This is a genomic window from Oerskovia sp. USHLN155 (assembly GCF_037145535.1).
Lineage (GTDB): Bacteria > Actinomycetota > Actinomycetes > Actinomycetales > Cellulomonadaceae > Oerskovia > Oerskovia rustica.
Genome location: NZ_JBBCXG010000004.1, coordinates 113,738 through 170,259, shown reverse-complemented (window position 1 = coordinate 170,259; position 56,522 = coordinate 113,738). Strand labels below are relative to the sequence as shown.

Genomic DNA, 56,522 nt, shown 5'->3' with positions numbered 1-56,522 from the left:
CGTGCGCGACGAACGCCGACGCCGAGCCCGGCACGGCGGACAACGAGAAGGCCGCGGAGGCCGCCGGTCTCGTGATCGACACCTCCCCCGACCAGGAGTTCATCCACACGACCGAGTCGCCCGAGGCGATCGCGCTCCTGCCCGAGGACGTCAAGGCCGCAGGGGTCCTCAAGGTCTCCACGACCGCGGGCGGGCTGCCGCCCCTGGGGTTCCTCGCGGACGACGACAAGACGCCCATCGGCAACGAGCCCAACATCGCGGTCCTCGTCGCGGACGCCCTGGGTCTCGACCTCGAGCTCGAGGTCAAGGCGTGGGCCGACTGGCCGCTCGCGCTGCAGTCCGGGGACGTCGACGCCGTGATCTCGAACGTCACCGTGACGGAGGAGCGCAAGGAGCTGTACGACTTCTCGTCCTACCGCAACGACCAGCTCGGCTGGCTCTCGGGCGCGTCGAACGACAAGGTGCCCGCGATCAAGGAGGCCAAGGACATCGCGGGCCTCACGGTGGGCGTCGGGTCGGGCACCAACCAGGAGAAGATCCTGCTCGCCTGGAACGAGGAGAACGTCGCCGCAGGCCTCGACCCCGTCGAGGGCGGGGAGCCCGAGTACTACGAGGACTACAAGGACGCGCTGCTCGCGGTCGCCTCGGGTCGCCTCGACGTGTACGTCGGGCCCAACGCGAGCCTCGCGTACAGCGCCGCGACCGCGCCCGACCAGTACAAGGTCGTGGGAACGCTCAACGGCGGCTGGCCCGCGACGGCGCAGATCGCGGTCGCGACCCTCAAGGGCAGCGAGCTCGCCCCGGCCGTCACGGCGGCGATCAACCACGCGATCGAGGACGGCAGCTACGCCAAGCTCCTCGAGCACTGGGGCCTGGAGGACGAGGCGATCGCCGCCTCGGAGACCAACCCGCCCGGGCTGCCCAAGCCCTGACCGGACGGCCGCCCGGCCTGCGGGGCTCCTCCTGGGACCCGCGGGCCGGCGGCACCGGCCACCTTCTGTGAGCACCGGCCCACCGTCCGTGGGTGCCGGACCACCCCGAGAGAGGCAGCCAGCATGACCGAGCACGTGTCGCACGTCGTCGTCGGCGGCGGCGTCATGGGGTCTGCCGCGGCGTGGCAGCTCGCGCGCGCAGGGCACGACGTCGTCCTGCTCGAACGTTTCGAGCCCGGCCACGCGAACGGCGCCTCGCACGGCGCGTCGCGCATCTACCGCACGACGTACTCCCAGCCCGCGTACCTCGACCTCGCGCAGGAGGCGTTCGGCCTGTGGCGCGAGCTCGAGCGTGACGCCGGCCTGCGCGCGGACGCGGTCCTCACGCTGACGGGAGGTGTGAGCCACGGTGTCCCGCGGCGCACCGAGATCGGGGACGCCTTCGCCGCGCGGGGCATCCCGCACGAGTGGCTGCGCCCCGAGGAGGCCGCCGACCGCTGGCCGGGCCTGCGTTTCGAGGGCGACGTCCTGCACGAGACCGCGACGGCCGGGCGCGTCCACGCCGACCGCGCGGTCGCAGCCTTCCAGTCCGCGGCCCGCGCGCACGGTGCCGACGTCCGCCACGGCGTGCACGTCCGCCACGTCCACCCGGGTCCGGGCTCGGTGCGTGTCGTCACGGACCGGGGGGACCTGGTCGCAGGCACGGTCGTGGTCGCCGTGGGTGCGTGGAGCGCGGGCCTGCTGGGGGAGGCGTTCCCCGAGCCCGACGGCGCCGCGCCCCTCCCGTCCCTCGTCGTCACCCAGGAGCAGCCCGCCCACTTCGCGCTCGCCCCGGGTGCGCCGGCGGAGGGCACCTGGCCGGCGTTCACGCACGCCCCCGCCGAGCCGCACGCGTGGCCCAGCGGCGTCTACGGGCTCGCGACCCCGGGGGAGGGGATCAAGGTCGGGTTCCACGGCGTCGGCCCCCGCACGGACCCCGACCGGCGGACCTTCCGTCCCGAGCCGGGGCAGCTCGCCCAGCTCCAGGACTACGTCCGGACGTGGGTGCCGGGCGCCGACGCCGACCGGTTCGTGCCCGTCTCGTGCACGTACACCACGACCCCGGACCACGACTTCGTGCTCGACCGCGTGGGCCGCGTCGTGATCGCCGCGGGGTTCTCGGGGCACGGGTTCAAGTTCGCGCCGTCGATCGGGCGCGTCCTGGCCGAGCTGGCGCGCGAGGACCCGGACGCGTCGCCCGAGGCCGCAGACCGCCTGTTCTCCCTGGCCCGTTTCGCGCGAGGACCCGTGGCGCAGGTCCCCGGCCGGGCGGGCTGACCGGCAGACCGCCTGCGACACCCACCACCTCGATCCGCTCCGACCCATCGAAAGGCCACCATGTCGACCACGACCGACCTTGCCGCCCTCGCCGAGACCACGCCCGCCGACCCCGCTCCCTCCGAGGCCGCACCCGCGGAGGCCTCGCCCCTGACCGAGCGCTACGGCCCCGACCAGTCCGTCCCCCTCGCTCCGCCCACCGCGGCGATCGACGGGATCCTGCGGCACCGCACGGTACGCGCCTACCTGCCCGACCCGCTCGACGAGACGGTCCTGCCGACGCTCGTCGCGGCCGCGCAGTCCGCCCCGACGTCGTCCAACATGCAGTTCTGGAGCGTCGTCGCGGTCACCGACCTGGAGCGCAAGGACCGGCTCGCGGCGCTCGCGGGCGGTCAGGAGCACATCCGGCAGGCACCGCTCCTGCTCGTGTGGGTCGCGGACCTGGCGCGTGCCCGCGCGATCGGCGCGGCGCACGGCACCTCGCTCGAGGGGACCGACTACCTGGACTCGACGGTCGTGGCGTTCGTCGACGCGGCGCTCGCCGCGCAGAACGCCGTCGTCGCCGCGGAGTCGCTGGGGCTCGGGACCGTGTACATCGGCGCGCTGCGCCACCACCCCGAGCAGGTCGCGGGCGAGCTCGGCCTGCCCGAGGGCACCGTCGCGGTGGTGGGCCTCGTCGTCGGGCACCCGGACCCCGCGGGAGGCGAGCGGGTCAAGCCGCGCCTGCCGCAGGCCGCCGTGCTGCACCAGGAGACCTACGACCTCGACGCCCAGGCCGAGCACGTCGACGCCTACGAGGACGTCATCGCGCCGTTCTACCGCGACGAGGGCCTCACGGAGAGCTGGCGGCGCCGCGTGGTCGACCGGCTCGCGATCCCCGGCCCCCAGCGCGGGCACGCGCACCTGCACTCGGCGCTCGCGGCCCGCGGCCTGCCGTCCCGCTGACCCGTCTCTCGTCCCGCACCCAGCGCCCCCACCGACTCGCAGAGGACCTTCCGATGACCACCTCCGACCAGCCGACCGTCCCTCAGTCCTCGCCCCCGACCCGGGTCCCGCTGTCGATCCTCGACCTCGCCGTCGTGAGCGAGGGGTCGACGGGGGCGCAGGCACTGCGCGACACCCTCGACACCGCGGTCCGGGCGGACGCCCTCGGCTACCGCCGCATCTGGTTCGCCGAGCACCACCTGTCGCCCGGCGTCGCGTCGGCGTCCCCCGCGGTCCTCGCGGCCCTCGTCGCGGAGCGCACGTCGCGCATCCGCGTCGGGTCGGGGGCCGTGCTGCTGAGCACGACGAGCCCGCTGATCGCGGCCGAGCAGTTCGGGACCGTCGCGGCCCTGCACCCGGGGCGTGTGGACCTGGGCCTGGGCCGGGCCTTCACCCCGCCCCCCGCGAAGGGCGGGAAGAGCGCGAGTGGCGAGGCTCCGCCGTCGGGCACGGGAGAGGCACCGGCCGCACCGCCGGTCCCGCCCGCCCCCGCCCGGCCGGCCGGGACGCGCGTGGTCGACGGGCTCCTGGTCCCCGCCGCGCCGGGCGTCGACTTCTCCGACTCGGCGCTGCGTGAGCGGCTGCTCGCACAGAAGGAGGTCGTGGGCGCGAGCCGGACCCCGGGGGAGTTCCGTGCTGAGCTCGAGCTGGTCCTCGGGCTGCGCGCCGGGACGTTCACCGACGGCGCGGGCACCGGGTGGACGAGCCCTCCCGTCGAGGGTGCGGCGTTCGACCTGTTCGTCCTCGCGTCGAGCGGTGGGGTCAGCGCACGTGTCGCGGGCGAGCTCGGCCTGCCGCTCGCCGCGAACTACCACGTGGGCCCGTCCGCGACGCTCGACACGATCGCGGCGTACCGGGCGGCGTTCCGCCCGGGCGTGCTCGACCGCCCGTACGTCGTGGTCTCGGCCGACGTCCTCGTCGCGGACACCGACGACGAGGCCCGCCGGATCGGCGAGCCGTTCACGGCCTGGGTCCTGTCGATCCGTCGCGGGGCCGGCGGCGCGATCGCCTACCCGGCGCCCGGCACGTCGCCGGCGTGGGAGGACCTGTCGGACGCCGACCGGGCCGCGGTCCAGGACCGGGTCGACACGCGGTTCGTCGGGTCGCCCGAGACCGTCGTCGAACGCCTCGAGACCCTGGCGCGCGTGACCGCGGCCGACGAGATCGTCGTCACGACCGCCGCCCACGACCCCGCCGACCGGGCCCGCTCGTTCGACCTGCTTGCCCGGCACTGGGGCCTGCTGCCGACCGACGCGGCCCGGCCGGGCGTCGCGGCCGCCCGCGAACCCGCCCTCGCGAGGTAGAGGACGCCACCCCTCTGCCTCGGCACCCGCCACCCACCACACCCAGGAGACGACATGACCCAGCCCCAGCCCCTCCTCACCCCGGCCAGCGACGCGGGAGCCCGCGTCGCCGACGGGGCCTTCCTGATCGACGTCCGCAGCGAGGGCGGCCGCGCGACCGCCGGCACGATCCCCGGCGCCACGGTCACCGACCGCGACGACCTCGACGCGATCTTCGGCTCCGCCTCCGCCCCTGCGGTGTCGCTCGACACCCCGGTCGTCGTGGTCTGCGGCTCCGAGCGGGGCTCGGGCCCCGTCGCCGAGGCCCTCGCGGCACGCGGCTACACGAACGTCACGCACGTCGAGGGCGGCTTCCCCGCCTGGCGCGACGCGGGACTCCCGGCCGAGCCGGGGACGGGAGCGGCGCCGTCGGGCCCGCACGAGCCCGTCCGGCAGCGCGCATGAGCGCCCCCACCACGTCGCGCCCGCGCGCGGACAGCCCGCCCGACGGCGCCGCTCGCCCGGGCGAGCACACCCACCGGGGAGCGGGGTCGCCCCGGGAGGGGGCCGGGGTGACCGTGCGGCTCGTGACCCCCGCCGAGCACGAGGCCGTCGCCGACCTGCTCGACGCGGCGTACGGGCACGAGTACTCGATCTCGGACTCGTACCGGGCCGTGCTGCGCGACGTCGCGAGCCGCGCGGCCGAGCACGACGTGTGGGTCGCGGTCGACGACGAGACCGGCGCGCTGCTCGGGACGGTCGCGACGCCGCTGCCCGGCCGACACATCTCGCCCCTGGCCCTCGACGGCGAGCTCGACTTCCGGCTGCTCGGCGTCGCGCCCGCTGCCCGGGGGCGGGGGATCGGGGCCGCGCTCACGCGGCACGTCCTCGACGTGGCCCGCGCCCAGGGGGTGCAGCGGGTCGTCATGAACTCCGGCCCGCAGATGACCCGCGCGCACCGGCTCTACGAGGCGCTCGGGTTCCGGCGCCTGCCCGAGCGCGAGACCCGCGTGATCGAGGGGGAGGGCGGCGGCCGGCTGCACGCGTACGGCCTCGACCTCACCCCGGCGCCGGCCCCGCCACCCCCGCCACCCCTGCTGCCGAGGTAGACCCCCCGGCGCGAGGTAGACCCCTGGGCGCACACACGCGGGTCTACCTCGCGCGGACGGGTCTACCTCGGCATCAGGCCACCCATCGAACGACCCCACCACCCCACCACGGAGAACACCATGCCCGTCGAGTTCCTCGGCATCGCCACCACGAGCGACGCCTCCGAGACCACCGCCCGCACGACCGCCCCCTTCGACAAGCAGTACCTCGAGCGCCTCGTGCGCGCCCACGAGGACAACGGCTGGACCCGCGTCCTGTTCGCCTACGGGTCGAGCGGCCCCGAGCCGTCGGCGCTCGCGGCCTGGACCGCGGCCCGCCTCGACACGGTCGAGCTGCTGCTGGCGCACCGCCCCAACGTCTCCTACCCGACGTTCGCAGCCAAGTCCTTCGCGACGCTCGACCAGCTCTCCGAAGGGCGGCTGTCGGTCCACTTCATCACGGGCGGCAACGACCACGAGCAGGGGCGAGAGGGAGACACCCTGACCAAGGACGAGCGCTACGCCCGCACCCACGAGTACATCCAGATCGTCAAGAGGGCGTGGTCGAGCGCCGATCCGTTCGACCACCACGGGACGTTCTACGACCTCGACGACTTCGTGCTGGACGCCAAGCCCTTCGAGGGGCGCACGCCGACCATCTCGTTCGGCGGCTCCTCCGACGCGGCGTTCCGGGTCGGTGCGGCCGAGGCCGACATCTACGCGGTGTGGGGCGAGCCGCTGGACCGCACGGCCGAGCAGATCCAGCGCGTACATGCCGAGGCCGCTGCCGCCGGTCGGCAGACGCCGCCGCGCATCCACGCCGCGTTCCGCCCGATCATCGGAGCCACCGAGGAGCTCGCCTGGGAGAAGGCCCACCGCGTGCTCGACCGGATCGAGGAGCGCAAGGCCGCGGCCGGGGGCGTGCTGAGCCGTCGCCACCCGATCGACAAGCCCGAGAACGCGGGCTCGCAGCGCCTCCTGGAGATCGCGGCGCAGGGCGACCGGTACGACACGGCCCTGTGGACCGCGACGGCGAGGGCCACCGGGGGAGCGGGCAACTCGAACGCGCTCGTCGGGACGCCCGAGACCGTCGCGCAGGCCCTGCTCGCGTACTACGACCTGGGCGTCCGCATCATCTCGGCTCGTGGCTACGACCTGCTCGACGACGCGACCGACTTCGGCCGCTACGTCATCCCGATCGTGCGCGAGGAGGTCGCCAAGCGCGACGCCGAGGCCGCGCAGACCCAGGCGGCCTGAACCCCGCTCCCCACTCTCCACCCCCTCCGCGAGGTAGAGGGCTCTGGTCGAGGTAGAGGTCCGGAGCCCTCTACCTCGACGCCAACCCTCTACCTCGGCACCGTCCCCCACCCCAGAAGGAGCCCCCACCGTGCGTTTTCAGGTCCTCGACATCGTCTTCAACCCGCCGCATCCCGTCACGGGCGAGGCGGTCCCCGCGGCCGACCGGCTCGAGCGGGTCGTCGAGACAGCGGTCCTGGCGGAGGAGCTCGGCCTCGACGCGTTCGCGGTCGGGGAGCGGCACGCGGGGGACGTGCTGTCCTCGGCGCCGACGGTGATCCTCGGGGCGATCGCCGCCCGGACGTCGCGCATCCTGCTGAGCACGGGCGTGACGGTGCTGTCCCTGCTCGACCCGATCCGCGTCGCCGAGGACTACGCGACGATCGACCAGCTCAGCCGGGGTCGGTTCGAGATGGTCATCGGCAAGGGCAACGAGGCCCTCCAGTACCCGCTGCTGGGCCTCGACCTCGCGAAGCAGTACGAGTACCTCGAGGAGAACTACGAGCTGCTCCGTCTGCTCCTGAGCGGCGAGGAGGTCGACTGGGAGGGCCGCCACCGCCCGGACCTGCGAGGCGCCACGACCCTGCCCCGCCCGTACGACGGCGCGTTCCGGATCTGGCACGGGTCCGCGACCTCGCGGTTCGCGGTCGAGCTCGCCGCGAGGTGGGGCGACCCGATCGTGAGCGCCAACGCGCTCCAGCCCCGCGAGAGCTACCAGGTGCTGATCGACCACTACCGCGAGCAGTACGCGGCCGCAGGGCACGACCCGGCGTACGGTTTCGTCGGGTCGGGGTCCGGCGGGCTGTTCCTCGCCGACACCACCGAGCAGGCGATCGAGGAGTTCCGGCCCATCTACGAGGGCGCGGTCGCGCGCGCGGACCTGCGCAAGCACGACCCGTCCGCGGTCGGCAAGGTCACGAGCTTCCGGACCATCGAGGAGGCCGTCGAGCGCGGCCCCGCCCTCGTGGGTTCTCCCGAGCGCGTGGCCGAGAAGATCCTCGACTACCACCAGAGCTACGGGCACGACCTCCAGTCGGTCTCGATCAACCACCTCCTGGAGCCCGCCCGGCAGGACGACGTGCTGCGCCGGTTCGCGGAGGAGGTCGTGCCGCTGGTCAGGGCCGAGGTCAAGACCGACCTCTGGGGGCCCGCCGACGCCCGCCGGGCCAAGGGGTTCACGGCGCGGTAGGCCCGACGGGCGAGCCTGCGAGGGGCCGGCCGGGCAGGGCCGCCACCCTGGCGGAGCGTTCCCGCTCGGCCTAGGCTGGAAGTGTCCGGCAGGCCCTCGCGTGCGCCGGGCACGGGCACGGAAGAAGGCTCCGACGATGTGGCTCCTCGTGATCTCCGGCGCGGTGGGCGCGGCCCTGGTCGCCGCCATCGCCTGGTTCATGGTGCGCGTCGACCGGCCCTCCGCGGATGCCCTGCCACCGCTCGGACCGCACCGGACCACCCTGCGGGAGCGGCGCCGTCGGGCACCCGATCCTCTCGTGGCGCTCGCGCTCCAGATCCGCCTCGGGCGGCTCGCCGACGAGCTGCGCGCGGTCGAGGCCGACCCGGACGTCTACGCCCGCGCCCACCACTACCTCGCGGCGCAGGGTGCGTACGACGCGCTGCTGCGCGAGGCGTGCCGGCTCAGCGGGCTCGACGTCGAGGCCGCCCCGCTGCGTGCGGGCCTGCGCAGCGACGAGGACGAGCGGCTGCGCGAGGAGCTCGAGCTCAGCGCGCGCGGGTGGAGCTGGTGACCCGGCAGCACGGGTGAGGGGCCCGACGGCGGCGCGCTCCGCCGTCGGGCCCCGGTCCGTGCGGCTCAGAGAGCCGAGTGGTCCCCGATCCGGTGGTACGACCGGTCGTGGTAGACCAGCGGTGTCGCGTCCGCCCGGGTCCCCGACGCGAGCGCGCGCAGCGAGACCAGGTAGCTGTCGCCCACCGGCGTGCGCTGGATGATGCGGCCGCGCACCCACGACAGCGCGCCGTCGATCACGGGTTCCCCGGACTCGAGGGGAGACCAGCCGCCAGCCGCGAAGCGGTCGATCCCGCTCGTCGCGAAGCGCGCCGACACGTCGTCCTGGTCGGCGCTGAGGAAGTTGACCGTGACCGTGCGGGCCGCCGAGATCGCGGGCCACGACGACGACGTCGACGCGAGCGAGAACGCGAGCAGTGGCGGCGCGGCCGAGACCGAGATGACCGACGTCGCCGTGAAGCCCACGGGGCGGCCCTCGTGCTCGAGCGCGACGACCGCGACACCCGCGGGGTGCTGCCGGAACACGGCCTTGTAGGCGTCGGCGCTGAGCTGCGGCTCGTCCTGCTCGTGGAGCAGGGCCTCGAGCCCGGCGAGTCCGGCGACGTCGGAGCGGGTCGTGGGTTCGGCGGTCATCGGGTCACCTCGGCGAGCTCGGGGGCGGTCCGGTGGGTGGTCTCCTGCCCGACGGCGGCGCTCGCCGCCCGCAGCAAGGGCCCTCCCGCGTGGTCGAGCCAGGCGTCGACGGTGCTCGTGAGATCGGCCTCGCCCAGCCGGGAGTCCAGGAGGGTGAGCGTGCGCGCGGGGACCGTCGCGCCGAGCTCGACGAGGAGCGGGCGCAGGTGCACCTCGCCCGCGAGAGCGTGCGCGGGGTTGCCCGACACCACGACCGGGACGGCCACGACCCCGGCCAGGCCGTCGGGGCCGTAGAGGTCGAGGAACGCCTTGAGCAGCCCGGTGTACGAGCCCTTGTAGACGGGCGTCGCGACGACCAGGACCGCGGCGCTCGCGGCGATGTCCCGCGCGGTGTCGGCGCGCGGGTGCTCGGGGGCGAGGATCTCGGTGGCGATCTCGGCGAGGTCGATCGTGGCCGGGGTCGGGTCGGCCGGGGCGAGGCCCAGGTGGTCGGCGACGCGGGCCGCGACCGTCCGGGCGGCGGTCAAGGTCCGTGAACCGGGCCGCGGGTTGCCGACCAGGGTTACCACGGCCGGTCGTGGGTCGTCGGTCTGCGTCGGGCGGGGTGCTGCGGGGTGCTGGGTCATCGCTTCCTCACTGTCGTCGTGCTGCACGCTTGCCGCGTCGTGCCGGCGCGGCCAGGTCATCTCCCGGAGCACCCCGTCGTGAAGGGGTTGCTGACCAGCGAGCCGGGGCTTCGCGCTGGTGCTCGTGACCTCTGGGTAGGGGTATAGACCTGGAGGGGCGAATCTGCACCGATCAGGTCGAGAATTCTCAGAGGGTGGACGGAGGTTTCCGGAGGTGGGACCTCGAACTGTTGCCCCGAGCAAGGGCGGCGTCCCAGGTCATGAGCCTGGCGTCTCCCAGAGTGGGACGGGAGTACGGCGATGTTTACGAGTACGTAACCTGGTGCGGTTCAAAGCCCGCCCTGCCGAGGAGCACTCCATGGATAGTCGTCTGCAGTCCGTCTTCGACGAGGTCCTCGCCCGCAACCCTGGTGAGGTCGAGTTCCACCAGGCGGTTCGCGAGGTCTTCGACTCGCTCGGGCCGGTGCTCCAGAAGAACCCCCAGTACGTCGACGCCGCCGTGCTCGAGCGCATCTGCGAGCCCGAGCGCCAGATCATCTTCCGCGTGCCGTGGGTCGACGACCAGAACCACGTCCAGATCAACCGCGGCTTCCGCGTCGAGTTCAACTCGGCCCTCGGCCCGTTCAAGGGCGGCCTCCGCTTCCACCCCTCGGTGTACCTCGGGATCGTCAAGTTCCTCGGGTTCGAGCAGATCTTCAAGAACTCGCTCACCGGCATGCCCATCGGCGGCGGCAAGGGCGGCTCGGACTTCGACCCGCGCGGCAAGTCCGACGGCGAGGTCATGCGCTTCTGCCAGTCGTTCATGACCGAGCTCTACCGCCACATCGGCGAGTACACGGACGTCCCCGCGGGCGACATCGGCGTGGGCGGCCGCGAGATCGGCTACCTGTTCGGTCAGTACAAGCGCATCACGAACCGCTACGAGTCCGGCGTCCTCACGGGCAAGGGCATCAGCTGGGGCGGATCCCTCGTGCGTACCGAGGCCACGGGCTTCGGCACGGTGTTCTTCGCCGACCACATGCTGCGCACCAAGGGCCAGACCTTCGACGGCCAGCGCGTCGTCGTCTCCGGCTCGGGGAACGTCGCGACCTACGCGATCCAGAAGGCTCAGCAGCTCGGCGCGAACGTCGTGTCCTTCTCCGACTCGTCGGGCTACGTGGTCGACGAGGCCGGCGTGGACGTCGACCTGCTCCGCCAGATCAAGGAGGTCGAGCGCGGGCGCGTGGCCGACTACGTCGAGCGTCGCCCCGGGGCACGCCTCGTGACGGGCGGCAGCATCTGGGACGTCCCCGCGACGGTCGCGCTGCCGTGCGCCACCCAGAACGAGCTGAGCGAGCAGGACGCGAAGCAGCTCGTCGCGAACGGCGTCGTCGCGGTCGCGGAGGGCGCCAACATGCCCACGACCCCGGGCGCGGTCTCGCTCCTGCAGGACGCCGGCGTGCTCTTCGCCCCCGGCAAGGCGGCGAACGCGGGCGGCGTCGCGACCTCGGCCCTCGAGATGCAGCAGAACGCCTCACGGGACGCATGGACGTTCGAGTACACCGAGGAGCGCCTCGCGCACATCATGGAGGGCATCCACTCGCGCTGCGAGGAGACCGCCGACGAGTACGGCGCACCGGGCAACTACGTCCTGGGCGCGAACATCGCGGGCTTCACCAAGGTCGCCGACGCGATGATCTCGCTGGGCGTCATCTGACGGACCATGGGTCCCTGGGTCCCTGGGTCCCTGGGTCCCTGGGTCCCTGGGTCCCTGGGTCCCTGGGCGGCCCGGCCGACCGACGGGAGCGGTGCGCCCCGTGCGCCTCGCGGTGCGCGGAGGGCGCCGCTCCCGTCGTCGTTCCGGGAGGTCGGGGCTTCTCGGCGCTTCTCGGGCGCACGGGGCACGGGCGCACGGGGCGCGCGTGACGGCGTCGGGTCTACGCTGACCGCTGACACGGGTGCGCTGCGGCGTGCCGACCCCGACCCAAGGAGCATCCCCACATGGCACGCGAGGTCGCCCTCGAGATCGCAGTCCAGGACACCGACGGCGTGCGGATCGCCGCACAGGTCGGGGCGCGCCGCGTCGAGCTGTGCGCGGCGCTCGGGGCGACGGGTGGGCTGACGCCGAGCGTCGGGCTCGTCGAGGCCGCGGTCGCCGCTGCGGCCGAGGTGGCGGGGGACGGGGTGCCCGTCGAGGTGCACCCTCTGGTCCGGCCGCGCCCGGGCGGGTTCGTGTTCAGCGCGGCAGAGCTCGACGTGCAGGTGCGCGACGTCCGCGCGGCGGTGGCGGCAGGGGCTTCCGGGGTCGTGATCGGTGCCCTCACGGCCGACGGGCTGGTCGACGCGGACGCGGTGCGTGCTCTCGTCGCGGCCGCGAGCGGGCGCGACGTGACGTTCCACCGGGCGATCGACGTGGTCGAGGACGTCACGTCGGCGCTCGACCTCCTCGCGGACCTGGGTGTCACGCGTGTCCTCACCTCGGGCGGCGCCCCGAGCAGCATCGACGGGGTCGACCGGCTGCGGGAGATGGCGCGTCACTCCGCGGGGCGCGTCCAGCTCCAGGCGGGCGGGGGAGTGCGCCCGCAGGACGTGGGGGCGCTCGTGGCGGCCGGGGTGGACGCGGTCCACCTCTCGGCCAAGCGCACGCTGTCCGACGACGGCGGCCCCGGTGGCGGGGGCGGGTCCGGCTACGACGTCACGGACCTGGACGTCGCGCGCGCGGCGCGGGACGCGGTCGACGAGGCTCTCGCGAGCCTCTAGGAGGCACGTGTCGGAGCGTTCCCACGGAGGCCGCGCGCTCAGGAGCGCGCCCTCCGTGGGGCGTTCGTTGTGCACTGCGCATCGATTGCTGCTCGTGGATGCCGGCCCGAACCCGCAGGATCTAGCGGTTTCTGGGCTCTCGGGAGTCGGCGAGATTTCATTTAGGTAACTTTCCTGTTGTATTGGTCGGAAGCCCGTCCGGGATTCGTTAGTGTTCCTGCCACGAGCTCGCACGGTGGCGAGCGGCCGATCAGCGTGACGACGCGTTGACGACTCGAGAGGACCAATGATGATTCGAAGCGTGGCGCGCAAGCGCCTGCTCACGACGGTTGCCCTGGTGACCGGTGTGACGATGTTCGCGGCCGGCTGCTCCAGCTCCGGTGGCGAGAAGTCCGAGGGGGGCGGCGGCGACGCGGGTCGTGTCCTGAACGTGTGGGCCGGCACGCAGACCCCCGTGGTCGCGAACTTCAACCCCTACTCCCCGAACCCGCTGCACGCGGCGAACGGCGCGATCTACGAGCCGCTCTTCTACTACAACAAGGCGCAGGCTGGCGCCCCGGAGCCTCGCCTCGGCGAGTCCTTCGAGTGGTCCGAGGACGGTCTCTCCCTCACGGTGAAGATCCGCGAGGGCGTCAAGTGGACGGACGGCGAGGACTTCACGGTCGACGACGTCGTCTACTCGCAGACGAACGAGGCGACCAAGCGCGACTTCATCACCTCGGTCGAGGCCGTCGACGCCACGACCGTGAAGTGGACGTTCAACTCGCCCCAGTTCACGTCCGAGGTCCAGCTCCTCGGCACCGCCCTGGTCGTCCCCGAGCACATCTTCTCCAAGATGGGCGACATCGTCTCCGACCTCAACACCGAAGCGGTCGGTACCGGCCCCTACAAGGTCGACGCCGTGACCGACGCGGCCTACACGGTCGTCGCGAACGAGGACTACTGGGCAGGCGCGCCCAAGGTCAAGAAGGTCCGCTACCTCGGGATCGACGCCAACCAGAGCGCCGAGGACCTGCTCACCACGGGCAAGGTCGACTGGGCCGGCATGTTCGTCCCTGACCCCGAGCGCATCACCGGTGACGGCCGCCTGACGATGCTCAACACCCCGCAGGACCCGACCACGCTCTACACCTGCTCGACCGTCTCGCTCGGTTGCACGGGCGCCCAGACGGACGCCGCGGTGCGCCAGGCGCTCAACCTCGCGATCGACCGTGGCGAGATCAACGAGAAGGCCTTCGCGGGCCAGGCCGCTGTGGTCTCCCCGACCTTCGCGCTGCTCGGCCGCGACGACCGCTGGATCTCCCCTGACGTCGAGAAGGAGAGCCCGCAGAGCGCCGACCCGGCCGCTGCCGCCGCGATCCTCGAGGGTGCCGGCTACACCAAGGGCGCCGACGGCATCTATGAGAAGGCCGGCAAGAAGGTCGAGATGACCCTCGTCACGGTCGACGGCTGGACCGACTACAACTCCGTCGGCGACCTCGTCGCTGAGCAGGCCGCGAAGGCCGGCATCAAGGTCACGCACAACAAGGTCACGCAGCAGGAGATGTCGGACGCGCGCGTCGCCGGCACCTACGAGCTCATGGTCGGTGGCATCACCGGTCCGTCTCTCGACGACCCGTTCTCGATCTACCGTCAGTGGATGTCGACCGAGTACACGGGCCCCGTGGGTGAGGTGCTCGAGTCGGGTCGCTTCAACTACGTCCGCTACTCGAACCCGGTCGTCGACGCGGCCGTCTCGGCGGCAGCCGCGACGAACGACGAGGACCTCAAGAAGGAGCAGTACGCGGTCATCCAGAAGGAGATCACGCGTGACCTCCCGTACATCCCGGTCGTCGTGAACGCCACCCAGACCTTCGTCGACACGAAGGACTTCACGGGCTGGCCGACGGACGAGGACCTGTACGCGTTCCCGCCGTCGTGGAGCACGGTCTCGCTCGGCGTCGTGCTCTCGAAGCTCGAGCCGAAGAACTGATGTCGTACCGCCGAAGAGGAGTGTCGAGCAGCAAGGGATATGCATCATGAGGTTCTACGTCCGCCGAATCACGTTCTACGTGATCACTCTCTGGGCGGCAGTCTCCCTGAACTTCCTGCTCCCCAAGCTCATGCCTGGGGATCCCAAGCAGATCTTCATCGACAAGTTCGTCCGCAAGGGCGGCGAGCTGACTCCAGCGATGCAGAACAGCATCGACCTCCTCTTCGGCGGTGACGACGACGCCACCCTGTGGGACCAGTACCTCTCCTACTGGGGCAAGATCCTCCAGGGCGACCTGGGCATCTCGATCACGTACTACCCCAAGCCGGTCGTCGAGCTGATCGGCGCGGCCCTCCCGTGGACCCTGGGTCTCGTGGGACTCGCGACGATCATCTCGTTCATCCTCGGCATCGTCGGCGGCGCCTGGGTCGGCTGGAAGCGCGGCACGTGGGTCGACCACGTCATCCCGGCGTCGACCCTCCTGCAGGCCCTGCCGTACTTCTGGCTCGCGCTCATCCTGGTCTCGGTCTTCTCGGTGTCGCTCGGGTGGTTCCCGATCATCGGCGCCTACGACATCTTCAGCTTCGACAACGGTCCCGAGTGGTCCTGGGAGTTCGTCGGCAGCGTCGTCTATCACGGCACGCTGCCCGCGCTCACGATCATCATCTCGGCGGTGGGAGGCTGGCTGCTCGGGATGCGCAACATGATGGTCTCGACCCTCTCCGAGGACTACGTGACCACGGCGGAAGCCAAGGGGCTGCGCCCCATGCGGGTCGCGACGACCTACGCCACGCGCAACGCGGTGCTTCCGTCCATCGCCGGATTCGGTGTCACCCTCGGCTTCGTGGTCGCGGGGTCGGTGGTCATGGAGCAGGTCTTCTCCTACCCGGGCCTCGGCAAGCTCCTCTTGACGTCGGTGCAGTCCAACGACTTCGCGCTGATGCAGGGGACGTTCCTCGTGATCACCGTCTCGGTGCTCGCGGCGAACTTCCTCATGGAACTGATCTACGGCTTCATCGACCCGAGGACGCGGAACAATGGCTGACGACATCCGAGAGGCACAGGCCGTGACCCCGGCGGCGGACGCCGCGCCCGCGGCGTCCGTGGTGGTCGACGGCCTCCCGCCCGAGAACCACACGCCAGGCATCGAGCCCGACGTCCCGATCACCTCGCCCGACGCGTTCGCCGTCGCTTCCACGGACGGACCAGCCCCGAAGCGCGGACTACGGGCCATGCTGCCCCGCCGGTCCGGGAAGCTCATCGTCGGGCTCGCGCTGGTGATCGCGATCATCGTCTTCTCGATCATCGGGCCGTTCTTCACGCAGAGCCCGACGTCGACCGAGAACCAGCAGTACCTGCCGCCGAGCTCCGAGCACTGGCTCGGGACCAACCACCTTGGCGTCGACATCTTCGCGCAGCTCGCGAACGGTGGCGCCGGCTCGCTCATGGTCGGCCTCGTGGCCGGCACTCTCGCCCTCGTGCTCTCGCTGTGCTTCGGCATCATCGCGGGCTACGTCGGCGGCTGGACCGACGAGATCCTCAAGTTCATCACCAACGTCATGCTCGTCATCCCCGGGCTGCCGCTCGTCATCGTCATCTCGGCCTATCTCTCGACCAGGTCGCTGTGGATCGTCGCGCTCATCCTCGGCTTCACGGCCTGGGCCGGGGCCGCGATCGTTCTCCGGCTGCAAGCCAAGTCGCTCCGCAGCCGCGACTACGTCTACGCCGCGAAGGTGGCAGGCGAGAAGACCCACCGGATCATCCTCGTGGAGATCCTGCCGAACCTGCTCCCGTTGCTGGCCGCCAACTTCCTCGGCGCAGTGCTCCTCGCGATTCTCGGCGAGGCGGGCCTGTCCTACCTGGGCCTCGGGCCCTCCGGCTCCATCACGTGGGGCACGATCCTCAACCAGGCGAGCGCGAACGGCGCCCTGGCCCAGCAGATGTGGTGGTGGTTCGTTCCTCCGGGCCTCATGATCGCTCTGTTCGGCTGTGGGCTCGCGCTCATCAACTTCAGTATCGACGAGATCATCAACCCCAAGCTGCGCCAGGCCCCGGCCGCGGTCAAGAGTGTGCGCAAGGCCCGCAAGAGCCGCGCCACGCAGCGCCCCTCCGGCCCGTCGGCTGTCGCCTCGGCGCCGGTGGCGCCCCGAGACGACGAGAAGGTCAAGGCATGAGCACGTCGACCGTTTCCGCCAGGCCAGCCGGTGACGCTGGAGCGGGGCCCGGGGCGATCCCGGTGCTCACCGCGAGCAACATCTCGATCGAGTACCAGGTCACCCCCGTGGTCCAGGCGGTGAAGGACGTGTCCCTCACCCTCCATCGCGGAGAGATCCTCGGTCTGGCCGGTGAGTCGGGCTGCGGCAAGACGACCCTTGCGTACGGGCTCAACCAGCTCCTCAAGCCGCCGGCGCTCCGCACCAGCGGGGAGATCGTCCTGCACGACAAGGACGGCCACGACATCGACGTGGCGGCACTGTCCGGGAACGCGCTCAGGGCCTTCCGCTGGGACAAGGTGTCGATGGTCTTCCAGGGGGCCATGAACGCCCTCAACCCGGTCATCAGCATCAAGGCGCAGCTCTTCGACGTCTTCGACACGCACCGTCCAGGGATGTCGCGCAAGGAGAAGACCCAGCGCAGTCGTGAGCTCCTCGAGCTCGTCGGGGTGGATCCCAAGCGCCTCGACAGCTACGCGCACGAGCTCTCGGGCGGTATGCGCCAGCGCGTCATGATCGCGATGGCCCTGGCGCTCAACCCTCAGGTCATGATCATGGACGAGCCCACCACGGCTCTCGACGTGGTTGTGCAGCGGGGCATCTTGCGGGAGATCATGCGGCTGCGTGAGCAGCTCGGGTTCGCCGTCATCTTCATCACGCACGACCTGCCGATGCTGTTGGAGATCAGCGACCGGATCGCGGTCATGCTCCAGGGCGAGATCGTCGAGCTCAACTCGGCGGAGGCGATCTACGCCGCCCCTGCCCACGAGTACACGCGCAAGCTGCTCGCCTCGTTCCCCAGCCTCACAGGCGAACGAGGCGCCTTCGTCCGCGCCGGTGGGGACACCGAGGACAACACGGGAGAGGTGGCCTGATGGGCGCCCTGGAGGTACGCAACCTCACCAAGGACTTCGTGATCCGCAACGGCTTCAAGAAGACGAGCCTGCGCGCGGTCAACGACGTCTCGTTCACGCTCGAGCCGGGCAAGACGATCGCGATCGTCGGGGAGTCGGGCTCGGGCAAGTCGACCGTCGCGCGCATGATCGCCAAGCTCGAGACGCCGTCCTCCGGTGAGATCCTGCTCGACGGGACGCCGAGCGCGCAGCGGTGGGCGTCGCTCGCGAAGTACCGTCACGACGTCCAGATGGTCTTCCAGGACCCGTTCGCGTCGCTCAACCCGTTCCACTCGATCCGGCACCACCTCGAGCGGCCCCTGCGCATCCACAAGGTCGCCCGGACCCAGAAGGACGTCGACGCGGCGGTCGAGGAGCTGCTGACTCGCGTCAACCTGACCCCGGCCAAGGTCTTCGCGGAGAAGCGCCCGCACGAGATGTCGGGCGGTCAGCGGCAGCGCGTCGCGATCGCCCGTGCGCTCGCTCCGGGAGCCCGGTTCCTCATCGCGGACGAGCCGGTCTCGATGCTCGACGTCTCGATCCGCCTCGGTGTCCTCAACCTGCTCGCGCGTCTCCAGCGTGAGGAGAACCTCGGGGTCCTGTACATCACGCACGACCTCGCGACGGCACGTCACTTCTCCGACGAGATCATCGTGATGTTCCGTGGCAACATCGTGGAGCGGGGTCCGTCCGACGACGTGATCCTCAACCCGCAGCACGAGTACACCAAGCTCCTTCTGTCCGCGGCGCCCGACCCGAAGAACCAGGGCAAGCTGCGAGACGAGGTGCGCAACGAGCTCGCATCCACGGCGACCGCCTCGGGGGAGGCCACCGCGGTGCGTGACCGCTTCGGTACGGCCGGCCTCTAGGACGGCCCCGCCGGGCGGTGTCGGCGCGAGCAGGCGACCGACGCACGAGTGACGGCTCCGGGCCACGGCCTGGGGCCGTCAGTCGTGTGCCGAGGGCGGGAGCCGGCGGCGAGGAGCCGCCGCGCCGCCCGACGGCGCCAGACACCCCCTAGAGTCGGGACGTGCCCTCCCGGAACCTGCGCGTCGCGCCCGTCGCCCCCATCCTGCCGACGGTCGATCCCGTCCTGACCGCGCTCGCCGCCCTGCGCGCGGAGATGGAGATCCCCGCCGAGTTCCCGTCGGACGTCGTCGAGGAGGCCTCGGCGGCAGCGCAGCTCGATGTCTCGACCGGGCGCGAGGACCTGCGCGACGTCCCGTTCGTGACGATCGACCCGCCAGGCTCCATGGACCTCGACCAGGCGGTCCACCTCGAGCGCCTCCCCGGCGGCTACCTCGTCCGGTACGCGATCGCCGATCTCGCGGCCTTCGTGACCCCGGGCGGAGCGCTCGACGCGGAGGTGAACGAACGGGGGATGACGCTCTACGGCCCCGACGAGCGCACGCCGCTGCACCCTGCGGTGCTGTCCGAGGCCGCTGCGAGCCTCCTGCCGGACGCGGACCGGGCCGCCGCCGTCTGGCACGTGACGCTCGACGAGCGTGGCGAGATCACCGACGCCCGGGTCGAGCGGGCGCTCGTGCGCAGCACGGCGCGACTGAGCTACGAGGAGGTCCAGACGCGGCTCGACGCCGGGGACGCGGGGCAGATGCTCGACCTGCTGCGCGAGATCGGCCTGCTGCGCGAGGCACGCGAGCGTGAGCGCGGCGGGGTGTCCCTCAACGTGCCCGAGCAGGACGTGGTGGCGCACGAGGACGGGTCGTTCGGGCTCGAGTTCCGCTCGACCCTCCCGGTCGAGGGCTGGAACGCGCAGGTGTCCCTGCTGACGGGCATCGCGGCAGCCCGGATCATGCGGTCGGGCGGGGTGGGGATCTTCCGGACGCTCCCTGCCGCAGACCCGCGGGACCTGGAGCGCCTGCGCCGTACGGCCGGGGCGCTCGGCATCGACTGGCCCCGCGACCTGACCTATGGCGAGCTGCTCGCGACCCTCGACTCGGCGAGCTCGCGGCACGCGGCCTTCCTCAACGAGGCGACGTCGCTGTTCCGTGGGGCGTCGTACGCGCCGTTCGGCGGCACGGGACAGCCTGCCGAGGTGCCCGACGACGTCGCGCACGCCGCGATCGCGGCCGAGTACGCGCACGTGACCGCACCGCTGCGCCGCCTGGTCGACCGCTACGGGACCGAGATCTGCCTCGCGCTGTGCGCCGACGAGGACGTGCCGGTCTGGGTGCGCGACGCCCTGCCGGGGCTGCCGCGCACCATGGCGCGAACCGGTCAGCGCGCTGGTTCGTACGAGCGGGCGAGCGTCGACATCGTCGAGGCGGCGTTGCTCACGGGGCGGGTCGGTGACGTGTTCGACGCCGTGGTCGTCGACGTCGAGAACGACGAGGAGCGACGCCGGCGGGCGGCCAAGGGAGCGTCGGCCGCTGCGCCGACGCCGGACGCGCACGACGTGGTCCGCGGCCAGGTCGTGATCGTCGAGCCTGCGGTCCGCGCGAGCGTCGAGGGCGTCGGCCTGCCGCTGGGCGACCCGGTCAGGGTTCGGCTGCGCGAGGCGTCGGTCGAGCGCCGCCGGGTCGACTTCGAGCTCGCCTGAGGGGCCGGCTCCGCCGAGTGCGTGATTCCGCAGCGAAACGCCCGGTGAGTCGCAGCGAAGGCACGCACTCGGCGACGAGCACGGGAGGATGGACCCATGCCTCCTCGTCGCCGCACCGATCCGGCCGTCGGCCGCACCGCTCTCGCCGCCTGGCAGGACGGAGCCGCCGGACGCCCCGAGGTCACGACCGCCGTCCGCTTCACGCTCGAGGAGCTGGCCGAGGTCGCACCCGGCCACGCGGTCGAGGTCAGGGTGCCCCCGTACGGCGCGGTCCAGGCGGTCGAGGGCCCGCGGCACACGCGCGGGACCCCGCCCAACGTCGTCGAGACCGACCCCGAGACGTGGCTCGGTCTGGTCACCGGTGCGGTCGAGTGGCCGGAGGCCGTCGCGGACGGGCGCATCAGCGCCTCGGGGGAGCGCTCGGACATCTCGTCGCTGCTGCCGTTGCAGGCCGCGCGCCGCCGCGACCGGTAGGGCCCGCGCGCCAGGACGCGCTGGCGCGTCACCCTCGGTGGGCGGCCCCGTCACCCTCGGTGGGCGGCCCCGTCACCTTCGGCGCGCACCGCGGCCGCGCCGGGCGACAGCGGGATGGGCCCTTCGAGGTTCACGGTGTCTGCATCGTGAGATAGCGTGCGAGGCGAACGGGCGACGGTGCCCGTCGACCGGACCGCGCACGACGACGTCGCGCACCCCGGCCGGAGGGTGCCGTACGCCTGGGGGACGTGGTCGTTCGACCGGTGGAGACCGGCCGGACACCACGTGTTCATCAGCCTGCTGTTGGATTCCAGAGCCTGCACCCGCGCCACCCGCGCCGAGGCGGGCGCGCCGGGAACCCGGCCACGACACGAAGGAGTCAGCGTGATCGGTAGTCACCATCAGTCCCGACGCAGGAGAGGTGTGGTCGCGGCCACCCTGTCGGCGTCGCTCGTCGCCACGGCGGCGCTCAGCACGGTCGCCGCGGGGTCGGCGTCTGCTGCGGTCGACGGCTCGTCCGTCGTCATCAACGAGGCGTACCTCAACGGCGGGAGCGCCAACGCGCCCTACCTCAACAAGTTCGTCGAGCTCTACAACCCCACGGCTGCGGACATCGACCTCACGGGCTGGTCGGTCCAGTACCGGTCCGCGACGGGCACGGGCGCCTCGAACGGCGTCGTCCCGCTCACGGGGAAGATCAAGGCGGGCGGCTACTACCTGGTGCAGGGGGCGTCGAACGGCGCCAACGGCGCCGCGCTGCCGACGCCCGACGCGACGGGGACCATCGCGCCGCAGGGGCAGAACGGGACGCTCGCGCTGGTCAGGTCTGCCTCGGCGATCACGATCACGCCGGGCTCGGTCGTGGCCAACCCGCAGGTCGTGGACCTCCTGGGCTACGGCACGTCCAACACGTTCGAGACCGCGGCGGCTCCCGCGGGAACGGCCAACACCGTGCCCGGCTCGCTCAACCGCGCGGCCGGCGCGGACACGGACGACAACTCCGCGGACTTCGCGGTCAGCAGCACGGTGACCCCGCAGAACAGCGGTGGCGGCTCCGGCCCCGGCCCGGACCCCGAGCCCGGCACGGCCAGGACCATCGCCGAGATCCAGGGAACGGGCGACGCGAGCCCCTTCGTGGGCCAGACCGTCACGACGCGCGGCGTCGTGACCGCGACCTACCCCTCGGGCGGCTTCGACGGCCTCTACATCCAGACCGCCGGTTCGGGCGGCGACCTCGACCTCGCGACGCACACCGCGTCGGACGGGCTGTTCGTGTACTCGAAGGCCGCGGCGACGGCGCTGCAGGTCGGCCAGCACGTCGAGGTCACGGGGGTCGTCTCGGAGTACTTCGGGCTGACGCAGGTCACGCCCTCGGCGACCGGCTGGAAGGTCCTCACGGACCCGGCCGAGGTCGTCAAGCCCGCGAACGTCGCGTTCCCCGCGACGGCCGTGGACCGCGAGAAGCTCGAGGGCATGCTCGTCCAGCCCGCCGGTGACTACGTCGTCGCCGACAACTACGACACGAACTACTACGGTTCGGTCGTGCTGGCGAGCGGCACCGAGCCGCTGCGGCAGCCCACGTCGGTCGGTCGTCCGGGCAGCGCGGAGGCCGCAGCAGCGGTCGCCGACGCCAACGCCCGCCGCGTCAACCTCGACGACGGAGCGACGACCAACTTCAACAACGCGGCGAACAAGGCCAAGCCGCTGCCCTACCTGACCGGCGGTGCCCCGGTGCGCGTCGGCGCGCTCGCGACCTTCACGTCGCCCGTGGTCCTGGACTACCGCTTCGACGGCTGGAACTTCCAGCCCGTCACGGAGCTGACCCCGGCCAACGCGGCCGCGGTCCAGCCCGCGACGTTCGCGAACACGCGCACGGACGCTCCGGAGGCCGTGGGCGGCGACGCGACGGTCGCGACGTTCAACGTCCTGAACTACTTCACGACGACGGGCGACCAGCTCAGCGGGTGCCAGTTCTACACGGACCGCGAGGGCAACCCGATCACGGTGCGTACGGGCTGCGACGCCCGTGGCGCGGCGAACGCGGCGAACCTGCAGCGTCAGGAGACCAAGATCGTCGCGGCGATCAACGCCCTGGACGCCGACGTCGTCTCGCTCGAGGAGATCGAGAACTCCAAGGCGTTCGGCAAGAACCGTGACGCCGCGCTCTCGACGCTCACGGACCGCCTCAACGCCGCGGCCGGCGCGGGGACCTGGGCCTTCGTGCCCTCCCCGGCCACGCTGCCCGCCTCGGAGGACGTCATCCGCACGGCCTTCATCTACCGTCCGGCGGCCGTCGAGCCCGTGGGGGCCTCGGTCATCCACGACGTCGCGGCCTTCGACAACGCGCGTGAGCCGCTCGCCCAGACCTTCCGGCTCGCCGGGGGAGAGGCCTCGACGGACTTCGTCGTCATCGCGAACCACTTCAAGTCCAAGGGCTCCGGCTCGGGGGCCGACGCCGACCAGGGAGACGGGCAGGGCGCCTCGAACGCCTCGCGCGTCAAGCAGGCCACGGCGCTCGTGACGTTCGCCGACCAGGTCTCGTCGGCTGCGGGCACCGACAAGGTGCTGCTCGCAGGCGACTTCAACGCCTACGCCCAGGAGGACCCGATCAAGGTCCTCACGGACGCGGGCTACGTCGACCTCGGTCCCACCACGGGCAAGGAGACGTACCTGTTCGACGGCCTCGTCGGCTCGCTCGACCACGTGCTCGCCTCGCCCGGTGCCGCGACTGCGGTCACTGACACCGACATCTGGAACATCAACTCGGTCGAGCCCATCGCGAACGAGTACAGCCGCTTCAACTACAACGTCTCGAACCTGTACGACACGACGGCCTTCCGCTCGTCCGACCACGACCCGATCGTCGTCGGCCTCGAGCTGGGCGGCGAGGAGCCGGGCGGGGTCAAGGAGCTCGACCTGCTCGCGATCAACGACTTCCACGGTCGGATCGACGCGAACACGGTCGCGTTCGCGGGGACCGTCGAGCAGCTGCGCGCCGCCAACCCGGCGGGCACCGCGTTCCTCTCGGTCGGCGACAACATCGGCGCGTCGCTCTTCGCGTCGGCGCTGCAGGACGACCAGCCGACGATCGACGTGCTCAACGCCCTGGACCTGTCCGCCTCCGCGGTGGGCAACCACGAGTTCGACAAGGGCTTCGCCGACCTGACCGGTCGCGTGACCGACGCGGCCGACTGGTCCTACCTGGGCGCCAACGTCTACGCCAAGGACACCACGAACCCGGTCCTGCCGGAGTACGCGGTGATCGACGTCGACGGCGTCAAGGTCGGCGTCATCGGCGCCGTCACCGAGGAGACCCCGACGCTCGTGACCCCGTCCGGGATCGCGGACCTCTCGTTCGGGGACCCCGTCGAGGCCGTGAACCGCGTCGCCGCGCAGCTGCGTGACGGCGACCCGGCGAACGGCGAGGCCGACCTCCTGGTCGCGCTCTACCACGAGGGTGCGAGCGCGGGCACGCCCGACGGCTCGACGCTCGAGCAGGAGCTCGCCCACCAGGGCGCGTTCGAGCAGATCGTCAACGACACGGACGCTCGCGTCTCGGCGATCTTCACGGGTCACACCCACAAGCAGTACGCGTGGGAGGCCCCGATCCCCGGGACCGACCGGACCCGCCCGGTCCTGCAGACCGGCAGCTACGGCGAGAACATCGGGCACGTGAGCCTGACGTTCGACACCGCGACGGACCTGGTCACGGACTACTCGGTCGCGAACGTCAAGCGCACCACGACGCCTGCCCCGGAGCTCGTCGCGGCGTACCCGCGCGTGGCCGAGGTCAAGACGATCGTCGACGCGGCGCTCGCGCAGGCCGAGGTCATCGGCGCTCAGCCCGTCGGCTCGGTCACGGCGGACATCACGACCGCCTTCCTGGGCGGCTCGTACGTCGACGGCACGTACAAGGGATCGGGTCCGCTGCCCTCCACGGGTCGTGACGACCGTGCCTCGGAGTCGACCCTGGGCAACCTCGTGGCGACCTCGCTGCTCGACACGCTGGCCGACCCGGCCCGAGGCGGCGCCGACTTCGGCGTCGTCAACGCGGGCGGTCTGCGCAACGAGCTGTTCTACGGCGACGACGGCGTGATCACATACGCCGAGGCCAACGCGGTGCTGCCGTTCGTCAACAACCTGTGGACGGTGTCCCTCACGGGTGCCCAGGTCGAGACGATGCTCGAGCAGCAGTGGCAGACCAACCCGGACGGCACGCGCCCGTCGCGTCCGTTCCTGGCCCTGGGCCTGTCGGACAACGTCAGGTACACCGTCAAGACGACCGACGTGAACGCCACCCCCGGCGACAACGTCACCTCGGTCCTCGTCAACGGCGAGCCGCTCGACCCGGCCAAGACGTACCGGGTCGCGACGTTCTCGTTCCTCGCCACGGGTGGTGACAACTTCCGGGTCTTCGCGCAGGGCACGGACGCGCGTGACTCGGGTCTGATCGACCGCGACGCGTGGATCTCGTACCTGCAGACCCACCCGAACCTCAGCCCCGACTTCGCTCGTCGCAGCGTGGTCGCGGACGGTCTGGGGACGGTCACCGCGGGCGAGTCCGTGACGGCTCAGGTCTCGCGCCTGAACCTCACGTCGCTCGGCAGCCCGCTCAACACGGGCGTCTCGGCGTACCTCGTGCCTGCGGGCACGGCGTTCGACCCGGCGAACCCGGGGACGGTCGTGGCCACGGGCACGGTCACGAACGGGGCCGCGAGCCTCGAGGTGCCGGTCCCGGCGGAGACCGCGGGGGGCGAGTACGGCGTGTACGTCGTGGCGGCCCCGAGCGGGACGGTCACGCGCCTGGCGCTCACGGTCGAGGGTGCGGACCTGCCCGACGTCGTCATGGACGACCTGAGCGCCAAGGCCCAGTGCGTCGGGGGCCGCGTGCACCTGTCGGTCAAGGGGACGAACGGTGAGACGCTCCCGATCGACGTGCGCTTCACGACGGCGTACGGCGAGAAGAAGTTCACCAAGCTGGCGCCGGGCAAGATCGCGGCGCAGTCGTTCAACACCCGTGCCACGTCCGTGCCGGCCGGCACGGTGCGCGTCGCGGCGTACAAGTGGCAGGACGGTCAGGGTTTCTACGAGACCTACGACGTGGCCTACCCGGCGGTCACGTGCGGCTGACGCACTGATCGCCTGAGGATCCGTCGGGCCTGCTTCCCTCTCGGGGGAGCAGGCCCCACGGCGTCTCGCGCCCGGGTGCACGGGTGCGGCCCAGGGGATTCTCAGCCGGACGGGGTACTGTCGGCGCGTGAGCCCCAGCACCCCCACCCCCGACGTGAACGCGACCTCCGACGGCCCCGTTCCCGCCGCTTCACCGGAGACCGGCGCAGCCGTACCGGCACCTCTGACCACGCCGGCTGCCGCGGGCTCCGCGTCGGCCGACCCCGGGGACGCGAACGACGGCGGCGTCCGTGGCGACGAGGTCGAGATCGAGTCGATGATCGACCCGACGACGATCCGTCGCGCACCCCGCTACAAGGCGTTCTTCACGACGGGTGCTCTGGTCGGGGTCGTCCTGGGGCTGTGCATCGGGATCACGTGGCTCGGCTCCCCGGAGTCCCGCGGCGTGCTCAAGCCCGGCGTCTACCTCACGGTCGTCGTGCTGGGGACGACGACGCTCACGACGCTCGTCGCGGGCGCCCTGGCGATCTGGGCGGACAAGCGCAGCCTGCGCCGCTGAGCGAGCAGGCGGAGCCAGAACATCGTCGGGGTGCGCGGTCCATCCCGTGGGCGTGACTTCGGTCAGCCTGCGACCGTGTGGGACACTGGAGCCGTGGCCCCCCGCGGAGATGGACTTCTCAACCACGACCTCATGCCCGGCGAGAAAGGCCCCCAGGACGCTTGTGGCGTCTTCGGAGTCTGGGCGCCCGGCGAAGAGGTCGCCAAGCTTGCCTACTTCGGTCTGTACTCGTTGCAGCACCGCGGTCAGGAGTCGGCCGGGATCGCGACCAGCAATGGTGAGCAGATCCTCGTCTACAAGGACATGGGACTCGTCTCCCAGGTCTTCGACGAGACGGCCCTCAACGCGCTGACGGGGCACATCGCCGTCGGGCACTGTCGGTACTCGACGACCGGCGGCGTGACCTGGGAGAACGCTCAGCCCACGCTGGGCGCGACGTCGTCGGGGACCGTCGCGCTGGGGCACAACGGCAACCTGACCAACTCCGCCGAGCTCGTGAACCTCGTCGCGGAGCGCTACGGCGCACAGCGCCGGGGCGAGTTGGCCCGGGGCAACACGACCGACACGGCACTCATCACCGCGCTCTTCGCCGGAGATGACGACCACTCGCTCGAGGCCACCGCGATGGAGGTCCTCCCGAGGCTCCGCGGCGCCTTCAGCCTCGTCTTCATGGACGAGAAGACGCTCTACGCCGCGCGCGACCCGCAGGGCGTGCGCCCGCTCGTCCTGGGACGTCTGGAACGCGGCTGGGTCGTCGCGAGCGAGACCCCGGCCCTGGACATCGTCGGTGCGTCGTTCGTCCGTGAGGTGGAGCCGGGCGAGCTCATCGCGATCGACGGCGAAGGCCTGCGCTCGCAGCGCTTCGCCCCGGTCGAGCGTGCCGGCTGCGTCTTCGAGTACGTGTACCTGGCCCGTCCGGACACCTCGATCAACGGCCGCTCGGTGCACGCCGCGCGCGTGGAGATGGGCCGCCAGCTCGCTCGCGAGCACGGCATCGACGCGGACCTCGTGATCCCGGTCCCCGAGTCCGGCACGCCTGCGGCCGTCGGCTACGCGCAGGAGTCGGGCATCCCGTTCGGCCAGGGGCTGACCAAGAACGCGTACGTCGGGCGCACCTTCATCCAGCCGTCGGACACGCTGCGCCAGCTCGGTATCCGGCTCAAGCTCAACCCGCTCCGTGACGTCATCCGGGGCAAGCGTCTGGTCGTCGTCGACGACTCGATCGTGCGCGGCAACACCCAGCGTGCCCTGATCCGCATGCTGCGCGAGGCGGGGGCCGCCGAGGTCCACGTCCGCATCAGCTCGCCCCCGGTCAAGTGGCCGTGCTTCTACGGCATCGACTTCGCGTCGCGCGCCGAGCTCATCGCCAACGGCCTGTCGCCCGAGGAGGTGGGCGCCTCGCTCGGAGCCGACACGCTCGGGTACATCTCCGAGGAGGGGATGATCGCGGCGACCGAGCAGTCCGCCTCTCAGCTGTGCACGGCCTGCTTCACCGGGAAGTACCCCATCGAGCTGCCCCCGGACGACCAGCTCGGCAAGCACCTGCTCGAGCAGGCGGAGCTGCCGCTGGGGGCGCCGGAGGACGGGCTGCGCAGCCTCTCCGTGGGAGTCGGCGGCGGGACCGCCCTCGACCACCCCTGACCCCGTACGACGCACCGCCCCACCGGGGCGCGCCGCAACCACCAGGAGTTCATTCGTGTCTGAAGGTCTCACGTACGCCGCAGCCGGTGTCGACACCGAGGCGGGCGACAAGGCCGTCGAGCTGATGAAGGACGCCGTGCGCCGCACGCACGGCCCGCAGGTCCTCGGGGGCGTGGGCGGGTTCGCCGGGCTCTACGACTTCAGCGAGGTCGCGACCTACACCAAGCCCCTGCTGGCCACCTCGACCGACGGCGTGGGGACCAAGGTCGCGATCGCGCAGGCCATGGACGTCCACGACACGATCGGGTTCGACCTCGTGGGGATGGTCGTCGACGACATCGTCGTGGTGGGGGCCAAGCCGCTCTTCATGACGGACTACATCGCGTGCGGCAAGGTCGTGCCCGAGCGCATCGCGGGGATCGTCCGCGGGATCGCGGCGGCGTGCGAGGTCGCCGGCACGGCCCTCGTCGGCGGGGAGACGGCGGAGCACCCGGGTCTCCTGGGCGAGGACGAGTACGACGTCGCGGGCGCCGCGACGGGCGTCGTCGAGGCCGACCGTCTCCTGGGTCCCGAGCGTGTGCGCGAGGGCGACGTCCTCATCGCGCTGGGTTCGTCGGGCCTGCACTCGAACGGCTACTCGCTGGTGCGTGCGGTCGTGAAGCACGCGGGCTGGGAGCTGGACCGCGAGGTCGAGGAGTTCGGTCGGACGCTCGGCGAGGAGCTGCTCGAGCCCACGCGCGTCTACGCGAGCGACTGCCTCGCCCTGGCGCACGACGACGCCGCGCAGGTTCACGCGTTCACGCACGTCACGGGTGGTGGGCTCGCGGCGAACCTGGCCCGCGTCCTGCCGGCCGGGCTGGTCGGCACGATCGACCGTGGGTCCTGGGACGTCCCGCCGGTCTTCACGGTGGTCCGCGACCTGGGGAACGTTCCTCGCCGCGACCTGGAGAACACGCTCAACCTCGGTGTGGGCATGGTCGCGATCGTGGGGGAGGACGGCGCCGACGCCGCCCTCGCGCGGTGCGCGGAGCTGGGCCTCACCGCCTGGGTCCTGGGCACCGTCGGCGTCCTGGACGACTCCGTGACCGCCTCGGCGGGCGGCGAGGACCTGGTGGTCGGCACCAAGGGCGTGCACGCGGGCGCCGTGCGCCTGACGGGCGACTACCGCAACTGACAGGACGACGAAGGCGCGCCCGGCAGCTCAGGCCTAGGCCTGAAGTGCGGGGCGCGCCTTCGTCGTACGAGGATCAGACTCGCGGGTCGTTCGTCGATCGACGAACTCGCGATCTGTCGACTCACGGACCACCTGGGGCCCGAAGGTCGCAGGAAGAGGGTGAGGTCGTGTCAGCGGTCGTCGGACCAGCCGGTGAACGGCTGGTCGTAGTCTCCGTTGTTGTCCTCGGAAGACCTCGCTCCGTAGCGAGGATCTGTCGCGAGATCCGTGTGGCTATGACCAGTGAGCTCTTGTTCGAGAGCTTGGTAGTTCGTCTCGGGGCTGTAGTACTTCAGCGCACGAGCGACCTTGGTCTGCTTAGCCTTCTGACGGCCGCGGCCCATGGCTCCGACCCCCTCAACGTAGAAGCGGGGCGGCAACGTACTCAGACGTGCGGCCCCGGGAGTGTTGTTTCGTCTGTTCAGAGTCCAACGGTACATGCTCCGGATGCATTCCAGCCACTCGGGTCCCCCGATCGGGTGGCTTGTCACACTGTCTCCACACAACGGGGCCTCGACGGGTGGCCGCGGGGTCGCCGGCGGAGGGTCGTCGGAGCGGCCTGGGGCGGCTCCGACGGACGCGCGACACGCCCGGATCTCGGTCCGAAACACCTGTACCACCCATACCCCGCCTAATTCACCCTGTCCGCCAAGTCGCCCAAAATCCTCATGCTGCGACAATGGAAGGGCTAGCGCAGCGCTGTCGTCGCGTTCCGACGTCACCGTCGGACCAGCCAGTCGCTAGGAGGAGGTGCAGTGATGTCCGTCCATGGAGAGTCCGAAGTTCTGCTCACACCGGCCGAGGTCGCGAGCCTGTTCCGCGTCGATCCCAAGACCGTCACTCGCTGGGCCAAGGCCGGCAAGCTGTCGTCGATCCGGACCCTCGGGGGGCATCGTCGCTATCGCGAGTCCGAGGTTCGCGCACTCCTGGGTGCCGCGAGCGAGAACGCCGAGGGCGTCGACAAGGGCTGACCGACGGCGCGGTGGTCGTTCCCGCGCCCAGCCTTCGCCGTCGGGCCATGCGGAGCCCCGGGACACGTCTCCCGGAGCTCCCGTCGCGTCCTGACCTGGATCTTCCTCACGACCAGGATCTTCCTCACGACCAGCCGAAAGCCCGGCGCCTGTGGCGCCGGGCTCGGTCGTTCCTGGGGCTGTGCCGGTTCTCCCGGTCCCGCCGGCTCGGGCGGGGCGCGCGGCCCCGGCGTGCGTCAGGAGCGGCGCCGGAGGATCGCCGCGGCGACGAGCGCGACCGTCGCGACGGCACCCCCGATGAGGATCTTGACGTTGCGGGCGCGCGCCGGGTCGTGCTCGGGAAGCCCGCGTCCTGTGAAGAAGCTCCCCGTGTCGGCGGCGGCCTGCTTGGTCTGGTGCGCGACGTTCGCCGCCTGCGTCCGCGGGTCGAGGCGTGCGGTGAGCTCGTCGATCGTGCGCGCGAGCTCCGACCGGGTCCGGGCGATCTCGGCCTCCAGGTCGGCCTGGGTCGGTTCGGTGCTCACGGGCGCAGTCCTTCCTTCACGGTGGCGACGTCTTCCTTGATGCCGGCGATGGCCGCGTCCGGGGTCGGGGGCATCCCCTTCTTGAGCTGCTTGCTGCCTACGAACGCCAGGATGCCTGCGAGGAGGAACAGGGCGACGCCGACGATGAGTGCCGCGAGCCACAGCGGCACGGCGTGCGCGAGCCCGACCATCGCCGAGTGCAGGAGGAAGCCCAGGCCGTAGAGCGAGAGCACGCCGGCCACGACGAACATGCCGATCCCGATGCCCGACCTGGCGGCCTTGGTCGTCAGCTCCTTCTTGGCGAGCGCGATCTCGGTCCGGACGAGGCGCGTGGCCTGCTCGGACATCTGCTCGACGAGCTTGCCGATCGAGGGCTTCGGGCTCGGGGGAGGGGGCTGCCCGTCGTCCCAGTCGCTCATGGTGGTCACCTTCCTGGCGCTCCGGTCGGGGCGCCCGTGCGCGCGAGGGGGACTCGCGCCCTGAAGAGTCGGTTCTTCATGTCCCACTCAACCGGTCAACCGCCCCGAGGGCAATTCCGCGCGCCGGGCGTGCGAGTGCTCGTCCGGTGTGCTGGGCGGGCGAGAAGGGTGCCTGGGTCCGAGACGGGTGCGTGCGTCACGATCTGCTCCACCCGTCTCGAGCGGGGAGACCCGTCTCGTCGGACTGGCGGGGTGTCCCCGGTGCGTCACGAGCGCACGGTGCGGCCCGACGGCGTCGCTCGGCGCGGGTGGTCCGGTCGGGGTGGGTGCGGTGCGGGCCCGGCAGCCAGGACCGGTGGGAACGACGAAGCCCCGTCTCGTATGAAACGAGACGGGGCTTCGTGGAAGTGGCTCCGACCGGCGTCGATCCGGTGACCTTTCGATTTTCAGTCGAACGCTCTACCAACTGAGCTACAGAGCCTTGACACGAAAGCCCGGTCATGATGACCGGGCAGTCGCTGTCGAGCGACCCTGACGGGACTTGAACCCGCGACCTCCGCCGTGACAGGGCGGCGCGCTAACCAACTGCGCTACAGGGCCTTGCGTGAGTTTCTCCCGGCCTGCGCCGTTCGAACCTCGAGAATCGTATCTCACTGCCGGGCGAATCCGTTAATCGGATCCTTCCGAGTACCCCCAACGGGATTCGAACCCGTGCTACCGCCGTGAAAGGGCGGCGTCCTAGGCCGCTAAACGATGGGGGCCTAGTTTCCTGGACAACCCGTACCGCCTGCGGGGCACGAGTCGCCGAGAGACCTCCGTCAGCATACGGGGAAGCGGGGCTGCCGTGCAAAACGGTGCTCGGAGCCGTGTGCAGGGCCCCAGCGAGGCGGTGGATGCGAGGCGGGGCCCGGCTGCGGCAAGGGAGGATGGTCTCGTGGTGGAGATGACGCGCGAGGACTTCGAGGACGCGGTGCGCGATGCGCTGGACGAGATCCCGGAGGAGCTGGCGGAGCAGATGGACAACGTGGTCGTCCTGGTCGAGGACGACGCGCCCGCCGACGACCCCGAGCTGCTGGGGCTGTACGAGGGGGTCCCGCTGACCGAGCGCGACCTCATGTGGGCCGCGGGTGCCCTCCCGGACCGGATCACGATCTACCGCAACCCCACTCTCGCGATCTGCGAGACGCGCGAGGAGGTGGTCGAGGAGGTCGTCGTCACGGTGGTCCACGAGATCGCTCACCACTTCGGGATCGACGACGACCGGCTGCACGAGCTCGGGTGGGCCTAGCATTCATCGTCGATAGGCGATAACATCGCCGCATGACGATGAAAAGGGAGACGAGCGCACGCACGCACCTGCGAGCGCGCCGACCCATGACCGAGGCTCCCGCCGAGCAGGCGGCGGCCGAGCATCCGCAGCAACCGTGCACACCGCCCGTCGTCGGGCACGACCACACCGCGGTCGCGCGCCTCCTGCACGCCCTCGCCGAGCCGCACCGGCTCTCGGTGGTGCACCTCCTCGCGGTCGCGGAGCACCGCGTGGTCGACCTGACCCGCGAGCTGGGGCTCGCCCAGTCCACGGTGTCGGCCCACCTGGCGACGCTGCGCGAGGCGGGCCTGGTCGAGACACGCCGTGAGGGGCGCTCGTCCTGGTACCGACTCGCACGCCCCGAGGTCGCGCACATCCTGGCCGACGCCGAGCGGATCGTCGACGCGACGAAGGGCACACCGTGAGCGGCCACTCCCACTCCCACTCGCACGGCGCGTCGACCGCGACGGGCGCGCACCGCCGTCGGCTCGTGATCGTCCTGTGCATCACGCTCGGTGTCATGGCGCTCGAGGTCGTGGGCGCGCTGGTCTCCGGGTCGCTCGCCCTCCTCGCGGACGCCGGGCACATGCTCACCGACGCGACCGGGATCGGTATCGCGCTCTTCGCGAGCTGGCTCGCGACCCGCCCGGCCTCCCCGACGCGGACCTTCGGGTGGCAGCGTGCGGAGATCCTCGCGGCGCTGACCAACGCCCTGATCCTGGGCACGGTCGCCGTGCTGGCGATCGTCGAGGGCGTCTCGCGGTTCCGGTCGCCGGACCCGGAGATCCAGGCGGGGCTCATGATCGGGGTGGCGGTCGTCGGTCTCGTCGCGAACGCGGTCGGGCTGCGCCTGCTGTCCGCCGGTCAGGCCGAGAGCCTCAACGTCCGGGGTGCCTATCTGGAGGTGCTGGGCGACCTGCTCGGATCGGTCGCGGTGATCGTCGCCGGCTTCTTCGTCGCGGTCGGGTTCCCGGGGGCCGACGGTCTCGCGTCGGTGGCGATCGGCCTCATGATCCTGCCGCGTGCGTTCATGCTCCTGCGCGAGGTCGCGGCCGTGCTCCTCGAGTCGACCCCGGCCGGCGTGGACCTCGAGAAGGTCCGCACGCACATGGAGGGCATCCCCGGTGTCGTGGGCGTCCACGACCTGCACGCCTGGACCATCACCTCGGGAGTCCCCGTCATGTCGGCGCACGTGGTCGTGGAGGAGGACCTCCTCGCGTGCGGCGGCGGGACCGAGGTGCTGCAGCGCCTCAAGGAGTGCTTGGGCGGGCACTTCGACGTCGACCACTGCACGTTCCAGATCGAGCCGCCGTCGATGCAGGAGACCGAGGAGTCGGTCCACCACTGATCGCCGGGCGTCTCGCGGGGGCGTCGACGTCGAGAACCGCTCCCGCGTCGATCTACGCTCGTCCCATGACGATTCTGGTGACGGGCGGGGCGGGGTACATCGGGGCGCACGTGGTGCGGCTGCTGCAGGAGAGGGGCGAGAAGGTCGTCGTCGTCGACGACCTGAGCACCGGTCAGGAAGGGCGGGTCGGGGGAGCGCCGCTCGTGCGGCTCGACGTGTCGAGCGCCGAGGCGGTCGAGGTGCTGACCACGACCCTCGTGGAGCACGAGGTCACCGCGGTGGTGCACTTCGCCGCCCGCAAGCAGGTCGGCGAGTCGGTCGAGAAGCCGGCCTGGTACTACCAGCAGAACGTCGGCGGCTTCACGAACCTCGTGACCGCGATGGAGGCGGCGGGGGTCGACCGGCTGGTCTTCTCGTCGTCGGCGGCGACGTACGGGATGCCGTCGGTCTCCCTGGTCGAGGAGAAGCTGCACGCCGAGCCGATCAACCCCTACGGCGAGACGAAGCTCGTCGGCGAGTGGCTGGGACGAGCGGCCGGCCGCTCCTGGGGCCTGCGGTTCGTGGCGCTGCGCTACTTCAACGTCGCCGGTGCGGGCTGGTCCGACCTGGGCGACCCGGCGATCCTCAACCTCGTCCCCATGGTCCTCGACCGTCTGGAGCGTGGCGAGCAGCCCAAGATCTTCGGCGACGACTACCCGACGCCGGACGGCACCTGCATCCGCGACTACATCCACGTCCTGGACCTGGCCGAGGCGCACCTCGCGGCGCTCGGCTACCTCGACGAGGACGAGCGTGCGTACGACGTCTTCAACGTCGGGACGGGGACGGGCTCCTCGGTCCGTGAGGTCATCGACGAGATCGGGAAGGTGTCTGGTCTCGACGTGACCGCGGAGATCCTCCCGCGTCGTGCGGGCGACCCGCCGCAGCTCGTCGCCTCGCCCGAGCGCATCAACAAGGTGCTCGGGTGGAGCGGTTCGCAGGGGCTCGAGGAGATCATCTCCTCGGCCTGGGAGGCCTGGCAGGCGGGGCCTCGTCGTATCGACGTCTGAGCCTCCGAGGTGACCGGAAGGGCTCTCTCGCACTCGTGCGAGGGGGCCCTTCCGTATGTCCGGCACTGACATCCCGTCAGATCCTCAGTATGCTGAGCAAAATTACTCAGCAGGCTGAGGATGAAGGGGTGTGCCATGCCCGGAACGCCTGGGATGCCAGCAGGCCGAGCGTCCGAGACCATGAAGGGGGAGGTCCACGTGTCGCAGATGCTGTACGACCGCACGGCTGCCCGCGCGAGCAGGGCGGTCCTGACCGGGTACTCGACGTCCTTCGGCCTCGGGTCCCGGCTCCTGGGGAGCGTGGCGCGGCGAGACATCGACGCGGTCTACGGCCTGGTCCGCGTGGCCGACGAGGTCGTCGACACCCGCCGCGGCGAAGGGGCCGACGCGCTCCTCACGGGACTCGAGGAGGAGACCGCTCGCGCGCTCGCGAGCGGGTACTCGACCAACCTCGTCGTCCACTCGTTCGCCCGTACGGCCCGGCGCACGGGGATCGGACACGCGGAGATCGACCCCTTCTTCGCGTCGATGCGCATGGACCTCACGGTCCAGGTGCACGACAAGGCGAGCTACGAGCAGTACGTCCACGGCTCGGCCGAGGTCGTGGGGCTCATGTGCCTCGCGGTGTTCCTCAACGCGGGCCGACGTCCCGGTGAGCCCGTCGTCCGCGCCGACGCGGCCGTGCTGCGCGGCGCCCAGGGGCTGGGGGCCGCGTTCCAGAAGATCAACTTCCTGCGCGACCTGCGCACCGACCACGAGGAGCTGGGGCGCAGCTACTTCCCCGGGATCACGCCCGCCGACCTCACGCAGGAGGACGTCGACGCGATCCTCGCCGAGATCGGCAGCGACCTCGACGCCGCGCGTGCCGCGCTCCCGTCGCTCCCGCGGCGGGCCCGGATGGCGGTCGCCGCGACGCTCGCGCTCTACGACTCCCTGCTCGGCCGGCTCTCCTCGACAGCCCCCGAGGAGCTGCTCCGGGCACGCGTGCGCGTCCCGGACCCGGTCAAGCTCGTCGTCGCCGCCCGTGCCGCGGCGCGCGAGTCGCTGCGGCGCGACGTGCCCGTCACGTCCTCGCGCTCTGCCCGTTTCGCCGATCCCCGAGGAGCCCTGTGAACGACGCCCCGCCCGACATGCCGCACGTCGTGGTCGTGGGCGGTGGCGTCGGCGGTCTCGCGACGGCCGCGCTCCTGGCCAGAGGTGGTGCGCGGGTCACGCTCCTCGAACGTCACGAGCGGGTCGGGGGGCGGGCCGGGACGCTCGACCTGGACGGGTTCCGCTTCGACACAGGACCCTCCTGGTACTTCATGCCCGAGGTCTTCGAGCACTGGTTCGCGCTGCTGGGCGAGCGCGCCCAGGACCATCTCGACCTGGTCCCCCTCGACCCGTCGTACCGCGTCTTCTTCGAGCGGGCCCCGTCGTCCGAGCAGCCCGACGGCGCCACGAACCTCCCCCCGGTCCGTACCGTCCTCGACGTCACCCGGGACCCGGAGGCCAACTGGGCACGATTCGACGCGCTCTCGCCGGGGGACGGCGAACGCATGCGGGCCTACGCCGAGGAGTCGACCGAGGCCTACCGCCTCGCCCTCGACCACTTCCTCTACACGACGTTCGAGCGCCCCGACCGGGCGATCGGGCGCGACGTCCTGCGACGGCTCCCACGCCTCGCGGCCCTGCTGGGGCGCTCGCTCGCCGACCGCGTCGAGCGCCGGGTGCACGACCCGCGCCTTCGCCAGGTCCTGGGCTATCACGCGGTCTTCCTCGGCTCGTCGCCCTACCGGGTGCCCGCGCTGTACTCGCTCATGAGCCACCTGGACCTCGTCGAGGGCGTACGCTTCCCGCGCGGCGGGATGTACACGATCGTCCAGGCGATGGAGAAGCTCGCCCGCTCGGAAGGCGTGACGATCCGCACGGCGAGCGACGTCGTCGGGATCGAGGTCGCACCTGCCGTGGCCGTGCCCGACGGCGGAGCGTCGCCCCGCGTGCGGACCGGCCCGTCCCGGCGACGCGCGCGAGGCGTCGCGACCGGGGTGCGGCTGAGCACGGGCGAGGTCGTGCCCGCGGACGTCGTCGTGTCCGGTGCGGACCTGCACCACACGCAGACCGCGCTGCTTCCCCCGGCCTACGCCGACCTGCCCGCGCCCGCGTGGGACGACCGCGGTCCCGGGATCTCGGCGCTGCTGATCCTCGCCGGCGTGCGGGGAGAGCTGCCCGAGCTCGCCCACCACTCGCTCTTCTTCACCGAGGACTGGCAGGGCAACTTCTCGGACGTCCTGGGGGACGCGGCCAACAGCCCTGTGGACTCGTTGCGGGTCCCGACCCCCGCCTCGCTCTACGTCTCGCGGACGTCGGCGACCGACGACGCGACCATCGACCGCCCCGCGGCCCCGCCCGGCCACGAGAACCTGTTCGTCCTCGTCCCCTTCCCCGCGGACCCCACGCTCGGCGGGTCCGCGGCGTCGCAGGCCGACCTCGAACGGCTCGCCGACGGCTACCTCGACCAGGTCGGCGCCTGGGCCGGGATCGACGACCTGCGCGGGCGCGTCGTGACGCGTCGGGTCCTGGGGCCCGCCCACTTCGCGACCGAGTTCTCGTCCTGGCGCGGGACGGCCCTGGGGATGGAGCACACGCTCGCGCAGAGCGCGATGTTCCGCCCTCCGGGTGCTTCGCGCAAGGTCGCCAACCTCTACTACACGGGAGCGGGCACGGCCCCCGGCGTCGGGCTCCCGATGTGCCTCATCAGCGCCGAGCTCGTCGCCAAGCGGCTCCTCGGCGAGACCTCGTCCCGGCCCCTCCCGACGCCGCTGCGCCCGGGCTTCCTCGCCGCGAGCCGTCGCCCCGAGCGCCTGCGGGGTGGCGTCTCATGATCGGGTTCGCGTACCTCGGGGCGCTCCTCGTCTCGCTCGGCGGGCTCGCCGTGCTCGACCGCCGGTTCCGCCTCGCGTTCTGGGCAGACCCGGCCCGGACCGCGATCACGCTCGTGGTCGGCGTGCTCTTCTTCCTCGCGTGGGACGTCGCCGGGCTCGCGCTGGGGATCTTCGCGCGCGGCGACTCCCCCCACATGACCGGGCTCCAGCTCGCACCCGAGCTGCCCGTCGAGGAGGCCGTCTTCCTCACGCTGCTCTGCTACAACACCCTGCTCGTCTGGCGGTTCCTCGACCTGCGCGTGCGGGGGCGCGCGTCCCGGCGGACGAACGGGGGCGCTGCGAGGGCGGACGAGGTACCCGCAGACGCTCCCGCCAGGGCCTCCGACGGTCCGACGACGGGAGCCGGTGCATGACCAACATCGTCCTGAACCTCGTGGTCCTGGCGCTCGTCGCGCTCGTCACGGTGTGGACGCTCCGGCGCCACCGGGCCGGGCCGCTCCTGTGGACGGCCGTGGTCATGGTGGTGCTGACGCTGGTGTTCGACACGATCATGATCGCGGTCGGGCTCTACACCTACGCCCCGGACAAGATCCTCGGGATCTACCTCGTCGGTGCGCCGCTCGAGGACTTCGCCTACCCGCTCGCCGCGGTCATGCTGCTGCCCGCGGTGTGGACCTGGGTCGGGGACGGCCGGCGACGTCGGCACGCGGGAGGTCAGTCGTGACCGGGGTCGCGGTCGAGCCCGGGGCCGCGCCGGGGCCGCTCGTCGCGCTCCGGGAGATCGCTGCGGCCTCTCGGCCCTTCTCCTGGATCAACACCGCCTACCCTTTCGCGGCCGGCTACCTCGTCGCGACGGGAGGTCGCGTCGACGCCACGCTCGTCGTCGGGACGCTCTACTTCCTGATCCCCTACAACCTGCTCATGTACGGGATCAACGACGTGTTCGACTACGCGTCGGACCTGCGGAACCCGCGCAAGGGCGGGATCGAGGGTGCGCTCGCGGACCCCGCGACGGCGCGCGCGACCCATCGGCGCATCCTGTGGGCGTGCGCCGTGACGAACGTCCCGTTCCTCGCGTGGCTGCTGCTCCAGGGCGACGTGGCCGCGAACCTGACGCTCGCCGTCGTGGTCTTCCTCGTCGTGGCCTACTCGGCGCCCGTGCTGCGCTTCAAGGAGCGGCCCTTCCTCGACTCGTTCACCTCGGCCATGCACTTCGTGGGGCCCCTGCTCTACGCGCTCGTGCTCGTCGGGGCGGACCTCGGGGCGCGGACCGTGTGGCCCGTGCTGGTGGCGTTCGTGCTGTGGGGAGCGGCGTCGCACGCGTTCGGCGCGGTCCAGGACGTGCGGGCCGACCGGGAGGGGGGGATCGGCTCGGTCGCGACCGTGATCGGGGCGCACCGGACCGTCGTCGTCGCGGCCGCCGCCTACCTCGTCGCCGCGGTGCTGCTCGCCCTGCTCCCCTGGCCGGGATGGCTCGCGGCCCTCCTCCCGCTCCCGTACCTCGCCAACGTCGCCTCGTTCTGGTCGGTGCGCGACGAGGACTGCGAACGGGCGAACGCGGGCTGGCGCCGCTTCCTGTGGCTCAACCTCGCGACCGGGTTCCTCGTGACGATGCTGCTCATCGCCGCCACCTGGGGCTGAGAGGGGCTGAGAGCTCCCGGGTACGACGACGGCCGCCGTCCCTCGCGGGACGGCGGCCGTCTCGGCGCCGCGGGCGTCCTGGCCTGCAGGTCAGTACGTGGTGCCGAACTCCCAGTGCCAGGCCTCGGGGTTCGCCCCGCCCGGGCGCGCCCAGGTCGGGTTGTCCCAGCCGTACGCCGGAGCGTTCTCCCGCATCCAGTTGTACTGGGCGGTGCCGAACTGGTTGATGCCGCCGCCCAGGTCGAGCGCCTGGCCCATGCCGTGGTTCGAGGTGCCGGGGGGAGCCGCGAGGCTGCCCTTCGACGCCTTGACGGAGACCTGCGAGGCGTACGACCGGTAGGACGACGTCACCGAGATGTCCGTGCCGAACGCGGCCCGGTAGGCCGTGTTGAGCTGCTCGAGGTAGTAGACCCCGTCGCAGCGCACGAAGTGCCCGGGCGCGAAGCTCGGCGAGCACAGGAGGTCGGTGGGGATGTTCCCGTTCGAGTACCCGGCAGTGCTGTTGGCCCACGCCGCGAGCTGAGAGGCCATGGCCGCACGCTCGGCGGCCTGCTGGGCGGCGATGGCCTCGCGCTCGGCGGCCTGCTGGGCGGCGATCTCCTCGGCCGACGGCGGTCCCGGCTCGACCGAGACCGTCACGGACGTCGAGTCGAGCAGGGTGCGCAGGGCCTCGGTCGCTGCGCCGATCTCGTCGATCGTCGGGGCGATCTGGGCCTGGCCGGACGGGTCTGCCTCGACGGTCGCCGGGTCGGCGTCCGCCGCAGCGGGCTCGGCCGGCGCGTCGGCAGCGGGGTCGGCGGGCGCGGCCTCCGGCGTCGTCGTGCCGGCGTCGGCGGTGAGGGACTCGCGTCCCTCGGTGCCCGCTCGGCTCGCACGGAACGTGTCGCGCCCGTCGAGGGCGGCGTCCGACCCGGAGGCCTCGAGCGTCGGCCCGGAGTCCAGCCCACCGGCGTCGAGCGACGTGTCGGTCGCCGCGTCGGCGGGCACGCTCGCCGCCCCGGTGCCGGCCTCGTCCGCGTTCTCCGTGGTGGTCGCGGCGCTGAGGAGCTGGCGGAGCTGGTCACGCGTCGCGGTGATCTGGGCCAGCTGCTCGGGTGCCAGGGAGGACGTGCCCTCGCTCGCCAGGTACTCGGCGCGCACGAGCTCGGTGCTCGCCGCCTCGAGGGCGGCCTGCTCCTCAGGGGTGGAGGCGCTCGCCCCGGCGACGCTCGTGACCGTCGAGGCCGCCGTGCCGGTGGTGCTCGCCGCGGCGACCTGGGCGGTGGTGGGGGTGGTGACGAGGCTGGCGGCGCCGGCCGTGGTGGTCACGGCGACCGCGGCAAGGGCTGCCGCGACCGCGAAGGGGGACCGTCGGCGCAGGGAGCGCCCGGGCAGGGTCGCGGCGAAGCGGCGCTGGGAGTGCTTTCCCATCAGCGGCCCCCTCTCGTGCCGGGACCCGGCTGGTCGGCTGCGCCGAGGGGGGAGGTCGTACGGTCGTCCGTGCCCGGGAGCGGGCGTCGCGCCGTGGGCGCGGCAGAGCTGAGCAGTGCAGTTGTCACGGTGTTCCGATGTTCCGTTCGTCGGGCCGAGGCCGGACCGCGTGCGCACTGCGGCGGTCGAGCGGGAGCTCGACGCCGTACCGTGCCGTCGCGGTGACGGGAGTCGTTCTTGGAGCCTCAGCGGCCTGAGTCGCGGCGCGTCCGGATGACGTGGGAGCCGCGTGCGTCAGCAGATGGGATGCGAGGACGGTCCTCGGTGCCTGCCAACTCGTTCCATCTTCAACTACGTTTGTGAGCGCTCTGGCCGTGTGGAGCAAGGATCCGCTGGTGATGGTGTGCCGGGTCCGGGCCTATTCGGTGAAGAAGGTACGACCGACGCGTCTCGCGTCGCGAGTCAGGGCCGTACCCACGAGCATGCCCAACGCGATCGCGAAGACGGCGACGACGGCGTTGGCGATGTCCGACACCGAGCCCGTGTTCCCCGCCACGAGCTCCGAGAGGCCCAGGAAGCTCAGGGCTCCCGGCACCAGGAGCCAGAAGGCCGGGAGCGTCGTGATGATCGCCGGGGGGCCGGTGCGGGTCCGCTCGACGAGCGTCGCGAGCGGCACGATCACGAGAGCACCGAAGAAGCCCGAGATCTCCGGGGCGACGTAGGAACCCACGAGCTGGGCCGCGTAGGCCGCGAACAGGACCACGAGCACCCAGGGCAGGCTCCGGCGCGGGGTCGAGGCGAAGAGCATCTGCCCGACGCCCACGAGCACGACGCCGACCCACGGGGCCCACCACCCCATCCGTTCGCCGCCGTGCCCGGCGAGCAGGTCGCCCGCGACCGCCGCACCGGCGACGACGCCGAACACGAGCAGGAGGAGCTGGGCGATCCCGTACAGGAGCCGGCTCGCGCCCGAGACGATCTGGTTGCTCGTGAGCTCGATCGCGGCGACGGTCAGGACGGACCCCGGCAGAAAGCTGATGAGCGGCGGGACCAGGACCTGCAGCGGGCTGTCGCCGAGCCAGGGGTGCACCACCTGGATCGCCAGGACCGTCACGAGGAAGGACGCGACGACGGGCAGGGCCGTGCTGAGCGTGGGCCAGCGCGCGGCGAGCCACCGCAGGAGACCCACGCCGAGCCCCAGGACGAGGAAGACGGGCAGCAGGTCCAGGGTCGGGTTGAGGATCAGGCCGAAGCCCAGCGTCAGGATCGCGTGCCCGACGACCGTGAGCACGGCACCGAACCTGGGCGGCCGACGCCGGATCGCTCGGAGCTCGGCGCGCGCGTCGGCGAGGTCGATCGTCTGGTTCCGCAGCTCGCGGATCACGGCGTAGAGAGCGCCGATCTGGTCCAGGTCGAGCCCGCTGCCCGCTGCGTCGGTGAAGTCCGTGACGACGCCGGAGGCGGTCTGGACGCGGATGAAGACGCACGTCGGCAGGACGAGGGTCTGCACGGTGTGCGCCCCGTGCAGGTCGGCGACCTGCTTGAGCACGTCCTGCGCGTCGTTGACGGACTGCCCCGAGTCGAGCATCGCCCGGCCGAGCGTTCGCAGCAGCGGGACGAGGTCCGGGGAGATCTCCGGGACGTCGGGCTCTTCGTCAGGCGTCGCCTCGTTGCCGAGCGCCTGGAGGACCCGGCGGAGGGTCGAGGGGGCGTGGCGGATCCCGGAGAGCAGGGGGAACCGGGTCCGGTGCGGGGTCCCGGGGGCGGTCTCGGCCGGGGAGGCGCCGGTCTCCGTGGTGTCCGGCGAGGTGTCGCGGGGGGCGGCCGTGGGAGCGTCGTCGGTCGGCGTCACCTGCTCGGGTGGCGCGTCCACGGGAGGGCCCTCGGCGTTCAGGTCGCCACCCCGCGTCCGCCGGCGGTGTCCGTCCGGGCGCCGGAGGAGCCGGGTGACGGGTCAACCGGTCCCGACGACGCCGCGACCAGGTGCAGCAGGGCTTCGGCGTAGGCGTCGGCGGGGTCGTAGCCGCGGAAGGTGAGCGGGCGTCCGCCGAGCTCGATCTCGACGAGGTAGGCGGGGACGTCGTCGTCCTCGACGAAGCGCTGGAGCCAGCGGAAGGTGCCGCCGAGCAGGGTGCGGAGCTGGGGCTCGAGCGGGTGCCAGAGCGCGTCCTCGAGGGCCACGGAGTCGAGCGCCCACTCGGTCGTGCCGTTGAAGCCGAGGATCACGCCGGTGTCGAACTCGTGGGGTTCGATCGTCATGTCGCTGACGGTGAAGAGGTCGCCCGTGGGGCCCGTGCCGAGGAGCCGGAACCGATCGCCGGACTCGGGGTGCCAGCGCACTCCCGCCTCGCGCAGGGCGAGGGCCAGGTCCCAGGAGATCATGTCGCCAGTATGGTCGGGTCGGCCCGAGCAGGCGCGCCGAGGGTGACGGCCCGGCCTGCCGACGGTGACGCTCCGGAGGCCTTTCACCCGCTCGCGCGAGACAGTAGGGGAAGGACTCCCGCAGCCCGCGGGGCCCGAGCACGGGGAGGCCGGCATGACCGGGACGTTCGAGACCGTCGACGACTACATCGGTTCGTTCCCGCCCGAGACCCAGGCGGTCCTGCAGGAGATGCGCCGGACGATCCACCGGGTCGTGCCCGACGCCGGCGAGAAGATCAGCTACCAGATCCCGGCCGTGACGGTGGGTGGCCGGGTCGTCGTGTACTTCGCGGGGTGGAAGCACCACGTGAGCCTCTATCCCGTGCCCGACGGCGACGTGGACTTCGAGCGGCTCGTCGCCCCCTACCGGGCCTCCAAGGGGACGCTCAAGTTCATGCTGTCCGACCCGATCCCGTACGGCGTGATCGAGACGGTCTCACGGCACCTGCTCGACCAGCACGGGGCCTCGGCGTAGGCGCGCTCTCCCCCCGGAGCGCGCTCGGCAGGCCCCGGCGGGCGCCCACCTGTCGGGACGCACCGTCCCACGACGGCCGGGTCGTCACACCCCGGAAACGTCGGCATCGTGTACTCGCCCTCATGACCGTCCCTTCCACGGGCACGGCCGGGCGATCCCCGGACCGACCCGTCACCGTCTCCATCCACCGCCGCATCCACCCCGACCTGGTCCCGGACGCGACGCGCTGGGTCCAGACCGGCGTCAACATGGCCAACACGTACCCGGGGTTCCTCGGGTCGGGCTGGGTGCGCGCCGCGAAGGACTCGCACGACTGGCACATGCTCTACCGCTTCGCCGACGAGGCGACGCTCGACGCGTGGGACTCCTCGCCCGAGCGGGTCGCGTGGCTCCAGCAGGGGCAGGGGCTCGTTGAGGACCAGCGCGTCGAGCGCAGGACGGGCATCGAGGGCTGGTTCGACGTCCCCGCCCGCGTCGAGGAGCCGCAGGTCGGCGCCGAGCGTGCGCCGGCCCGGTGGAAGCAGTCGGTGAGCATCTGGCTCGGGTTCTTCCCCGTGAACCTCGCGTTCACGCTGCTCATGTCGTGGGCCGTCCCGAGCTTCGGCGAGCTGCCCGTGGTCCCGAGGGTGCTCGTGACGACGCTCGTGCTGACCCCGATCATGACGTACGCCGTCCTGCCGTGGGTGACGCGCCGTCTGGCACCGTGGCTCGCGCGCTGAGGCGCGCCCACCGACCGCCCGACGAGGTGCCCGGCCGGCTCGTCGCCCCGTCGTAGGGACGCCCGACGGCGGCGCTCGCCCAGCGCCTGTCCAGGCGACTTCCAGCGCCCGGTCATAGCGTGGACGGATGGACGACGAGATCGAGAACGCGACGGATGTCGCACTGACCCTGGCCGCCGTCGCAGGAGCGCTGGTGGTCGCGTTCGTGCTGGGCACGATCCTCTCGGCGGTCGTGAACCGCCTCGGGCGGCGCAGCGAGCTCGCGCGGGACATCTCGAGGCGACTGCGCCGCCCGGACCGTGCGGTGCTCATGATCGTCGCGGTGTGGATCGCCGTACGGGTCACGACGGACCCCTCGGTGAGCTGGCGCCCCGCGGTCGAGCACGCCCTGCTGATCGCGCTCATCGCGGCGGGTGCGTGGTGGGTGGGGGCGCTCGCGTTCGTGCTCGAGGACAGCGCGCTCAAGCGCTTCCGGGTCGACGTGGTCGACAACCGGCACGCGCGGCGTATCCGCACGCAGATCATCGTGGTGCGACGCCTGACCGTCGCGATCATCGTGATCTGCGCGATCGCCGCGGTCCTGCTGACGTTCCCCGCGGCGCGCGCCGCGGGTGCGAGCATCCTCGCGTCGGCAGGTGTCATCTCGATCGTCGCGGGCCTCGCGGCCCAGACGTCCCTCGCGAACGTGTTCGCGGGCATGCAGATCGCGTTCACGGACGGCATCCGGGTCGACGACGTCGTGGTCCTCGAGGGGGAGTGGGGGCGGATCGAGGAGATCACCATGACGTACGTCGTGGTGCACCTGTGGGACGACCGGCGCCTCATCATGCCGTGCACGTACTTCACGACGACGCCGTTCCAGAACTGGACCCGGCGGGCCGCGGACCTGCTGGGCACGGTCGAGCTCGACCTGGACTTCCGGGTGCCGTTCGGCGCCATGCGCGCCGAGCTCAAGCGGCTCCTCGCGCACACCGACCTGTGGGACCAGCGCGTCGGCATCCTGCAGGTGACCGACGCGATCAACGGCGTGGTCCGGGTGCGTGCGCTCGTGAGCGCCCGCGACGCCCCGACGCTGTTCGACCTGCGGTGCTTCGTGCGCGAGGGGCTCGTCGAGTGGCTCCAGCGGTCGAGCGCGGACTCGCTGCCCCGCACGCGCTTCGAGGGCGTCGAGGAGGGCCGCATCAGCGAGGAGCCCGACGTCGCGCCTGGCCACGCGCAGGCCGACGGCGCAGCGGCACAGCCCGCGATCCCGGAACCAGAGGTCCACCTCCCGCCCGCGATCCCCGTGGGGCCGGGCATCCCGGGACAGCCGCCCCTGTCGACCCGTCAGGCGACCCGCCGCGTCTCGGTGCGCGACCAGACGCGGGTGATCGGGACGGTCAGCGCCCCGCAGGACGTCGTCGAGACCAGGGTCATGTCACCGGTCGAGGCGGCGCTCGCGGGTGCGGACGCGGGTGACACGGGGGAGATCGGTCCCGAGGACCTGCCCGGCGGCGCGTCCGAGTCGGCCTTCTTCAGCGGCACGGCCGAGGGGGTCGAGCGTTCCAAGGCGTTCGCAGGTCCGGGGCAGGAGGTCATCGACGAGCGCGAGGAGACGGCCGAGCGGAACCGGGTCGAGGACGAGCGCGACGCAGCGGCATCGCAGGACGACGCCGACGAACGGGGCTGGGACCACGCGGCGGCGCGCCCTGGTGACCGAGACCGCCTCGGCGACCGCGACCTGGGGCGCGGCGAGTCGCACGGCGACGCCGGTCACGACGGCGACGCCTGACGCCGAGGGTGACGCGCCCGCCTGCCGAGGGGGAAGGACCTTCCTGCCGAGGGTGACCGACCCACCACCCCGCGCGGGCCGTCGCCGCCCCGACGTGACGCACACGACCCGGGTCCACCGCGCCGCGCAGGGCACCCCTGGTTAGGGTCTCGTCGTGAGCAGGTGGACCTGGCCCGCGTACGTGGGCGTGATCGGCGGAGTCGTCGTCTTCGTGATGTTCCTGCTGCCGATCGTGGTCTGGCAGTACCGCCGGTACGGGCGGCTGAGCTGGTTGCGCCTGCTCGGGTCGGCGGCGGTCGCGGTCTACGGCGTCGCGCTCGTGGCGTACACGCTGCTGCCGCTGCCCTCGGGCGACCTCGCGCAGTGGTGCGCGCAGCACGGGTTCTCCGGGCCGCAGCTGAACCCGTTCCAGTTCGTCGAGGACATCCGCCGGGACACCGCGGGCATGAGCGCGGCGGCGCGGCTGCGCAGCCCGGCCGTGCTCCAGACGGTGTTCAACGTGGTGCTGTTCGTCCCGTGGGGCGTGCTGGTCCGGCGCTTCTTCGGGTGGCGGCTGCCGCTCACGGTGCTGTCGGCGTTCGCGGCGTCGCTGCTCATCGAGACGACGCAGGGCACGGGGATCTTCGGTCTCATCCCGTGCTCGTACCGCCTGGCCGACGTCGACGACCTCCTGACCAACACTCTGGGCGGGTTGATCGGTGCGCTGATCGCGCCGGTCGTCCTGCGGTGGATGCCGCGCTCGACCGACCTCGCGACCGAGCGGGGGGTGCCGCGCCTTGTCACGGTGTGGCGGCGGTGGCTCGGCATGCTGCTCGACGCGTTCCTGGTGTCGGTGACGGGGACGGTGCTGGTCCTGTTCTACCGGGTGGCGCTCGTCGCGCTGGGGCAGGACGTCCCGCTCGAGGCGGGCGCGGTCGACGTGGTGCTCGGGTCGCTCGTGCCCGTGGTCCTGGTCCTGCTGGTGCCGCCGTTCCTGGGGAGCGGGGCGTCGTGGGGGCAGCGGGCCATGTGGCTCGAGCCCCGCTGGACGGCGGACGTCGCCGAGGGCCCGGTCGGTGCGGGCGGCCTGGGCCGCGGGACCACGGCGCGTCGGGTGGTGCGCGGCCTTGCGTCGGGCGGGCTCTGGGGGGTGTGCCTGGTCCTGGCGGAGGTCCCCGGCGGTGGTCTCCTGCCCGACGTCGCAGCGCCCCTGGGGTCGCTCGTCGCCTTCGTGGCGGTCGTCTCGGTCCTGTTCACGCGCGACCGGCGCGGGGTGTCGGGGGTCGTGTCGGGGGCCCGGATGGTCGACGCGCGGAGCTGAGCGCGGGGGCTGAGCACGGCCGCCGGGCCGCACGCCTCCGCCCGGCGTCGGCCGATCACCGAAGTCACTTGCCAACTGCGCAAGTCAGCAATACGTTTGCCATCATGGAAAACGACATGTCCGTCGGCGACCCCGCGACGCAACGCCCTTCCGCCGCGCAGGCGCGCGAGGCGCTGGCGAGCCTACGTGCCGACGACGCGACTCTCGCGGAACGGCTCGTCACCCCGCGGTGGTACTACCCGCTCCTCGGAGCGATCGTCGCCGTCATCATCGTGTCGCAGGCGCTGCCGTCACCGGCGTCGCTGATCCTGCTGCCCGTCGCGATCCTCGCGCTGCCCGCGCTCGTGGTCGTCCACAGGCGGCGCCACGGACTATGGTTCAGCCTGCCGGCCGGGCCGCGATCCAGGCGCGTCTACCGGATCATGATGATGATCCTCGTGCCCTGCTTCGTGGCCATGGTGGTCGTCAAGGTCACCCCGGTCCCGTACGGGTGGGTGCTGCTCCCCGCGGCGGTCGGGCTCGTCACGCCCCTGGTGCTCGGCCCCCGGTACGACGAGCTCTTCCGCCAGGAGCTCGCCGGGACGTCCGCCGGGACGGACAGTGCCGGGGCATGAGCACCGACGTCGTCCCCGTGTTCAGCGAGGTCATCCACTCGCCTGCGCGCCTGCGCATCTGCGGGGTGCTCCGGCGAGGGGCGCAGCTCGAGTTCGCCGTGCTCCGCGACACGCTGGGCCTGACCGACGCGAACCTCTCGAAGAACCTGCGCGTGCTCGCCGACGCGGGGTTCGTCACGGTGACCAAGGAGAGCTCGCCCGACCGCCCCGACGCCCGGCGCCTCACGTGGGTCGAGCTCACGGCCGAGGGCAGGCGCGCCGTCGAGGCGCACCTCGCGGCGCTCGCGGAGATCGCCGCGGGCGTCGACCCGAACGCTGAGAAGTGAGGAGGCGCAGCGGCAGGCGGTCCCGGCCAGCAGCGTGTCAGCGGCTGCCTGGTCGCCGGCGCGACAGGGTCGTGACAGCGATCCCGGTGCCGAGCAGGAGGAGCGCGGCGAGAGCAGCGAGGGCCGCGTCCGCCCCGGTGGCGGGGAGCGTGCTCGCGCTGCCGGGCCCAGAGCTGCCGGCCCCGCCGGCCCCGCCGGTACCCGGTCCCGACGGGGTCCACGGGCTGGGCGGTCCGGGCACGGTGTCGCCCACGGTCGACCACACGCCCTGGGCGTCGTTGTCGGTCGGGGAGGCATCGGTGTCGGTGTCGATCGTGGGCACGACGAGCGGGCTGAGCCGTTCCACGACCGGGTCCACGAAGCCGTCCTCGTCGAGGTCGGTGTCGGGGGCGGGAGTCACGTAGGCGACGTCGCGCATGCTGCCCGCGCCCGGAGCAGGGGCGACCACGCGGGCGGTGACGGTCAGCGGCGGACCGTCGGCGTCGACGGGGAGGTCGTCCGTGGCGGTCGCCGTGGTCCCGTCGACCGTGTAGCCGTCACCCGTCATCGAGACGAGCGTGGCGCCGTCGGGCAGGAGCTGGGTGATCGTCCACCCGGCCGGGGCGACGCGCGGGCCCGCGTTGTGCGGGGTCAGCGTCCAGGTGACCAGGTCGCCCGCGCGCAGGACGGCGCCGGGGGCCACGGCGAGCGCCTGGGTCAGGGACAGGTCGATGCAGCTCATCGGGTACAGGACGGGGGCCTCGGTGAGCTCGTACACCTCGGCGCCGCCGCCGTCGTAGTACGGGACGCCGTCGAGGAAGCCCGTGGCTCGGCACGCCGCCCCCCAGTCGTTGGGGGTGCCGTGGTCCCGGGCGTCGACGGCGACCGGGCCGTCGACGGGCAGCGCACGGGCGAGGGCAGGTGCGGAGTCCTCGCCGACGACCGCGTTCGCGTACGTGCGGATCGCTGTGCTGGCCGCGGGGAAGGAGTTGCCCGTGACGAGCACGTCGTCGCGCAGCGTCCGCCGGGCGGCCTCGGGCGACGCGGGGTCCGCCGTACCGACCTGGATCCAGGTGCCGCCGCCCGTGAACGCGTTGCCCGTGACCCGGACGTCGGACGACGAGTACGAGTCCGGGAGCGCGCCGTCGGCCCATGACGGGGCGACGCTGATCGCGGCGAGCCCGTCGCCGCCCGTCTGGGAGATCGCGTTGTCGGCGACGAGGAGGTCGTGGGCCGGGCCCGCTGACACGACGTCGGGCTGGCCGCTCACGGTGTTGCGCACGACCTGCACGGCGGTCGTGCCCTGGAGCACGCGGATCCCGCCGTCGTTGTCGGTCATGGTGCTGTCGTGCACGGCGATGTCGTGGCTGATCCCGTTGGCAGGGGTCGTGACGACGAACAGGCCGACCCCGGAGTTGCCGGTGAACGTCGTCGCGCCGACGTCGAGGTTCGCGACGCTGCGCCCGTACACGCCGTACTCGACGAGGTTCGCGACGGTCGCGTTCGTCACGGTCGACCCGTCGGTCGCGGAGTAGAAGAACCCGTACGACCCGGCGTCGATCGAGGCGCGGTCGACGTCGACGTCCTGCGACCCGTAGGCGCGCAGGATCGCGGCGCCCGTGACGGAGGTCGGCCCCTCGTGACCCGTCACGGTGATGTCCTGGGCCGTGACCCCGATCGACTGGTGGATGACGAGCGCCGCGCCCGTGAGGTCGGCGGTGACGCGGGAGACCGTCGCGTCGCGCGCACCCAGCAGGTACACGCCGCTCGACGCGTCGGGCGCACCGACCACGTCGATGTCGGAGATCGAGATGTTCACACGGTCCGAGTCGTCGTCGAAGTTGGACTGCGCCCCGATCGCGTAGAGGAACCCGGTGGCGGACACGTCCGAGACCGTGACGCGTCCGGCGTTGACGAGGTTGACGCCGGTGCCGGAGACGCCCCACGCACCGGCGTCGAGCACTGCGCCCGTGACGACGGCGTTCTGGGTCGAGCCCAGGGTGATGCCGCCGAACGCCGTGATCACGGGGTCCGTGATCGTGGGGCCGGCGCCCGTGTTGGTGGCGCTCGTGGTGATGCCGTACATGGCGCCCGTGATCGTGGGCCGCTCGATCACGACCCCGGTGGCCAGGAGGGTGAGGATGCCGGTCGACTGGTTGGCCCCCGCCAGCGTGAGCCGGGCGTCCGTGATCCGTGCCCCGGTCGTCGCACCGAGCGAGATGCCCTCCCGGGTGCTCTCCTGGACGACAGCGCCCGTGATCGTGGGGCCGGTGCGGGGGTTCGTGGGAGCCGTGCCGAAGCCCCGGGCGAAGCCGGTCACGGTGACCGCGTCGACCAGGGCGCCGGAGGAGTTCGCCAGGTCGACCCCGGTGCCCGTGCTGTTCGGCGTGCTGGTGACGCTGATGCCCGACACGCGCGGCGTGGTCGTCGTGCCCAGCGAGATGCCCGACGTCGAGGCGCCGATCGCGCCACCGGAGATCACGACGCCGCCCGCGGTCGAGGCTGCGGTCGCGACGATGCCCGTGGCGACGCCGGTGATGGCGGGACCGGTGACCGTCGCAGAGCCCGTCGTGAGGTTGATCCCGTACGACGACGCCTCACCTGCGCCGTCCATGTCCAGCCCGGCGATCACGACTCCCGTCACGTTGGCGCCGAGCTGGACCCCCGTGGGGCGGGCCACCGGGGTCGGGTTGCGGATCGTGAGGTTCGACAGCACGGCGTCCGACGCGGTGACCGAGACGATCGCGCCGGTGTTGGCCGCGCCGATCGTGACGTCGTCGTCGAGCGTCAGACCGCCTCCGGCGACCGTGAACCGCGTGTAGAGGGTCGAGGCGCCGCTGCTGTCGAGGGTCACGGTGCGAGGGATGGTGATCGTGCCGGTGAACGCGTAGTCGTTCGGGTCGAACGAGACGGTCCCGCCGGCGGGGGCGGCGTTGATCGCTGCCTGAAGGGTGAGCAGGGCGGGGGTGCCCGGGCGCTGGCCACCGGCAGGTTGTTGGCGTTCGGCACGATCTCGGGCCCAACCGGCGGCACCTCGACGACGGTCTCGTCCGGGGCGGGTGCCGGTTCGTCGAGGCCGCCCGGTGTCGTCGGGTCGGCGGGCGGCGGCGGGTCGCCGGTGTCGACGGTGTCGGGCGGCGAGGCGGCCAGCGCAGGAGGCGTCACGGGGGCGACCACGACCGCGCCGACGCCGAGCAGCGCGGCGACACCGAGCGCCGCGGTGGCGCGCCGCCACCGGTGAGTGCCCTGCCGCCCGTCCAACGCTCTGCGCATACCCGCCCCCGGTTCGATACGTCGCGTGCGGTCGCCAGTGGCCGCTCCGCCATCGTGGGCCGACACCGAGGAACCGGCAACCGGGCGGAGAGGGGGTGCCGTCCCTGCCGAGAACCGGGCAGAGGCCCCCGGATCGCTCGATCCAGGGGCCTCTGCCCGCGTCCCGACGTGCTGCGGCGCGTCACGTCGCGCGTGTCCGGGCGCACCCGGGTGCCGGTCTCACCGCGCGGCGAGCCACCCCCGCAGCCGGTCGGGACGGTCGGTGATGACCGCGTCGACGCCGGCCACCAGGGCCAGGGTCCACTGCGCGGGCTCGTTCAAGGTCCACACCATGACCTGGAGCCCTGCGGCGTGCAGCTCGTCGACCAGGCCGGGCCGCTCGACGAGCAGGTGACCCGCCGGGTTGCACGTCATGACGCCCAGGTCGGCGCACGTCGCGAGCAGGCCGTCGGAGCGCTCGCCGATCAGCAGTCCGCGGCGCAGGTCCGGGGCCACCTTCTGCAGGGCTGCGACCGTCGAGGGCCAGAAGCTCTGCCCGATCACGCGGTCGGCGAGCCCGGCGCGCAGGACGGGCTCGGTGACCTTGCGGACGTCGTCGGGACCCCAGTCGCCCTTGATCTCCAGCAGGAGATCGATGCCCGGGTGGGTCACGAGGAAGTCCAGGAGCTCCGTGAACGTCGGGACGCGCTGCCCGGCGTAGGCCGGGGCGAACCACGAGCCCGCGTCCACGGCGCGGACGCCCGCGAGCGGGAGCGCGTCGACGCGACCGGTCGCGTCGGTCGTGGCGTCGAGGGTGTCGTCGTGGATCACGACGACCTCGCCGTCCGCGGTGAGCTGCACGTCGAGCTCGATGCTGTCGGCCCCCGCGCGCCACGCGGCCTCGAACGCGGCGAGCGTGTTCTGCGGGGCGACGGACGAGTTCCCGCGGTGCGCGACGACCTGGATCTGGCCCGTCACAGGTAGGGCTCCACGTTCTCCTGGTACGCCTTCTCGAGACGCGGCGTGATCGACGCGAACGCCTCGGCGGCGGGCGTGCCCTTGAGCACGATCTGCTCGATCCCGTCCGTGAGGATCTGGTCGCCGCCCGGCACGAAGACCCGGACCCAGTCCTGCGAGCGCGACTTCTCGGCGAGCTGGTCGACCGCCGTGCGGAACTGCGGCGTGGCCGCGTAGATGCTGCTCATGGTCTCTCCCTCGACCGCGGACGTGCGCACCGGCATGTACCCGGTGTTCTGGGAGAAGTATGCGGTGTTGTCCGCGTCGGTGAGGAAGGCGAGGAACATCGCGGCGGCGAGCTGCTGCTCGGGCGTGCGCGAGGCCGGGATGGCGAGGCCCGTGCCGCCGGTGGGCGTCCCCGAGCCGCTCGGGCCGTCGGGCAGGTAGGCCGTGCCGACCTCGAACGTGGCCGCGTCGAGCAGACCCGTGAGGCTGCCCGTGGACCCGATGGTCGACGCGAAGATGCCGGCGGCGAAGTCGGCCCCGGCGTCGGTCCCGACGCCTGCGACCTTGGACCCGTGGAACAGGTCGTGCAGGAAGTCGCCCGCGGCGAGCGCCTGCGGGGTGTCGAGCGTGACCGTGAACTCGTCGCTGTACTGACCGCCCTGGCCCCACAGCATGTTCTCGAACCACCAGGCGGCCCACGACGTGCCGGTCGCGAGCCCGAGGGGGGCGCCGTCGGCCGGGACCTGGGCGCGCAGGGCGGGGGCCCACTCGGCGAGCTCGGCCCACGTCGCGGGGCCGCGGTCCGGCAGGCCGGCCTTCGCCCAGAGGTCCTTGTTGTAGTAGAAGAGCGGCGTCGAGCGCGCGTACGGCACCGCCCAGTGCTTGGCGTCGTACGCGTAGTCGCCGTACAGCGTCGGGTTGTAGTCGGCGACGTCGACGTCGAGGTGCGCGAACACGTCGTCGAGCGGCATGACCTGGCCGTTGACGTAGTAGCGGAACCACCACACGTCGCTCGCGATGACGAGGTCGGGCAGGTTGTTCGACGACGACGCGGCCTGGAAGCGCTGCGCGACCTCGTCGTACCCGGCGCCCGCGGTCACGAGCTTGACCGCGATGTCGGGGTGCTTCGCGTTGAAGCGGCGGATGAGCTCCTCCTCGATGGCCTTGGAGGCGCCGGGGTGGTTGCTCCACCACGTGATCTGCGAGGCGGGCTTGATCGTGGACCAGTCGGTGCCCGCGGAGGCGGACGGGGCGGACGTGCCGCCGCCGACGGTCGGTCCCGCGCACGCGGCGAGGGTGAGGGCGAGGGCGCCGAGGCCGCCGAGGCGCAGCACGTCGCGTCGCGACGGGGTCCACTGGGCGGGCAGGGGCTGGTTCACGTGATGCTCCTTGGGGTGGGGAACAGCGACCCGGCAGGTGCCGGGGGGACAGGGGAGGACCGGCAGGTCAGCCGGTCACGGCTCCGGCGGTGAGCCCGGCGACGAGCCGGCGCTGGAGGAACAGGAAGACGATGAGGATCGGGAGGGTCACGAGCACGGTCGCGGCCATGAGGACGCCCCAGTTGTTCATGCCGTCGACGCTCTGCAGGAGCGTGAGGCCCACGGGGAGCGTCATCTTCTCGGCGTCGTCGGTCACGAGGAACGGCCACAGGTAGTCGTTCCACTCGGCGACGACGGACACGAGCGCGACGGCCGCGATCGTGGGGTAGGACAGCGGCACGACGAACCGCCACAGCTTGCGCCAGTGGCCGGCGCCGTCGAGCTCCGCGGCCTCGAGGATCGAGATCGGCAGCGACAGGAAGTGCTGACGGAACAGGAAGGTCCCGAACGCGCTCGCCAGTCCCGGCACGAGGATGCCCTGGTAGGTGTTGAGCCACCCGAGCTGGGCGACGAGCGTGTAGTTGGGGATGATCGTGATCTGCTGCGGGATGAGCAGCGTGAACAGGACCAGGACGAACACCGCGCGCTTGAACGGGAAGTCGAGGAAGACGAGCGCGTACGCGCAGCACAGGCCGAGCAGCAGCTTGAGCGTCGAGCCGACGACCGTCAGGCCCACGCTGTTGAGGAACAGCTGCCCGACGGGGATGCTCTGCGTCGTCTGGACGTAGTTCGCGAGGTCGAGGTTCTGCGGGAGCCACTGGAGCGGGATCGAGTACAGCTCGTCGGGGCGCTTGAAGCTCGCGAGCACCATCCACACGAGCGGCAGCGCCATGACGACGGTCGCGACCAGGAGGGTCGCGTACGAGCCCAGGTGCAGGGGCCGACGACGGCGCTTGCGCTCCGGCGCGCGGGCGCCGCTCGGGCCGTGGCAGGCACCGCCGGGGGCCGGTGGTGCGTCCACGGGGGACCCGGGGCGCTGAGCGCGGGGCGCGCCCGAGGTCGTGCGAGGTGCGGTGGTGGGGACGTCCCGGACCGGGTTCTGGACGCTCATGCGTAGTGCACCTTCTTCTCGACGAAGCGCAGCTGGACGACCGTGACGACCAGCAGCAGGAGGAAGAGGATCGTCGCGACGGCCGACGCGTAGCCGGCGCGACCGGTCACGAAGCCCTCCTCGTAGATCTGGTACATCAGGGTCGTGGTCGAGCCGAGCGGCCCTCCCTTCGTCATGGCCTGGATGATGTCGAACGACTGGAGCGAGCTCAGCAGCGTCGTGACCGTGAGGAAGAAGGTCGTGGGCGCGAGCAGCGGCAGGACGATCGATCGGAACGTGCGGGCCGAGGACGCGCCGTCGAGGGCGGCTGCCTGCTTGAGCTCCTGCGGGACGGCCTGGAGACCGGCCAGGAAGATCAGGGCGACGTACCCGACGTTCTTCCACAGGTAGACGACGATGATCATGACGAGCGCCCAGGGCGAGGTGGTGTACCAGTCGGGGGACTCGAGCCCGATCGCGCGCAGGCCGGCCGAGAGCAGGCCGTAGCGCGGGTCGAAGATGAACAGCCACAGCATGCCGACCGCGACGCCCGACAGGACGTAGGGCGCGAACGCGACGGTCCGCGCGAACCCGCGGCCCTTGAGGCGGCGGTTCAGCAGCAGGGCCAGGCCCAGGCCAAGGACCAGCGAGCCTCCCACGGTCGCGACCGTGAAGACGCCCGTCGTGACCATGACGTCGGCCGTCGTCGGGTCCTGGAACCACTCGACGTAGTTGCCGAGACCGACCGAGCGGGCCGTGGGGGAGCCCATGTTCCACTGCAGGGTCGAGTAGTAGAAGCTCTGCAGCAGCGGGCGGTAGACGAACACGAGCAGCAGGACCACGTTGGGCCCCGCGAGGAGCAGGAACGCGAGCCAGGTGCGCAGGGCCCGCGGGGTGGGGCGGGAGAAGCGGGACCGGGCAGCCGAGGCCCGTCCGGGGATCGTCCGACGGCGTGCAGGTGGCGCAGGGCGCACGGGGGCTGACACGGAGGTCATGGGGTGGGGCTCCAGTCACGAGCGGGTGGACGCCGTCACCCTAGGAGGGCGAAGTGTCCGAGAAGTGGCCTCAGCGGCTTCGTTCCCCGAACGTTCCCGAGGCGTTCATCGGCGCCTCGACGCGAGGTCATCGGGGACGCCGGAAAGCCATCTCCAGGGCGGCGGCGGAGAGGGCCTAGCATGGGCGGTCCGGCTCCTGCCGGGCCCGACGACGAGGTGAGCGATGACGCACGAACAACAGGACCTGCGGAACATCAACGTGGGGCGCGGCACCGGCTTCACGGTGGCCCTGTTCCTCCGCGACCGTCTGGCGCTGCCCGTGGCCTACGACGTCCCGGCGCTCGTCCCCCGCATCACGGTCGAGGCGTTGTCGGGCGACGAGGCCGCGGCGCTCGCGGACGGGTGGCGCGAGTGGTGGGACCGGTTGATCGAGGTGCCCACCGGGCGCGACGTCAGGCCCGCGTCGGAG

Annotated in this window: 52 protein-coding genes, 3 tRNA genes and 1 riboswitch (2 of these 56 running past the window's edge); of the genes, 39 read left to right on the top strand and 16 right to left on the bottom strand. The window is 72.1% G+C overall.

What is annotated here, in order from left to right:
• The 9 genes from WFH32_RS07105 to WFH32_RS07065 form a co-directional block, all read left to right on the top strand.
• Positions 1 to 932: the 3' portion of an ABC transporter substrate-binding protein gene (locus WFH32_RS07105; RefSeq protein ID WP_191795505.1), read on the top strand. Its footprint begins 130 nt before the window's first position; 932 of the gene's 1,062 nt are visible here — the last part of the coding sequence; its start codon lies beyond the left edge, outside the window; its stop codon occupies positions 930 to 932.
• A gap of 123 nt (positions 933 to 1,055) precedes the next feature.
• A complete protein-coding gene (locus WFH32_RS07100; protein WP_336706700.1) occupies positions 1,056 to 2,249 on the top strand; it encodes an FAD-dependent oxidoreductase in 1,194 nt (397 codons plus the stop codon).
• 60 nt (positions 2,250 to 2,309) lie between these two features.
• On the top strand, positions 2,310 to 3,194 hold the full coding sequence (locus tag WFH32_RS07095; RefSeq protein ID WP_191795503.1) for an NADPH-dependent oxidoreductase: 885 nt from the start codon (positions 2,310 to 2,312) through the stop codon (positions 3,192 to 3,194).
• A gap of 53 nt (positions 3,195 to 3,247) precedes the next feature.
• Positions 3,248 to 4,537, top strand: coding sequence for an LLM class flavin-dependent oxidoreductase (locus tag WFH32_RS07090; RefSeq protein ID WP_336706699.1), 1,290 nt, complete (start codon positions 3,248 to 3,250; stop codon positions 4,535 to 4,537).
• Between the two features lie 54 nt (positions 4,538 to 4,591).
• Complete coding sequence (locus tag WFH32_RS07085) at positions 4,592 to 4,981, top strand: rhodanese-like domain-containing protein (protein ID WP_191795501.1); 390 nt, start codon at positions 4,592 to 4,594, stop codon at positions 4,979 to 4,981.
• Positions 4,978 to 5,625 carry a GNAT family N-acetyltransferase gene (locus WFH32_RS07080; protein ID WP_336706698.1) on the top strand — a complete coding sequence of 216 codons (648 nt, stop codon included), beginning with the start codon at positions 4,978 to 4,980 and terminating at the stop codon, positions 5,623 to 5,625. Before WFH32_RS07085 ends, WFH32_RS07080 begins: the two co-directional genes overlap by 4 nt.
• A gap of 120 nt (positions 5,626 to 5,745) precedes the next feature.
• Positions 5,746 to 6,861 carry an LLM class flavin-dependent oxidoreductase gene (locus WFH32_RS07075; RefSeq protein WP_336706697.1) on the top strand — a complete coding sequence of 372 codons (1,116 nt, stop codon included), beginning with the start codon at positions 5,746 to 5,748 and terminating at the stop codon, positions 6,859 to 6,861.
• A gap of 130 nt (positions 6,862 to 6,991) precedes the next feature.
• Positions 6,992 to 8,089 carry an LLM class flavin-dependent oxidoreductase gene (locus WFH32_RS07070; protein ID WP_191795498.1) on the top strand — a complete coding sequence of 366 codons (1,098 nt, stop codon included), beginning with the start codon at positions 6,992 to 6,994 and terminating at the stop codon, positions 8,087 to 8,089.
• 136 nt (positions 8,090 to 8,225) lie between these two features.
• Complete coding sequence (locus WFH32_RS07065; RefSeq protein ID WP_225227835.1) at positions 8,226 to 8,642, top strand: hypothetical protein; 417 nt, start codon at positions 8,226 to 8,228, stop codon at positions 8,640 to 8,642.
• 65 nt (positions 8,643 to 8,707) lie between these two features.
• On the opposite strand, the gene WFH32_RS07060 is transcribed toward WFH32_RS07065, so the two are convergent.
• Positions 8,708 to 9,274 carry a flavin reductase family protein gene (locus WFH32_RS07060; protein WP_191795497.1) on the bottom strand — a complete coding sequence of 189 codons (567 nt, stop codon included), beginning with the start codon at positions 9,272 to 9,274 and terminating at the stop codon, positions 8,708 to 8,710.
• Entirely contained in the window at positions 9,271 to 9,900 is a 630-nt protein-coding gene (locus tag WFH32_RS07055; RefSeq protein WP_191795496.1) for an NADPH-dependent FMN reductase, read from the bottom strand. The genes WFH32_RS07060 and WFH32_RS07055 overlap by 4 nt, the downstream gene beginning before the upstream one ends.
• 20 nt (positions 9,901 to 9,920) lie before the next feature.
• Positions 9,921 to 10,030, bottom strand: a riboswitch (SAM riboswitch).
• 228 nt (positions 10,031 to 10,258) lie between these two features.
• Here WFH32_RS07055 and gdhA point away from each other — a divergent pair.
• The 13 genes from gdhA (at position 10,259) to purM (ending at position 29,255) form a co-directional block, all read left to right on the top strand.
• A complete protein-coding gene (gene gdhA / locus WFH32_RS07050) occupies positions 10,259 to 11,596 on the top strand; it encodes an NADP-specific glutamate dehydrogenase (protein WP_191795495.1) in 1,338 nt (445 codons plus the stop codon).
• A gap of 284 nt (positions 11,597 to 11,880) precedes the next feature.
• Complete coding sequence (locus WFH32_RS07045) at positions 11,881 to 12,639, top strand: copper homeostasis protein CutC (protein WP_191795494.1); 759 nt, start codon at positions 11,881 to 11,883, stop codon at positions 12,637 to 12,639.
• Positions 12,640 to 12,925: 286 nt separating this feature from the next.
• Complete coding sequence (locus tag WFH32_RS07040) at positions 12,926 to 14,611, top strand: ABC transporter substrate-binding protein (RefSeq protein ID WP_336706694.1); 1,686 nt, start codon at positions 12,926 to 12,928, stop codon at positions 14,609 to 14,611.
• 46 nt (positions 14,612 to 14,657) lie between these two features.
• Positions 14,658 to 15,656 (top strand): ABC transporter permease, encoded by a 999-nt coding sequence (locus tag WFH32_RS07035; RefSeq protein WP_138826301.1) that lies wholly within the window; start codon positions 14,658 to 14,660, stop codon positions 15,654 to 15,656.
• A complete protein-coding gene (locus WFH32_RS07030; RefSeq protein WP_138826299.1) occupies positions 15,649 to 16,785 on the top strand; it encodes an ABC transporter permease in 1,137 nt (378 codons plus the stop codon). The genes WFH32_RS07035 and WFH32_RS07030 overlap by 8 nt, the downstream gene beginning before the upstream one ends.
• The gene (locus WFH32_RS07025) at positions 16,782 to 17,699 is read left to right on the top strand and encodes an ABC transporter ATP-binding protein (protein ID WP_138826297.1); all 918 of its coding nucleotides are present in this window, start codon (positions 16,782 to 16,784) and stop codon (positions 17,697 to 17,699) included. The genes WFH32_RS07030 and WFH32_RS07025 overlap by 4 nt, the downstream gene beginning before the upstream one ends.
• A complete protein-coding gene (locus WFH32_RS07020) occupies positions 17,699 to 18,586 on the top strand; it encodes an ABC transporter ATP-binding protein (RefSeq protein WP_336706690.1) in 888 nt (295 codons plus the stop codon). The genes WFH32_RS07025 and WFH32_RS07020 overlap by 1 nt, the downstream gene beginning before the upstream one ends.
• 161 nt (positions 18,587 to 18,747) lie before the next feature.
• Positions 18,748 to 20,277 carry an RNB domain-containing ribonuclease gene (locus WFH32_RS07015; protein ID WP_336706688.1) on the top strand — a complete coding sequence of 510 codons (1,530 nt, stop codon included), beginning with the start codon at positions 18,748 to 18,750 and terminating at the stop codon, positions 20,275 to 20,277.
• 96 nt (positions 20,278 to 20,373) lie between these two features.
• Positions 20,374 to 20,751 (top strand): sterol carrier family protein, encoded by a 378-nt coding sequence (locus WFH32_RS07010; protein ID WP_191795492.1) that lies wholly within the window; start codon positions 20,374 to 20,376, stop codon positions 20,749 to 20,751.
• Between the two features lie 423 nt (positions 20,752 to 21,174).
• Positions 21,175 to 25,881: an ExeM/NucH family extracellular endonuclease gene (locus WFH32_RS07005; protein WP_336706687.1), complete on the top strand. Its 4,707-nt coding sequence runs from the start codon at positions 21,175 to 21,177 to the stop codon at positions 25,879 to 25,881.
• A gap of 127 nt (positions 25,882 to 26,008) precedes the next feature.
• Positions 26,009 to 26,440 (top strand): hypothetical protein, encoded by a 432-nt coding sequence (locus WFH32_RS07000; RefSeq protein WP_336706685.1) that lies wholly within the window; start codon positions 26,009 to 26,011, stop codon positions 26,438 to 26,440.
• Positions 26,441 to 26,533: 93 nt separating this feature from the next.
• The gene (gene purF, locus WFH32_RS06995; protein ID WP_138826286.1) at positions 26,534 to 28,081 is read left to right on the top strand and encodes an amidophosphoribosyltransferase; all 1,548 of its coding nucleotides are present in this window, start codon (positions 26,534 to 26,536) and stop codon (positions 28,079 to 28,081) included.
• Positions 28,082 to 28,136: 55 nt separating this feature from the next.
• Positions 28,137 to 29,255 carry a phosphoribosylformylglycinamidine cyclo-ligase gene (purM, locus tag WFH32_RS06990; protein WP_191795489.1) on the top strand — a complete coding sequence of 373 codons (1,119 nt, stop codon included), beginning with the start codon at positions 28,137 to 28,139 and terminating at the stop codon, positions 29,253 to 29,255.
• Between the two features lie 170 nt (positions 29,256 to 29,425).
• Here purM and WFH32_RS06985 read toward each other — a convergent pair whose 3' ends face one another.
• Positions 29,426 to 29,638 carry a DUF3073 domain-containing protein gene (locus tag WFH32_RS06985; protein WP_030151001.1) on the bottom strand — a complete coding sequence of 71 codons (213 nt, stop codon included), beginning with the start codon at positions 29,636 to 29,638 and terminating at the stop codon, positions 29,426 to 29,428.
• A gap of 414 nt (positions 29,639 to 30,052) precedes the next feature.
• On the opposite strand from WFH32_RS06985, the gene WFH32_RS06980 reads away from it, so the two are divergent.
• A complete protein-coding gene (locus WFH32_RS06980; protein WP_030151000.1) occupies positions 30,053 to 30,265 on the top strand; it encodes a BldC family transcriptional regulator in 213 nt (70 codons plus the stop codon).
• Positions 30,266 to 30,501: 236 nt separating this feature from the next.
• Here the strand turns inward: WFH32_RS06980 and WFH32_RS06975 are convergent, their stop codons facing one another.
• The 5 genes from WFH32_RS06975 to WFH32_RS06955 form a co-directional block, all read right to left on the bottom strand.
• The gene (locus WFH32_RS06975) at positions 30,502 to 30,789 is read right to left on the bottom strand and encodes a DUF3618 domain-containing protein (protein ID WP_336706681.1); all 288 of its coding nucleotides are present in this window, start codon (positions 30,787 to 30,789) and stop codon (positions 30,502 to 30,504) included.
• Positions 30,786 to 31,208 (bottom strand): phage holin family protein, encoded by a 423-nt coding sequence (locus WFH32_RS06970; RefSeq protein ID WP_191795487.1) that lies wholly within the window; start codon positions 31,206 to 31,208, stop codon positions 30,786 to 30,788. Before WFH32_RS06970 ends, WFH32_RS06975 begins: the two co-directional genes overlap by 4 nt.
• A 408-nt stretch (positions 31,209 to 31,616) precedes the next feature.
• A tRNA-Phe gene (locus tag WFH32_RS06965) sits at positions 31,617 to 31,689 on the bottom strand.
• 45 nt (positions 31,690 to 31,734) lie between these two features.
• Positions 31,735 to 31,808 (bottom strand) — tRNA-Asp (locus WFH32_RS06960).
• A gap of 88 nt (positions 31,809 to 31,896) precedes the next feature.
• Positions 31,897 to 31,969 (bottom strand) — tRNA-Glu (locus WFH32_RS06955).
• Positions 31,970 to 32,151: 182 nt separating this feature from the next.
• Between WFH32_RS06955 and WFH32_RS06950 the strand changes: the two genes are divergently transcribed.
• From WFH32_RS06950 to WFH32_RS06910, 9 genes are all read left to right on the top strand, one after another.
• Entirely contained in the window at positions 32,152 to 32,496 is a 345-nt protein-coding gene (locus WFH32_RS06950; RefSeq protein ID WP_084690000.1) for a metallopeptidase family protein, read from the top strand.
• A gap of 32 nt (positions 32,497 to 32,528) precedes the next feature.
• Positions 32,529 to 32,942 carry an ArsR/SmtB family transcription factor gene (locus WFH32_RS06945; RefSeq protein WP_225227833.1) on the top strand — a complete coding sequence of 138 codons (414 nt, stop codon included), beginning with the start codon at positions 32,529 to 32,531 and terminating at the stop codon, positions 32,940 to 32,942.
• On the top strand, positions 32,939 to 33,865 hold the full coding sequence (locus WFH32_RS06940) for a cation diffusion facilitator family transporter (protein ID WP_191795486.1): 927 nt from the start codon (positions 32,939 to 32,941) through the stop codon (positions 33,863 to 33,865). The genes WFH32_RS06945 and WFH32_RS06940 overlap by 4 nt, the downstream gene beginning before the upstream one ends.
• Positions 33,866 to 33,930: 65 nt before the next feature.
• Positions 33,931 to 34,914, top strand: coding sequence for a UDP-glucose 4-epimerase GalE (gene galE, locus WFH32_RS06935; RefSeq protein WP_191795485.1), 984 nt, complete (start codon positions 33,931 to 33,933; stop codon positions 34,912 to 34,914).
• A gap of 135 nt (positions 34,915 to 35,049) precedes the next feature.
• Positions 35,050 to 36,027, top strand: coding sequence for a phytoene/squalene synthase family protein (locus WFH32_RS06930; protein ID WP_336706680.1), 978 nt, complete (start codon positions 35,050 to 35,052; stop codon positions 36,025 to 36,027).
• Entirely contained in the window at positions 36,024 to 37,778 is a 1,755-nt protein-coding gene (gene crtI / locus WFH32_RS06925) for a phytoene desaturase family protein (protein ID WP_336706679.1), read from the top strand. The genes WFH32_RS06930 and crtI overlap by 4 nt, the downstream gene beginning before the upstream one ends.
• Positions 37,775 to 38,191 carry a lycopene cyclase domain-containing protein gene (locus WFH32_RS06920; RefSeq protein WP_191795484.1) on the top strand — a complete coding sequence of 139 codons (417 nt, stop codon included), beginning with the start codon at positions 37,775 to 37,777 and terminating at the stop codon, positions 38,189 to 38,191. Before crtI ends, WFH32_RS06920 begins: the two co-directional genes overlap by 4 nt.
• Positions 38,188 to 38,502 (top strand): lycopene cyclase domain-containing protein, encoded by a 315-nt coding sequence (locus WFH32_RS06915; RefSeq protein WP_191795483.1) that lies wholly within the window; start codon positions 38,188 to 38,190, stop codon positions 38,500 to 38,502. The genes WFH32_RS06920 and WFH32_RS06915 overlap by 4 nt, the downstream gene beginning before the upstream one ends.
• Positions 38,499 to 39,419 (top strand): prenyltransferase, encoded by a 921-nt coding sequence (locus WFH32_RS06910; RefSeq protein WP_191795482.1) that lies wholly within the window; start codon positions 38,499 to 38,501, stop codon positions 39,417 to 39,419. Before WFH32_RS06915 ends, WFH32_RS06910 begins: the two co-directional genes overlap by 4 nt.
• Before the next feature lie 90 nt (positions 39,420 to 39,509).
• Here WFH32_RS06910 and WFH32_RS06905 read toward each other — a convergent pair whose 3' ends face one another.
• From WFH32_RS06905 to WFH32_RS06895, 3 genes are all read right to left on the bottom strand, one after another.
• Positions 39,510 to 40,829 carry a M15 family metallopeptidase gene (locus tag WFH32_RS06905; protein ID WP_336706676.1) on the bottom strand — a complete coding sequence of 440 codons (1,320 nt, stop codon included), beginning with the start codon at positions 40,827 to 40,829 and terminating at the stop codon, positions 39,510 to 39,512.
• 418 nt (positions 40,830 to 41,247) lie between these two features.
• Positions 41,248 to 42,702 (bottom strand): threonine/serine ThrE exporter family protein, encoded by a 1,455-nt coding sequence (locus tag WFH32_RS06900; protein WP_191795480.1) that lies wholly within the window; start codon positions 42,700 to 42,702, stop codon positions 41,248 to 41,250.
• Positions 42,703 to 42,719: 17 nt separating this feature from the next.
• Positions 42,720 to 43,211, bottom strand: a complete 492-nt coding sequence (locus tag WFH32_RS06895) for a pilus assembly protein CpaE (protein ID WP_225227831.1) — start codon at positions 43,209 to 43,211, stop codon at positions 42,720 to 42,722.
• A gap of 154 nt (positions 43,212 to 43,365) precedes the next feature.
• Between WFH32_RS06895 and WFH32_RS06890 the strand changes: the two genes are divergently transcribed.
• The 6 genes from WFH32_RS06890 (at position 43,366) to WFH32_RS06865 (ending at position 48,455) form a co-directional block, all read left to right on the top strand.
• Entirely contained in the window at positions 43,366 to 43,725 is a 360-nt protein-coding gene (locus WFH32_RS06890; protein WP_191795479.1) for an iron chaperone, read from the top strand.
• A 122-nt stretch (positions 43,726 to 43,847) separates the two neighbouring features.
• The gene (locus WFH32_RS06885) at positions 43,848 to 44,444 is read left to right on the top strand and encodes an antibiotic biosynthesis monooxygenase (RefSeq protein ID WP_336706675.1); all 597 of its coding nucleotides are present in this window, start codon (positions 43,848 to 43,850) and stop codon (positions 44,442 to 44,444) included.
• A 127-nt stretch (positions 44,445 to 44,571) separates the two neighbouring features.
• Complete coding sequence (locus WFH32_RS06880; protein WP_336706673.1) at positions 44,572 to 46,215, top strand: mechanosensitive ion channel family protein; 1,644 nt, start codon at positions 44,572 to 44,574, stop codon at positions 46,213 to 46,215.
• Positions 46,216 to 46,369: 154 nt separating this feature from the next.
• Complete coding sequence (locus WFH32_RS06875; protein WP_336706672.1) at positions 46,370 to 47,515, top strand: VanZ family protein; 1,146 nt, start codon at positions 46,370 to 46,372, stop codon at positions 47,513 to 47,515.
• A 104-nt stretch (positions 47,516 to 47,619) separates the two neighbouring features.
• Positions 47,620 to 48,129 carry a hypothetical protein gene (locus WFH32_RS06870; protein ID WP_336706671.1) on the top strand — a complete coding sequence of 170 codons (510 nt, stop codon included), beginning with the start codon at positions 47,620 to 47,622 and terminating at the stop codon, positions 48,127 to 48,129.
• Positions 48,126 to 48,455, top strand: coding sequence for a transcriptional regulator (locus WFH32_RS06865; protein ID WP_191795474.1), 330 nt, complete (start codon positions 48,126 to 48,128; stop codon positions 48,453 to 48,455). The genes WFH32_RS06870 and WFH32_RS06865 overlap by 4 nt, the downstream gene beginning before the upstream one ends.
• A 37-nt stretch (positions 48,456 to 48,492) precedes the next feature.
• Here the strand turns inward: WFH32_RS06865 and WFH32_RS06860 are convergent, their stop codons facing one another.
• From WFH32_RS06860 to WFH32_RS06840, 5 genes are all read right to left on the bottom strand, one after another.
• The gene (locus WFH32_RS06860) at positions 48,493 to 51,288 is read right to left on the bottom strand and encodes a beta strand repeat-containing protein (protein WP_336706670.1); all 2,796 of its coding nucleotides are present in this window, start codon (positions 51,286 to 51,288) and stop codon (positions 48,493 to 48,495) included.
• 638 nt (positions 51,289 to 51,926) lie between these two features.
• On the bottom strand, positions 51,927 to 52,664 hold the full coding sequence (locus WFH32_RS06855) for a glycerophosphodiester phosphodiesterase (RefSeq protein WP_336706669.1): 738 nt from the start codon (positions 52,662 to 52,664) through the stop codon (positions 51,927 to 51,929).
• Positions 52,661 to 54,028 carry an ABC transporter substrate-binding protein gene (locus WFH32_RS06850; RefSeq protein ID WP_318244043.1) on the bottom strand — a complete coding sequence of 456 codons (1,368 nt, stop codon included), beginning with the start codon at positions 54,026 to 54,028 and terminating at the stop codon, positions 52,661 to 52,663. Before WFH32_RS06850 ends, WFH32_RS06855 begins: the two co-directional genes overlap by 4 nt.
• A 67-nt stretch (positions 54,029 to 54,095) precedes the next feature.
• Positions 54,096 to 55,079 carry a carbohydrate ABC transporter permease gene (locus WFH32_RS06845; protein ID WP_336706667.1) on the bottom strand — a complete coding sequence of 328 codons (984 nt, stop codon included), beginning with the start codon at positions 55,077 to 55,079 and terminating at the stop codon, positions 54,096 to 54,098.
• Positions 55,076 to 56,053, bottom strand: coding sequence for a carbohydrate ABC transporter permease (locus WFH32_RS06840; protein ID WP_191795798.1), 978 nt, complete (start codon positions 56,051 to 56,053; stop codon positions 55,076 to 55,078). Before WFH32_RS06840 ends, WFH32_RS06845 begins: the two co-directional genes overlap by 4 nt.
• A 223-nt stretch (positions 56,054 to 56,276) precedes the next feature.
• Here WFH32_RS06840 and WFH32_RS06835 point away from each other — a divergent pair, with 223 nt between their 5' ends.
• Positions 56,277 to 56,522 carry the 5' portion of a hypothetical protein gene (locus tag WFH32_RS06835; RefSeq protein WP_336706665.1) on the top strand. The gene runs 519 nt beyond the window's last position, so the window shows 246 of its 765 coding nt (coding positions 1-246); its start codon is at positions 56,277 to 56,279; its stop codon lies beyond the right edge, outside the window.

Bases quoted from the DNA above. Each gene is read 5' to 3' on its own strand.
- WFH32_RS07100 (WP_336706700.1), top strand. From the start codon at position 1,056: ATGACCGAGCACGTGTCGCACGTCGTCGTCGGCGGCGGCGTCATGGGG.
- WFH32_RS07095 (WP_191795503.1), top strand. From the start codon at position 2,310: ATGTCGACCACGACCGACCTTGCCGCCCTCGCCGAGACCACGCCCGCC.
- WFH32_RS07090 (WP_336706699.1), top strand. From the start codon at position 3,248: ATGACCACCTCCGACCAGCCGACCGTCCCTCAGTCCTCGCCCCCGACC.
- WFH32_RS07085 (WP_191795501.1), top strand. From the start codon at position 4,592: ATGACCCAGCCCCAGCCCCTCCTCACCCCGGCCAGCGACGCGGGAGCC.
- WFH32_RS07080 (WP_336706698.1), top strand. From the start codon at position 4,978: ATGAGCGCCCCCACCACGTCGCGCCCGCGCGCGGACAGCCCGCCCGAC.
- WFH32_RS07075 (WP_336706697.1), top strand. From the start codon at position 5,746: ATGCCCGTCGAGTTCCTCGGCATCGCCACCACGAGCGACGCCTCCGAG.
- WFH32_RS07065 (WP_225227835.1), top strand. From the start codon at position 8,226: ATGTGGCTCCTCGTGATCTCCGGCGCGGTGGGCGCGGCCCTGGTCGCC.
- WFH32_RS07060 (WP_191795497.1), bottom strand. From the start codon at position 9,274: ATGACCGCCGAACCCACGACCCGCTCCGACGTCGCCGGACTCGCCGGG.
- WFH32_RS07055 (WP_191795496.1), bottom strand. From the start codon at position 9,900: ATGACCCAGCACCCCGCAGCACCCCGCCCGACGCAGACCGACGACCCA.
- gdhA (WP_191795495.1), top strand. From the start codon at position 10,259: ATGGATAGTCGTCTGCAGTCCGTCTTCGACGAGGTCCTCGCCCGCAAC.
- WFH32_RS07045 (WP_191795494.1), top strand. From the start codon at position 11,881: ATGGCACGCGAGGTCGCCCTCGAGATCGCAGTCCAGGACACCGACGGC.
- WFH32_RS07040 (WP_336706694.1), top strand. From the start codon at position 12,926: ATGATGATTCGAAGCGTGGCGCGCAAGCGCCTGCTCACGACGGTTGCC.
- WFH32_RS07035 (WP_138826301.1), top strand. From the start codon at position 14,658: ATGAGGTTCTACGTCCGCCGAATCACGTTCTACGTGATCACTCTCTGG.
- WFH32_RS07030 (WP_138826299.1), top strand. From the start codon at position 15,649: ATGGCTGACGACATCCGAGAGGCACAGGCCGTGACCCCGGCGGCGGAC.
- WFH32_RS07025 (WP_138826297.1), top strand. From the start codon at position 16,782: ATGAGCACGTCGACCGTTTCCGCCAGGCCAGCCGGTGACGCTGGAGCG.
- WFH32_RS07020 (WP_336706690.1), top strand. From the start codon at position 17,699: ATGGGCGCCCTGGAGGTACGCAACCTCACCAAGGACTTCGTGATCCGC.
- WFH32_RS07010 (WP_191795492.1), top strand. From the start codon at position 20,374: ATGCCTCCTCGTCGCCGCACCGATCCGGCCGTCGGCCGCACCGCTCTC.
- WFH32_RS06985 (WP_030151001.1), bottom strand. From the start codon at position 29,638: ATGGGCCGCGGCCGTCAGAAGGCTAAGCAGACCAAGGTCGCTCGTGCG.
- WFH32_RS06980 (WP_030151000.1), top strand. From the start codon at position 30,053: ATGTCCGTCCATGGAGAGTCCGAAGTTCTGCTCACACCGGCCGAGGTC.
- WFH32_RS06970 (WP_191795487.1), bottom strand. From the start codon at position 31,208: ATGAGCGACTGGGACGACGGGCAGCCCCCTCCCCCGAGCCCGAAGCCC.
- WFH32_RS06950 (WP_084690000.1), top strand. From the start codon at position 32,152: ATGACGCGCGAGGACTTCGAGGACGCGGTGCGCGATGCGCTGGACGAG.
- WFH32_RS06945 (WP_225227833.1), top strand. From the start codon at position 32,529: ATGACGATGAAAAGGGAGACGAGCGCACGCACGCACCTGCGAGCGCGC.
- galE (WP_191795485.1), top strand. From the start codon at position 33,931: ATGACGATTCTGGTGACGGGCGGGGCGGGGTACATCGGGGCGCACGTG.
- WFH32_RS06930 (WP_336706680.1), top strand. From the start codon at position 35,050: ATGCCCGGAACGCCTGGGATGCCAGCAGGCCGAGCGTCCGAGACCATG.
- WFH32_RS06920 (WP_191795484.1), top strand. From the start codon at position 37,775: ATGATCGGGTTCGCGTACCTCGGGGCGCTCCTCGTCTCGCTCGGCGGG.
- WFH32_RS06915 (WP_191795483.1), top strand. From the start codon at position 38,188: ATGACCAACATCGTCCTGAACCTCGTGGTCCTGGCGCTCGTCGCGCTC.
- WFH32_RS06905 (WP_336706676.1), bottom strand. From the start codon at position 40,829: ATGGGAAAGCACTCCCAGCGCCGCTTCGCCGCGACCCTGCCCGGGCGC.
- WFH32_RS06895 (WP_225227831.1), bottom strand. From the start codon at position 43,211: ATGATCTCCTGGGACCTGGCCCTCGCCCTGCGCGAGGCGGGAGTGCGC.
- WFH32_RS06890 (WP_191795479.1), top strand. From the start codon at position 43,366: ATGACCGGGACGTTCGAGACCGTCGACGACTACATCGGTTCGTTCCCG.
- WFH32_RS06885 (WP_336706675.1), top strand. From the start codon at position 43,848: ATGACCGTCCCTTCCACGGGCACGGCCGGGCGATCCCCGGACCGACCC.
- WFH32_RS06880 (WP_336706673.1), top strand. From the start codon at position 44,572: ATGGACGACGAGATCGAGAACGCGACGGATGTCGCACTGACCCTGGCC.
- WFH32_RS06870 (WP_336706671.1), top strand. From the start codon at position 47,620: ATGGAAAACGACATGTCCGTCGGCGACCCCGCGACGCAACGCCCTTCC.
- WFH32_RS06865 (WP_191795474.1), top strand. From the start codon at position 48,126: ATGAGCACCGACGTCGTCCCCGTGTTCAGCGAGGTCATCCACTCGCCT.
- WFH32_RS06845 (WP_336706667.1), bottom strand. From the start codon at position 55,079: ATGAGCGTCCAGAACCCGGTCCGGGACGTCCCCACCACCGCACCTCGC.
- WFH32_RS06840 (WP_191795798.1), bottom strand. From the start codon at position 56,053: ATGACCTCCGTGTCAGCCCCCGTGCGCCCTGCGCCACCTGCACGCCGT.